Here is a 54,873-nt window from a genome sequence, read left to right as displayed (position 1 = left end):
GGGCCGTCGTGCCGTACGACATCGTCCACCCGGCCGACCGCACCGCGGAGGACGAGGAGATCGAGGGCGCCATCCAGATGACGACCTCCCAGGACGTGGCCAAGGCGGTCGCCCTGGAGGAGCTCGGCCACGAGGTGCCGGCGGCCGTCCAGGTCTCGCACGTGGACGCGGGGAGCCCGGCCGATGGCAAGCTGCTGGTGCGCGACATCTTCCTCGCCGTCGACGGCAAGAAGGTCGAGACCGGTGACGACGTGGTGAAGGCGGTCCGTGCCCACGACGACGGCAGCCCGGTCGTCTTCGACATCAAGCGGGGCAAGCGGGAGCTGGAGGTCCGGGTCAAGCCGGAGATCGACGACGGCACGCCGCGCGTGGGCGTCAACCTGGGGCTCGGCTACCAGTTCCCCTTCGACATCAACCTGCGGGTCGACCCGAGCGTCGGCGGCCCGAGCGCCGGGCTGATGTTCGCGCTCGCCATCTACGACACGCTCACCCCCGGCTCGCTGACGGGCGGCGAGGCGGTGGCCGGCACCGGTGAGCTGCTGCCCGACGGCACGGTCGGTGCCATCGGCGGCATCGAGCAGAAGATCGCGGGCGCCGAGGAGGCGGGCGCGGAGCTGTTCTTCGTGCCGGAGGACAACTGCCCCGACGTCGCCGGGCTCGACACCGACCTGCGCCTGGTGAAGGCGACGACCATGCACGAGGCCCGGGTGGCCCTCGAGAAGTGGGCGGGCGACCACGACGCCAAGCTCCCGACCTGCTGACCCGAGACGAGCGGACGAAGCGAGCCATGGACTACGAGCTGGACGTCGACCCGGCGCTCGCTGCGGCGGTGCTGGAGATCGAGGGACATCACGCGCGCGCCGGGTGGGACCAGCCGGCGCGGCTCTACGCACTGGTGGACACCGCCCAGCTCGTCGAGCAGGAGCCGGCGCTGGCCGCGCAGCTCGGTCTGGACTCCCCGGACGAGCGCGGCTCGCTCACGCCGATCGAGCAGGACCCGCTGCCGGCCGGGCAGGAGCTGGAGCAGGCGTTGCCGGGCATCGTGTGGCCCGACGTGGTCACCGGCTGCGCCGCCGTGGTGGAGCGGCTGGTGCTGCCGCCGTCCGTCGACGGGCTGGTGCCGGAGGACCCTGCGGCCGCCGAGCAGTTCGCGCGCGAGCACCCCGACAAGGAGGACGTGCGTATCGTCGCCGGGGTGACGCGCCACGGCGCGACATACTGTGCGCTGCGGATGCGCAGTCACGACGAGGACAGTGCGGTGATGGGCGGCGTCGACCTGGTGCCGGCCCTGCTGGAGCTGCTGCGCAGCACATTGGAGGACGAACCCATGGGTGGGACCGATGAGTGAGCTGTTCGACGAGGAGCCGGAGCGCCCGGCGCCCGAGCGCTCGGGGCGCCGCGCGCGCGCCTTCGTCATCACCGGCGTGATCCTGGTCGTCGGGTTCTTCCTGCTCACCGCGTTCGCGTCGATCTACACCGACCGGCTCTGGTACAAGGAGGTCGGCTACGGCCAGGTCTTCAGCACCCTGCTGTGGACCCGGGTCGGGCTGTTCCTCGTCTTCGGCGTGCTGATGGGCGCGGCGGTCGCCGTCAACATGCACCTGGCCTACCGCTTCCGGCCGCTCTTCCGGATGGCCGGCGGCGACGGCAGCGTCGACCGCTACCGCGACGCGGTCACGCCGATCCGCAGCTGGCTGCTGGGCGGCGTGGCGCTGGTGGTCGGCATCTTCGCCGGCACCTCGGCCATCGGCCAGTGGCGCAGCTACCTGATGTGGCGCAACGGCGAGGAGTTCGGCGAGGAGGACGCCTACTTCGGCAAGGACATCGGCTTCTTCGTCTTCGACCTGCCGTGGTGGCACTTCCTGGTCGACTTCGTGATGGCGACCGCGATCGTCGCCCTGATCGCCACGGCCGTCGTGCACTACCTGTACGGCGGCATCCGGCTCCAGGTCAGCCACGACCGCCTCTCCGGCGCCGCCCAGGTGCAGCTCTCGGCGCTGCTCGGCATCTTCGTGCTGGCGAAGGCGGTCGACTACTTCCTCGACCGCTACGACCTGGTCACCAACGACCACCGGCTGTTCACCGGCATGAACTACACCGCGGAGAACGCGCTGCTGCCCGCGCGCAACATCCTCGTCGGCGTGGCCCTGATCTGCGCGGTGCTGTTCTTCCTCAACGTGTGGCGCCGCACCTGGCAGCTGCCGTCGGTCGGCCTCGCGCTGCTGGCGCTGTCCGCCGTGCTGCTGGGCATGATCTGGCCGGCGATCGTCCAGAACTTCCAGGTGAAGCCGTCGGAGGCCGACAAGGAGGCCTCTTACATCCAGGCCAACATCGACGCCACCCGGGAGGCCTACGGCCTCAGCGACATCGAGAGCGAGCCCTACAAGGGCATCCCCGAGGGCGACCCGAGCGCCGAGCGCGGTCGCACCGTGCTGGGCCAGCTGACGAAGACACCCGTCGTGGACCCGCAGCAGGTGCGCGAGACGTTCCAGCAGCGCCAGGCCCTGCGCGCCTACTACTCGCTGCCGCCGGTGCTCGACGTCGACCGCTACACGATCGACGGCAAGGAGGTGCCGCTGGTCCTGGGCGTCCGCGAGCTCGACCCCTCCGGCATCCCCGACCCCAACTGGTCCAACCTGCACACCGTCTACACCCACGGCGAGGGCCTGATCGCGGCCTACGGCAACCGGCTGTCCAGCAGCGAGGTCAACGGCCGGATCGTGTGGGCCGAGGGCATCCGCACCGACGAGAACACCGGTGGCGGCGACGACCTGACCAAGGCCGAGGAGTTCGAGACCCGCGTCTACTTCGGCGAGAGCGGGCCGTCGTACAGCATCGTGGGCAAGTCGGGGAGCGGCGCCAACGACGTCGAGCTCGGGCTGGCCGACACCGACAACGACGAGGGCGACCAGCGCACGACGTACGACGGCAAGGGCGGGGTGCCGGTCGGCAGCACCTTCAACCAGCTGATGTACGCCATCAAGTTCGGCGAGCCCAACTTCGTGCTCTCCGGTCGGGTCAACGACAACTCCAAGGTGATCTACAACCGCACGCCGCTGGAGCGGGTGGAGAAGGTGGCGCCGTGGCTCACCGTCGACGGCGACCCCTATCCCGCGGTGGTCAACGGGCGGATCCAGTGGATCCTCGACGGCTACACGACGAGCGACCGCTACCCGAACTCCCAGCGGGAGTCGTTCGACGCGATGATCGACGACTCGTTGCAGGAGGAGACCGGCCTGCAGACGATCCCGACCGACGAGATCAACTACATGCGCTCGGCGGTCAAGGCGACCGTCGACGCCTACGACGGCACCGTCCGGCTCTACCAGTGGGACGAGGACGACGCGATCCTGAAGACCTGGATGAAGGTCTTCCCCGGCTCGGTCCTGCCGAAGTCGGAGATCTCCGAGGAGCTGATGCAGCACCTTCGCTACCCGGAGGACCTGTTCAAGGTGCAGCGCTACCAGCTCGCGAAGTACCACGTCACAGACGCGGGGGAGTTCTACTCCGGCAACGACCGGTGGCAGGTGCCTGCCGACCCCAACGTGACGGGGCGCGCGGTCTTCCAGCCGCCGTACCGGCTGTTCTCGACGGGGGTCGACGGCACCGACGACTGGTCGCTCACCTCGGTGTTCGTCCCGCGGGACAAGGGCACCCTGGCGGCGTACCTGCAGGTCAACTCGGACGCGACGAAGGAGGACTTCGGGCAGCTGCGGATCCTCGAGATCACCGACCCGAACACGCCCGGTCCCGGCCAGGTCGCCAACGAGACGCAGCAGGACGACGTCGTCCTCGACGCGCTGCGCGACCTCAACGTGCAGCGGCAGACCCCGCCGCGCTTCGGCAACCTGCTGACGCTGCCGGTGGAGGGCGGGCTGATCTACATCCAGCCGGTGTACGCCGTACGCACGATCGGTGACTCCAGCTTCCCCATCCTCCAGTTCGTCATCGTGAAGTACGGCGAGGAGGTCGGCATCGCCGAGGACCTGCCGTCGGCGCTGGGCCAGGCCCTGGGCGTCGACCTGGACGAGGGCGAGGAGACGCCAGAGGAGCCTCGGGAGCCCGACGAGGACCCCGAGGAGCCCGAGGCCCCGGAGGAGCCGTCCGGAACGCTCGACGAGCAGATCGCCGAGGCGCTCCGCGAGGCCGGGGACGCGTTCGCCGCTGCCGAGACGAAGCAGGCCGAGGGCGACACGGCCGGCTGGGTGGAGGAGCTCGACCGGGCGCAGGAGGCGGTCGAGCGCGCGGTCCGGCTGGCCAACCGGCGCGACAGCGAGTAGCCCGATGACCGAGATCGAGGTCGTGGAGGCCTTCCTCGCCCGGCTGGAGGAGCTCGACATCGACGGCGCGCTGGAGCTCTGCTCCGACGACGTCTACTACCAGAACGTGTCGCTGCCTGGGACCCGCGGCAAGCGCGCGGTCGGCAACCAGCTCCGCACCCTGGAGCGGTTCGGCACGGGCTTCCGGGTGGAGATGCGCAACATCGCCGCGAACGGCCCGGTCGTGCTGACCGAGCGGATCGACGTCCTGATGCGCGGGCCGTTCGCGATGGAGTTCTGGGTGTGCGGCACCTTCGAGGTGCACGACGGCCGGATCGTGCTGTGGCGCGACTACTTCGACTGGGCCAACTTCCTCGCCTCCGGGGTGCGGGGCGCCGGGCGAGCCGTGGCGGGGGCGGTCGCGCGGCGGCTGGGACGCTGAGCGGCCGCCGTGCTGCTCCTCACCCTCGACCTCCTCGGCATCTTCGTCTTCGCGGTCTCCGGCGCGCTCCTCGCCGTACGGAACCGCCTGGACATCGTCGGCGTGGTGGTCCTCGCGGCCTGCACCGGGCTGGGTGGGGGACTGATCCGCGACGTGCTCATCGGCGATGTACCGCCGCCTGCGGTGGTCGACTGGCGTTACGTCGTCACGCCGGTCGCCGCCGGCCTGGTCACCTTCCTGTGGCACCCGGCGGTCGGGCGGTTCGAGCGGGTGATCAACGTCTTCGACGCCGCGGGGCTGGGCATGTTCGCCGTCGCCGGCGCGCTCAAGGCGCACGAGCACGGCCTCGGCCCGGTGCCGGCCGCGGTGCTCGGGATGGTGACCGCGGTCGGTGGCGGCGTGATCCGGGACGTGCTGGCCGGCCGGGTGCCGGTCATCCTGCGCCACGGCGAGCTCTACGCCATCCCCGCGCTCGCCGGCGCCGGTCTCGCCGTAATCGGGCTCGAGCTCGCCCTGCCTCTACTGCTGGCCACCGTGCCTGCCGCCGTCGTCGCCTTCGGGTGGCGGCTGCTGGCCCTGAGCCGCGGCTGGACCGCGCCCCTACCGCGAGGCGTGCCACCCGGCTGACCCCGATTTTGAAGGCGCACAGCCGATGCCCTAGTGTTGGGATCACCGACGCGGGGTGGAGCAGCTCGGTAGCTCGCTGGGCTCATAACCCAGAGGTCGCAGGTTCAAATCCTGCCCCCGCTACCAAGAAAACCGGCCCTGACCAGCGGAAACGCTGGTCAGGGCCGGTTGCATTTACCCCGAGGATTTGTACCCAGCGGCCAGAAACCGGCCAGAAACCGGGTCGATCACCCCATGACACTCCGCGGTTCTCCGCGTGGTTCCGACCGCGGGCGCGCGGATCTGGGGCGAGTTGATTCGGGTTCAAATCCCTCACTCCAGCTGGTCGGGGACGTGACGGAATCGGCATCTGTGTCGGGTGTCGATGGAAGACTCTGCTGCCGTGACCGACTTGCCAGTCGCTTCGGGTGGCGGCGCCGGGGCCGCGTACGGTCCCTTCGCCTACCTCAGCGCACCCAACGCGCCGATCTACCGGCGCATCATGCGCGCGCTCATGGCAGAGAAGGAGAGGTTCACGGTCCACGTCCGTCCGGAACAGGTGTCTGACGCGCTGCGTGTCGACGGCAGAGAACCGATCGAGGCGCAGGTCGTCGCGGACGCGTTGGAGCGCCTGGCTGACCCCAATTGGGGCAACGTTCTCGCGTTTCCCGACTCGAGTCGGGTGACCGCCCTGGAGGACTTCTACCGCCGCAGGATGCTCTACCAGATGTCGCGTCCGGGCGAGGCTGCCGAGCGGGCGTTGGCCCAGTACGACGCCGCCCTCGGAACGCGTGGCTCCCTGCAGTCGGTGGCTCTTGAGGACATCGTCGTGCTCTTGACCCACCTGAGGGAGACGGTGCCGACCACCAGGCGGGCCGACCGGCCGATGCCGCGCGGACCCACCAAGCGCTGCGTAGCCTTCGCGAGCGGTTCGCGGAGTTGGCCGAGAACGCTGTGGCATTCATGGGGTCGATCCAGCGCACGATCGATCTGCACGACGCCGACGTCGAGGCGTTCCTGGCCTACAAGGAGCAGTTGATCGAGTACCTCGAGCGGTTCATCCACGACCTGCTCACGCGTGGCGCCGCGATCGCGGAGCTGCTGGGCTCGTTCCCTCCTGAGGGAGTGGAATTCCTGGCCACGACCGCCGCCGAGCGCGAGGCTACCGACGCTGCGCCGGGTGAGGCTGAGACGGCCGCGGCCGCGGCCCGTGAAGTCTGGCTGCGGCAGTGGTCGGGGCTGACCGACTGGTTCGTCAGCTCGCAGGGCCGCGACAGTGAGGCCAAGCTGCTGCGCGCCCGCGCGCGGGCAGCGATCCCGTCGCTACTCGCGGTGGTCCGTTCCTTGCATGACAATGCGGGCGGGCGTACGGACCGGACGCACGATTACCTCACCTTGGCCCGCTGGTTCGCCAACCTTGACGATGACGGTGACCGGCACCGGCTGTGGCGCACCGCCTTCGGGCTGACGCCGGTCCGACACCTCAGCGTGACGGGCGAGACCGAGGACGCGTGGGCGGCAGCTGATCTCGGCAACGCCACGCCGTGGGCGGAGGCGCCGGCGGTTCGGATCAGCCCGCAGCTTCGGCGCACGGGCTCCTACGAGCGACGCGGCAAGGCGGTCCGGGTCGCCGACCGCAGCGATGCGAAGGCCCTCCTCGTCGCTCGGGCTCGCGAGGAGGCAGAGCAGACAGCCGCGGCACGTCGCCGGATCCTCACCCACGGGCCACGGCCGCTGTCGGCATTCGGCGAGCTCGACCCAGACGCCTTCCGGCTCTTCCTCGGCTTGCTCGGCGATGCGCTGGCAGCGATGGGCCCGCGCGGCGAGACGGCCCAGGTGCACACCTCCGACGGGGAGCTGACCGTCACTCTGCGGCGGGTGCCAGGTGCCGGCGTCGCGGTGGTCCGCACTACCGAGGGGGAACTGTCCGGTCCCGACCACCTCGTCGACATCGTCTCGGCCGTCGATGAGTCGACCGATGAGGCCGATGAGGCCGATGAGTTCTCGGAGGCGTACGGGTGAGCCGCATGGAGCTCGCGCCCCGGATCTCCGGCGCTCTGGAGGATCGTGAGGCAGAGGGCCTGACCAAGGCGCTGCGAGCGTTGCTGGTGCAGCCGGTGCTCCGCGCGCAGACCGAGCCGGAGCTGTTTCGGCTGGCGCGGCGCCATGCCGACGCGCTGCGGGAGTGGTTCGAGAGGGAGACCGGCTGGCGGCTGGTCGTGGAGTCGCAGACGGTTCGGCTGCTCAGCACGCATGTGCCGCACGGGCCGACGGCGATCGCGATCGCACAACGACACCCGGCCCGCGCCCGCAAGGGCGACCCCGGCTTCACCCGGCGCCGGTACGTGCTGCTGTGCCTCTGCCTTGCCGTGCTTGATCGCTCGGACCCACAGGTCTCGTTGGGTCGGCTGGCCGACGAGATCGTGCTCGCCGCGCGCCAGCCCGGTCTGGAGAGCGTGGAGTTCACCCTTGGGAACCGGGAGGAACGCTCCGACCTGGTGGCCGCGATCCGGCTGCTGCTGGGCTACGGCGTGCTCGTCCGCGTGGCCGGCGACGAGGACGCTTACGTGTCGTCCGGCGGTGACGCGCTCTACGACGTCGACCGCCGGGTGTTGGCCACGATGCTCTCGACTGAGCACGGGCCAGGGCTCGTGGGGACGGCGCTCGGCCCGGGACCCACCATTGAGGACATCGAGGCCGCCCTGCACGAGCCGCCGCCGGCATACACCGAGGACGAGGCCCACCGGAGGCTGCGCCACGCTGTGACACGGCGGCTCCTGTGCGACCCGGTCGTCTACTACGACGAGCTACCGGAGGCCGAGCGCGACTACCTGCTCAGCGGCCAGCGCGTCGCCGTCACCCGACGGATCGCCGAGGCCACTGGCCTCGTGGCGGAGATGCGCGCCGAGGGGATTGCGATGGTCGACCCTGAGGACCAGCTCACCGATGTGCGTATGCCAGAGCAGGGCACCGACGGCCATGCCGCCCTCCTGCTCGCCGAGCACCTGGCCGTCAGCGGGGCGACGGAGGTGACCGCGCTGCGCCGGAGAGTGAAGGCCCTGGCGAAGGAGAACGCCTCCTACTGGAGAAAGACCACCCGCGAGCCAGGAGCGGAGAACGCCATCGTCGCCGAGGCGCTCGATCGGCTGGCGGGCCTCGGCCTCGTCCGGGTCGAGGGCATCGGACCTGAGGCCGTCGTACGTCCGCTGGCCGCGCTGCGTCGCTTCGCCCTGGCAGCGCCGACGATCGCCGAAAGGAACGCACGATGACCAGCCCGAACGGCACGCAGGCACGGCTCCGCCCACAGGACGCCGGCTCGGAAGCGCTGCCTCACCCCTCCACCGAGCGGTGGCAGCCGCTCCGGATCGGGCTGGTCGACCTGTTCTACTACGACGACGAGCAGTTCTGGTTCCACGACGGGCGGCTCCTGCTGCGCGGCAACAACGGCTCCGGCAAGTCGAAGGTGCTGGCGCTGACCCTGCCGTTCCTGCTCGACGGCTCGATCGCGCCGCGGCGTGTCGAGCCCGACGCCGACCCGAAGAAGCGGATGGAGTGGAACCTCCTCCTCGGCGGTGCCCACGCCTCCTCCGAGCGCACGGGGTACTCCTGGATCGAGTTCGGTCGTGTCGACGCCGACGGCATCGAGCACTTCCTGACACTCGGCATCGGTCTCAAGGCGGCCGCCGGTCGAGGCATCGTCAAGCAATGGTGGTTCACCACGTCGCGACGGGTCGGCGACCTGCGGCTGATGGATGAGAACCGCACCGTGCTGACTGACGCGCGATTGCGCGATGCACTGGCCGGGAACGGCCACGTCCACCCCAGCCAACAGGCCTACCGTCGGGCGGTCGACGAGGCGCTGTTCCGCCTCGGCGAGGACCGGTACGCCGCCCTCATCGACCTGCTCATCCAGCTGCGCCAGCCGCAGCTCTCGAAGCGACCCGACGAGCGTGCGCTCTCCGCTGCGCTGACCGAGGCCCTCGCGCCGCTCGACCAAGCGGTGGTCGCCGATGTCGCCGAGTCCTTCCGCTCCCTGGAGGAGGAGCGCGCCGGCATCGCCGATGCCCGAGACACCCTCAAGGCGGCCGCGGACTTCCTCAAGCTCTATCGCGCCTACGCGCAGGTGGCTGCGCGGCGGCACACCACCGGGGTTCGGCTGGCCAACTCCGCCTTCGAGCACGCGGGCCGCCACCTGCGCACCGCCGAGGATGAGCTCGCCTCGGCGTGGGAGGACGAGGCGAGGCTCGACCGCGCCAAGCAGGTCGCGGGGGAGCGACAAGGTGCTCTGCTGGGGCAGGAGAAGGCGCTCCGGGAGAGCCCGGAGATGAAGAACGCCGCCCGACTGGAGCAAGCGGAGAAGGCCGCGACCGACCAGGAGTCGGCCGCCGACAAGGCAGCGCGCGAGGTCGAGCGGGCCAGCGCCCGGGCTGAGCAGGACGCTGCGGCTGCAGCGGAGGCCGCTCGCCGTCACGAGGATGCTCTCGCGGCCGCGAAACGGCACAACCAGGCCGCGGCCCGGCTCGCCGTCGACGCGGGCCTGGCAGCCGACCACCCGTCGATCTCTCGAGACGAGCGGGCGGCCCGGCGTGCCTTGGATGGTCGCCGGGAGCAGATCGGGCAGGTGCGACGCCTGGCCGACCGCCTCCGCGTCGCCGAGGAGGAGGCTACGCGGGCGCGGCGCGCGCTCGACGACGCCGAAGCCGCCGGCGCCCTCCGTGCCGAGCAGGTCCAGTCGGCCTCGGCGGCGCTCGAGGAGGCGATCGTCGGCTACCGCGACCAGGTCCGCAGTTATCTGAGCGGACTCGCCGTCGTGGTTCCTGCCTCGGGAGTGGACGAGCTGACCCAGGTGGCCGCCGACTGGGCGCGCAGCCTGGACGGGGAGTCTCCGGTCCGCGCAGAGATCGAGGCGGCAGCATCGGTCGCGTTGGACGACCTGGGCCGACGGAAGGTCGCCGCAGAACTCGAGATCGACCGTATCGGCGGGCAGCTCGATGAGATCCGGGCCACGATCGCGGACCTGGAGGCCGGCCACGACCCCACGCCGCCCGCGGCACCGGGTCGCACACCGACGGTGCGCGAGGGTGCCGCGGGCGCACCGCTGTGGCGGCTCACCGACTTCGCCGACGGGGTCTCCGCGAGCGACCGGGCGGGGATCGAGGCTGCCCTGCAGTCGGCGGGCCTCCTGGACGCCTGGGTCTTCCCGGACGGCAGGCTCGCCGTCCACGGCGACGTCGTGCTCGGAGCGGGCGGCCCCGAGGTCGCTGCGAGCGCATCGCTGGGAGCACTCCTGACGCCGGCCGTCGGCCCGGACGACGCCGTGCCCGCGCCGATCGTGGCATCGGTGCTCGCACGCGTGGGAGTCGGCGAGGCCTCCGGGGCCGCGCTGTGGATCGATTCGGCCGGACGCTGGGGCGCCGGTCCCGCGCGGGGCGCCTGGGCCAAGGAGCGGGCCGAGTATGTCGGAGCTGGCGCTCGTGAGGTGACCCGACGCGAGGCTCTCGAGCGGCTCCGTGCCGAGGAGGGTGAGCTCGCCGCGGCACAGGGGCGCGCGCGTGCCCTGCTCTCCGAGCTGGAGCAGGCTGCCACGGACGTCGTGGCCGAGCGCGCCGGATACCCCGCGGCGACCGAGCGCGACCTCGCGGCGGCCCATGAGCGGGTGGCTGCCGCCGGCCGCGAGCTGGAGGTCGCCCAAGCTGCTGTGACGCGGACAACGGAGGCGTGGGGAGCGGCGACGACAGCGGCCGAGGAGGCAGCCGTCGGCCTGTTCGAGGCGGCAGCCGATCTCGGCACCGGCACAACGCTGGAGTCACTGGAGGCCGCGTTGGTGGCGGTCGGGACGTACTCGGAGGCACTGGTCGAATGCCGCACCGCGGCACAGCGCGTCGTGGACGCAAAGAGCCGCGTGGGAGGCCGCCGTCGAGCGGGCCGCTGAGTCGAGCACCATACTGACGGAGCGCGACGAGACCGCACGCATGACCAGCGCCGATGCTGTGCGGTTGCGCGCCCAGGCAGACGCTCTCCGCGCCACCGTCGGTGCGTCGGTCGCGGAGTTGGAGCGGCGGCTCGGTGAGACCACCGCCGCGCTCACGGAGGTGGAAGCCGAGCTGGCGCGGATCAGCGGAGAGCAGGTGGACACCGCAGGTCGTCGCGGCAGCCTGGAAGAGAAGGTCCGCGAACTCCGCACCCGTCGCGAGGAGGCGGCCACCGAGCGTGAACGAGTGATCGGTGACCTGCGCGCCTTCGCTGCCACCGGACTGCTGCGCGTCGCGCTGCCCGCTCTCCAGGTCCCCGACCCGGACGCGCCGGACGATTGGAGCGTCACCGCCGCGCTCGCCCTCTCCCGAGGCGCCGAACAGGAACTCGACGATGTCGAGGAGAGTGACGACGCCTGGCGCCGGGCGCAGCAACGGATGTCGACTGCAGCGCAGGAGCTCTCCACCCAGATGAGCCGCCACGGCCACACCTCGTTCCTCGATCCGCGCGGGGAGGTGGTCGTGGCCCGCGTGCGCTACCTGAGCGAGGAGGTCGACATCGACCGGCTCGCCGTACGACTGAGTGACGACGTGGAGCAACGTGAGCGGCTGCTCAGCGCGAAGGAGCGCGAGATCCTGGAGAACCACCTGGTCAACGAGGTTGCCGGGGAGCTCCACGAGTTGCTGCTGGCGGCCGAGGCACAGATCGACCGGATGAACGCGGAGCTCGCCGCCCGCAAGACCTCCACCGGGATGCAGCTGCGCTTCCGATGGCAGGAGCGGAGTGACGGACCGGCCGGGCTCGCTGCTGCGCGTGGCCTGATGGTGCGCTCCGACGCGACCTGGACGGCTGCAGACCGTTCCGCAATCGGAGGGTTCCTCCAGGCCCGCATTGCCGAGGTTCGCGAGACCGACCCGACCGGCGGCTGGGCCGAACACCTCGAGCAGGCGCTCGACTACCGGCAGTGGCACTCCTTCGTCATCGAGCGTCGACAGAACGGCCAGTGGCGTCCTGCCACCGGACCGGCCTCGGGTGGGGAGCGCGTCCTGGCGATGTCGGTGCCGCTCTTCGCGGCCGCCTCGTCCCACTACAACTCCGCCAGTCCGCACGCGCCACGACTCATCCTGCTGGATGAGGCTTTCGCCGGTGTGGACGACGACTCCCGCGCGAAGGCGCTGGGGCTGCTTGCCACGTTCGACCTCGACGTCGTGATGACGAGTGAGCGGGAGTGGGGGTGCTACCCGCAGGTGCCGGGGCTCGCCATCGCCCAGCTCTCCCGGGTCGAAGGAGTCGATGCAGTCGGCGTCACCCGCTGGCAGTGGAACGGCACCCGCCGCACCAGACTCGCCGAGGTCGAAGGGGCTGCTCAGGCCGGCGATGCGCACGATTCGACTGCGCCGGACGACGCGTTGTTCGGATGACGATGGATTCGAAGATTGCGAGCGGCGACCGCGCTGCGCTGGAGCGGCTCCTCGGCGTTCCGGAGATGGCCTGGTTGCTGGCCCGGGTGCGCTCCCGGATCGCTGCATCTCGCGGATCGAGCCTGACCGGCGTCGTACAGCTCGACGAGCCGACCGACGCGCAGCGGTCTGCGGCGGTGCGGCTGGTCGGGCGGCCACGACGCCCGGCCGCCACCCTGCGGGTTGACCTTGCCGACGTCGAGGCGATCCTGCGCAGGGGACCGTGGCCAGCGGGGCTCGCCGACGCCGTCGAGACGCTGACCGGACCCGTCGTCGACCCGGCAGTGGAACGCCAGCGCACCGCCACCGACTGGGCCCGCGCTGCGGATGGCCTTCGCGAAGCTGTTGCCGACCACCCGGGGCTCGGGGACTGGTGGGAGGGATTCTGCTCGACGGGTGGGCTCAAGCGAGCAGCGCGGGCGGAGGCTGCGCGGACCGGGGTTGCCCACGGGCCCGACGTCGGTGCTCGTCTCGTCGAACTCGTGGCATCGGTCGTGGCGGCTCTGCCATCGGCAGGGGAGCCGTTGTCTGTGTTCGCGCGACGGCTTACTGGCGACGCGCATGCTCTCGACATGTCGCGTCCACTCGGGCGCTTGGCTGCCGCTGCTGTCGCGGCTGCGTTCGCGCCGGACGCTCATTCGAGCCGCGATGCTTGGGCAGCGGTTGGCGTCGTACTGTCCAACGTCGCGTCGACGGTGCTGTGCCTGGGGGTTCCGGGTGCGGCTGACCCGGCTGGGGCGTCGGCGCAGGCGAGCGCGGCGGCGCTGGAGGCCATGCGAACCGCCCGGATGCCTCTGGTTCTGACCCTCGACCAGGTCCGCTCCGGCGGTGTCGAGGTGCTGCCAACCGACCGGATCGTCCACGTCTGCGAGAACCCGACGATCGTCGAGGTTGCCGCCACGGCTTGGGGGTGCTCGGATGCGGGCGCGTCTGCGCCGGTGCTGATCTGCACGTGGGGCCAGCCCAGCACCGCGGTGGTGGAACTCATTGCCATCCTGACCGGACGCGGAGCCGGGTGTCGCTACCACGGTGACTTCGACTGGCCAGGCCTGCAGATAGCGCAGGCCCTCCGCCGGCGGGTTCACTGGACGCCGTGGAGATACACCTCCACGGACTACCTGGCCGTTGTCGAGGGCGACCTGCCATCGCTTGCCCTCGAGGGACGCCCGGTCCCCTCGCCATGGGACCCGAGGCTTGCCGAGGTGATGGCCGCGCACGGACTTGCGATCGAGGAGGAGGCGATGGCGGAGACACTCGCCAACGATCTGATCGCCGCATCCCGGGCGACGGGCTCGGCAGGGTGAGTGACGAATCCCGGCACTCCTGCAGGGTATCGCCGGTACGCTTGAAGCGGAGGTGCATCGAGATGACCGCAGCGGCGATCGAGCCAGAGCCGGTTCCGCTGACCAGGGACGCCGCTGGTCGGCTCATCGTGATCGGCACCCGAGTTCCGCTGGACACACTCGTCGCTGCCTTCGAACGCGGGGACTCGCCCGAAGCAATCCACGAGTCGTATCCGACCGTCTCGCTCGGCGACATCTATGCCATCTTCACCTACTGCGTGCGTCATCGTGACGACGTCAATGACTACCTGGCAGGGCGAGCCGACGAGCGCACCGCGCAGCGCTCTGCGATCGAGACGAGGTTCCCGCCCGAGGGCCTCCGCGCAAAGATCCTCGCCCGGCCGGACGCATGACGGTCAAGTTCCTGGCTGACGAGAACTTCGATCACAAGACACTGGCAGGGCTGAAGCGACGCGAGCCCGATCTCGACATCGTGCCCGTGCAAGAGGTTGGCCTACGCGAGGTCGATGACCCGCAGGTGCTGGAGTGGGCCGCCCGCGAGGAGCGCATCGTGGTGACTCACGATGTCTCGACCTTCGCCGACTTCGCCTACGAGCGCGTTGCCGCCGGACTGCCCATGCCGGGGGTCATCGAGATCCCGGAGTCCGTTCCTCGATCTGTGCTCATCGACGAGCTCATCCTGATCGCTGGCGCGAGCGAGCCGAACGACTGGGAGAACCGGGTCGTCTACCTCCCACTCCACTGACACGCCGACTGGACCCGCGAGCAGGATTCGATCGCAGCCACAAACCGGCCACTTACGGCTCCGGTCTGGCCCTGGCGGCTCCGTTGCACTCCGGATTGACGCACTCGGCTGCCGCTGTCCTCGCGATACTCGGTCGACCTTTGGAGAGAACGAGTCTGTAGCCTCGCGGTCTCGCCTCACCCCTGGGGCGAACGGGCTACGGCAGGCACTGACCCTGCGTGGCGACCGTGATCCGTAAACAGTGGTACGACCACATCGGCAGGGGTTTGCCCGGGGGACCCGGTCGACGTCCGACTGGGTCCCCCGGAGTCCTGAGGTCGGGTCGGCAAGCTCGACGGAGCCGGTCTGTCTTCCGTCCGTCGGCGTCCACTCGCACGGTGGCCTCGAGCTTGCGCCCAGCTCGGGTGCTGCCTCACGCCCCGGAGGGCCGCCGGGTCTCGGGGCCAGCGCGAGCCGCCGGTCAGTCCAGCTGGTTGATGCGGAGCAGGTTGCCGGAGGGGTCGCGGAAGGCGCAGTCCCGAACGCCGTAGTCCTGGTCCATCGGCTCCTGGACGACGTCGGCACCGTCGGCCTCGAGGCGGGCGAAGAGGCCGTCCAGGTCGTCGGTGGCCAGGGTGACGGCGCCGTACGCGCCCTTGGCCATCAGGTCCAGGACGGTACGACGCTCCTCGTCGCTGATGCCGGGGTCGGCGGCGGGCGGGTGCAGCACGATCGAGGTCTCGGGCTGTCCGGGAGGGCCGACGGTGATCCAGCGCATTCCCTCGTAGCCGACGTCCTTGCGCACCTCGAAGCCGAGCGTGTCGCGGTAGAACCGCAGGCTGGCGTCGGGGTCGGTGTGGGGGAGGAAGGTGTAGTGGATGAGGATCTTCATGGCCCCGAACCTAGGGGGAGCCGGGCGCGGTCGCTTCTCGATTCCTGACCGGTCGGGTGACCTGCCGGGCCAAGCACGCCGGGATGCCCTCCGCGGCCCGCGACTGCTCCCGGCGGTAGACCGTCGGCGGCATCCCCACGATCTCGGCGAACCGGCTGCTGAACGTGCCCATCGAGGAGAAGCCCACCTCGAAGCAGATGTCGGTCACGCTGAGGTCACCGCGGCGCAGCAGGGTCATGGCGCGCTCGATGCGCCGGGTCATCAGGTAGGAGTAGGGGGACTCGCCGAACACGCGGCGGAACTCGCGGCTGAGGTGGCCCGAGGACATCGCGACGCCGCTCGCGAGGTCGTCGAGGTTGAGCGGTCGCGCGTAGTCGCGGTCGATCCGGTCGCGCACCCGGCGCATGACGACGATGCTGTGCCGTCGCCGCTCGTCGGCATCGGTGCTCGCCATGCGCCCATCGTGGCAGAGACGCCGGGCAGTGCGGCACCCCTCGGCGTCAGCCCTCTCGCACGCTCGATGCGATGTGCTCGAAGGTCTGCTCCATCTCCGCGCCGTCGAACTCCTCGCCCTGCGCGGTCAGCCACACCTGGACTCCGTCGGCCTCGGCGCGGAAGTTCCACTCCGGGATGCCTTCGTACTCGCTGGTCCAGGTGAGGCGGTTGCCCACCGTCTCCCCGAGGGCCACCACGTCCTGCTCCCAGTCGACGTTCGCGACGGCCTCCTCGCCGTACAGCTCGTCGAAGCCCGCCTCCATGTCCGCGAGGCTGGCGATGTCGACGTCGTCGTTGGCCTGGTCGTCGCCGTGCAGCAGGACCACCCGGATCTCCGGCACGCCGTCGGACTGCGGGTAGTAGGCGCAGCTGTGGCTGGGGCCGGTGCCCTCGACGTCGGGCGGCTCGGTCCCGACCGGTACGTCGAGCACCACGGTGACCGAGCGGTCAGCAGTCTCCACCTCGCAGGTGACCCGCTCGTAGCCGGCGGGCGTCGCCGGTCCGTCGTCCGGCTGGAGCGTCGTGGGGCCGTCGACCGCCCTCGGCGTGGGGCCGGGCTCGTCGCCGCAGGCGGCCAGCGAGGCGGCGAGGGACGTGGCGAGGGCCGCGACGAGGGCGGAGCGGAGCAGGGGCGGGGAGCTCATGGTGCTCGGACGCTAGTCGACACCGCGCGGTTCCACAGGCGATTCCGACCGCCGCCGGTGCTCAGGCGGCGTCGCGCATCTCGTCCCGGCAGGCGGCGCCCACCATCTGGCCCCACCGCTCGGCGCGCGCGAGCTCGCCGGCCACGAGCGGCCCGCGGGTGTCCTCGACGAGGAAGGCGACGGGCTTGCGCAGGAGACGGAACCCGCGGCGGCGCAGGAGCCGGCCGGCCGTTGCGCCGGCCGCCAGCGGCAGCCGGCGGACCTTGGCGACCCGGGTGTCGAACACGGCGACCCGGTCGGTGCCGAAGCTCTCCGGACGTACGGCGGCGATCCACTCCCGGGCTCCGATCCGCGCCCGGTCGGGTGCCGCGCCCTGGCGCACCGCGTCCGCGCGGGTCTGGGGGCGGCTGAGCGAGAAGGCGTGGGTCGGTGCACCGAGGACGATCAGGTCCACGTCGACCGGGCCGGTCGCCGCCAGCGAGGAGACCGGCAGGCAGTGCACGGCGTAGCCGGCGCGGCCGAGACCCCGGGCGACGGCGTCGGCGACGAATGCGGTGTTGTCGAACATCGACTCGTACAGGACGAGTGCGGTCGAGCTGCGCTCGCTCATGCCCAGTCCCTCCCCGCCGCCTCGGGTACGACGGCCACGGTGGTCCGCGCGCGCTCGACGACCGCGGTGGCGATGGACCCGGTGACCACGCGTCCGAGGGAGTCGATCGGATGCCGACCGACCACGACCAGGTCCCAGGCCGAGGCACCGGCCGCCAGGACCTCGTCGACCAGGCCGTGGGCGACGCGCCGGGACACCTCGACCTCCGGGTACTTCTCGGTGAACCCGGCGACGGACTCGGCCAGCAGCAGGTGGATGTCCTCGACCGCGGCGGGGTCGAGCTCCTCGACGGCGATGTTGCGCATGCCGGCGACCGCCGCCAGGGCGTCCCAGACGCAGTGGACGACGGTGAGGGGGAGTCCGCGCATCGAGGCCTGCCGGAAGGCGAACTCGATGACGGGGAGCGACTCGGGGGAGCCGTCGGCTCCCACGAGCACCCCGTCGCCGGCGTCCGTGCGGTCGACCGGGCGGCAGACGACCAGGGGGCAGTACGCGTACTTGCTGACGGCGGCGCTCACCGAGCCGAGCAGGATGCTCCGCACGGCCCCTCGCCCGCGGGAGCCCAGGACGAGGAGGTGGGCGTCCCGCGACATGTCGACGAGGACGCCGCGGGGGTCGCCGGTGGCCGCGACCGTGTGCACGGCGACGCCGGGAGCGAGCCGCTCGATCGTCTCCGTGGCCTCGCGAAGGGCCGGCCGGCCCTCCTCGCCGACGCTGACGACGGTCACCGGGCGGTGCTCCAGAGCTGCCTCCTCGGCCGCCCAGGCCACGGCGCGCGCGGCGTGGTCGGAGCCGTCGACGGCGACGAGGACGGAACCGGACGGGATCGGGTTCGTGTTCATGTCTCGAGCCTCGTCGGTCGCGGCGGCCGCCGGCACGGTCCTGGTTCCCACAGCGGGAGGACCTTCGGCCCCCTCGAAATGAGCCTCGCCCCCCGGACCGCGGTCCGGGGGCGAGGCTCGCTCGGCGGGAGCCGACGCGGTCAGCGCAGGAAGGGGAACCTGCGCACGATCGACGTCCGTGCCCACACCCGGCCGAGGCCCCAGGTGTCGCCCGCCAGGGTGAGGGCGAGGACCACGACGGTCACCGCTCCGAGCAGGTGGTCGTCGATGACGGGGTTGTTCTCCAGGGGCATCGCGGCGACCCACATCATCAGGTAGAGCGCCGCACCGGTGACGGCGGCGAGCCGGATGCCCACGCCGAACGTGAGCGCCAGCCCGATGCCGAGCAGGCCGGCCATGAAGAGCCAGTCGGCCCAGGCGTCACCCGCGATGCCGTTGAAGAACTCGCGGAAGGGGTTGTCCTGCGGGACCCCGAAGGTCAGGAACCCGTAGGTGGGGCTGCCCTCGTTGATCCAGGCGTCCGGTCCGAAGCGGTCGACCGCGCCGGTCTCCGCGTTCTTGCCGGTGGCGTAGCCCAGGGCGAGGAGCTTGTCGAAGAACGCCCACAGGAAGGTCAGGCCGAAGCCGATCCGGAGGGCGGCGAGCGCACGCCGGGTGGCGCCGTGCGTGACGATGTCCTGCTCGACGAGGACGTCGGGGTGGTGCACCACGGGGTGCTGGGTTGAGGTGGTCATCGGATTCTCCGATCTCTGGTGGGTGGTCAGGACTGGGGCGCCGGCTCGGCCTGCGGCACGACGGCGACGGCGGTGTGGGCGTGCTCGACGACCGCGGTCGCGACCGCGCCGGTGACCAGCCGGAGGACGGTGTCCACCGGGTGGCGCCCGACGACGATCAGGTCCCAGCGAGCGCTGTCGGCGGTGAGGCAGTCCTCCGGCATGCCGCGGGCGGGGAGCAGCTCGACCCGGACCTCGGGGAACTTGGCGGCGAAGCCCGCGACGCTCTCCGCCAGGAGCAGGCGCTGCTCGTCGTCCTCGGTGGCCGGGGCCGCGACAAGGCCGTGCAGCGCGGCGAGCTGGTCCCAGACCGAGTGCATCAGCGTCAGCGGCAGCCCGCGCATGGACGCCTGCTGGAAGGCGAACTCGATGACGGGCAGCGACTCGGGAGTGCCGTCGGCACCCACGAGCACCCCGGTGTCGATGTCCTGGGCCGAGCGTCGCCGGGGCGGCCGGCAGACGACGACCGGGCAGGCGGCGTCCCGGCTGACCGCGGCGCTGACCGAGCCCAGCAGCTTGCTGCGAAGCGGTCCGTGGCCGCGGGACCCCACCACCACCAGGTGCGCGTCGGCCGAGAGGTCCACCAGGACCTGCCGGGCGTCACCCACCACCGCGGTCGCGGAGGCCTGCACGCCGGGCCGCATCCGGCGGACGACGGCCAGGGCCTCGTCGGCGACGGCCTGCGCGGCCTCGACGAGGTCCTGGGTGTGAGCGGTGTACGCCGCGGCGCGCGCGTCCCAAGGGGCAGAGGGCACCGACGGGGCGCCGGTGGCCGTGACCACGGTGAGGAGGCGGCGCTCGTACCACGCCTGCTCCGCGGCCCAGTGGATCGCACGGTCGGCGTCGTCGGAGCCGTCGGTCGCGACGACGATCGTGCCGGGTTGGATGTTGTTCGTCATGGCTTCAGACTCCGCTTCCCGACGCCCGACCGACACGGCCGGACGCCCCTCGGGTCGGGGGACCTTCGGCCCCCCACGCGGGGGTCTCCAGCCCGACCACGGTCGGCCGAGCCGGCGACCGGTCAGGCCCGCAGCACCTCGCCGACGGGCCGGCGCGGGGTCCGCGGCAGCTCGCTGCGTCCGATGGCCTGCCACCCCACGCGAAGCAGGATGTGGGGGCGGAAGCCGCCGTCGAGCACCGCGTCCTCCAGCTCCTGGCGGGTCGTCTCGACCTCGATCGGCTGGCTCAGCGGCACGATCGACAGGCCCTGGCGGGTCGCCTCGAGCCAGAGGGCGCTGAGCGCCTCGCCGGTGCGGAGCCAGCTCCCGACGTCGTCGGAGTCCCCGCCGAGCGCAACCACGGCGTCGCCGCCGCCCAGCGCCATCCGGGCGTCCTCCAGGACGCCGGCGCGGAACCGGGAACGGGCACGGAGCGGCTCCGGACTGTCCGGCAGGACCGCCACCGGGATGCCGTCGTCGCCCGCCCGGCCGACCCAGCGGGCCTGCTCACGGAGGCGACGCCCGTCCAGCTCGACGTAGCTGACCGCGCGGTTGGCCAGGACCTCGAGACGGAAGCGCGCCGACATCGAGGTGATCGGTTGCGCACGGACCCCCCAGGGCTCGGCGAGGTCGCACAACGCCTGCAGCCGGTCGTCGGGGACCGGCCACGCGGTGAACCGGCGGCGGTCGGTGCACCGCCGCCGCAGCAGGTCGAGGTCCTCGCTGGACACCTCCGGGCGGTCGCTCCGCCCGACGGCGACGTGGGCCAGGACGGTGAGGTCGGCGACGTCGGGCAGCCGCCACACCGCGGTCGCCCAGCCGAGGGTGCGCGCAGCGAACTGGAGGTGGTGCAGCGCCGCGCCACAGCTGATCGTCAGGTTGCGCCCGTCGGGGTCCTCGGCCGGGAGGTGGCGCGCCATGTCGGCGCGCAGGGCCAGCCGGCTGCCGTCGTACTCCCACAGCCACGGCTGGGTGTTGTGCACGCTCGGTGCGTGGCACGCGAGCTTGACCAGCCGCGTGACGACGTCGGTCGATGCGTTCCGGTCGCTGGTTGCCAGCCCCTTGGCCATGAGGTCCCCCACTCGTCCATCTGGAAGGCCCACTCTTCGTCACCACCGCCACCGTCCCAAGGGCCGAAAGTCCCTGCTTGCACGTCGATGGGTCCCCTGCGTCGGGCTCGGCCACTACCGTGAGGGGATGAGCGACTCACCGGTGCCGGCTCACGAGGGGCCGATCCGCATCTACCTGCTGGACGACCACGAGATGATCCGGCGCGGCATCCGCGACCTGCTCGAGAGCGAGCCGGACCTCGAGGTGGTCGGCGAGTCCGACTCCGCGCTGGAGGCGACGCGGCGGATCCCGGCGCTGCGACCCGACGTCGCGATCCTCGACGGGCGCCTGCCGGACGGGTCCGGGATCGACGTGTGCCGCGACGTGCGCTCGCAGGACCCGTCGATCAAGGCGCTGATCCTCACGTCGTACGACGACGACGACGCCCTCTTCTCCGCGATCATGGCCGGCGCTGCCGGCTACGTGCTCAAGCAGGTCCGCGGCAACGACCTGGTCGACATGGTCCGTCGCGTCGCGGCCGGCCAGTCGACGCTCGACCCGTCGGTCACCGCGCAGGTGCTCGAGCGGATCCGCAGCGGCCCCCCGGTCGACAAGAGCCTCGAGGCGCTCACCGAGCAGGAGCTGCGGATCCTCGACCTCATCGGGCAGGGCCTCACCAACCGCCAGATCGCGCGGGAGACGCACCTGGCCGAGAAGACGGTGAAGAACTACGTCTCCTCGCTGCTGGCGAAGCTCGGCATGTCGAGCCGCACCCAGGCCGCGATCTACGCGGTCAAGCACGGCGGCACGACGCCGCGACCGACCGAGTGAGGATCACCCGGCCAGGCGGCGGCCGCTGATGCTGCGCACCGCGATCCGCAGGCCCAGCACCCGCGGCCCGGTCACCCACGGGGTCGGCTCCGCGCCCGGCCGCTGCTCCCGGCGGCAGACACCGTGCATGAGTACGCTCCATCCCGTGTGCTGCTCGGCATCCACGTCGTCCACCTGGAAGGCGACCTCGCCGTCCATGCCGTCGCGCGCGAGCAGCGAGTACGGCGTGGTGCGCAACAGGACGTCGGTGCCCTCCACCGCGAAGTTGAGGGGCAGCACCGTGATGCCCTGGCCGCCCTGCCAGGCGACCCGGCCGACGGCGCGGGTGCGCACCAGGGCCCAGCACTCCTCCTCGCCGAGCTCCACCAGCCGCCTGCGCTGTGCCTGTTCCTGGGCCTGTTCCTGTGCCTGGGCCTGCGACGTGTCCATCACGCACCTCCTCGGGTTCGTCTCGACCGTGCCACCGCGCGTCGGGTCGGCGCGAGCCGCGGAGGTCCCGGCGGTCCGGGACCTTCGACCTTCCGGGGCGTCGACCGCTCCTCGGCTCAGTGGCGGGCCCGGGTCGCTCGCGGTCGGTGCGCGATGACCGGCCGTCCGGAGGAGCAGCCGGCGCCGACGCACCTCGACGAGGTCGACTTCGAGGACCTCGTGCGGGCGGTGCTCGACCGGATGCATGGCGCGCTCGACCACCAGGCCCGGCTCCAGCTGCTGCTGGACGCGGTCGTCACCATCTCCGCCGACCTCAGCCTCGACGGCGTGCTGGCTCGGATCGTGTCGATCGCGAGCCGCCTGGCAGGTGCGCAGTACGCCGCGCTCGGGGTGCTGAGCGCGGGCCGCCAGCGCCGGCTGCGGACCTTCGTCCACCACGGCGTCGACGACGAGCTGGCCGCCGAGATCGGCGACCTGCCGACCGGCCACGGGCTGCTGGGGCTGATCATCGACCGGCCCGAGCCGCTGCGGCTCCACGACATCGCCGAGCACCCGGCGTCGTACGGCTTCCCGGCCAACCACCCGCCGATGCGGTCCTTCCTCGGCGTCCCCGTCCGGATCCGCGACCGGGTCTTCGGCAACCTCTACCTCACCGAGAAGGTCGGCGGCGGTGACTTCACCGCCGAGGACGAGGAGATCGTCGTCGCGCTGGCCGCGGCGGCCGGCGTGGCGATCGAGAACGCCCGGCTCTACGAGGAGGCGACCACGCGCGAGGGGTGGGTGAAGGCCACCGCAGAGATCGCGGCGATGCTGATCGGGCCCAGCGCCCCCGAGGACCCCTACGACGCGGTCGCCCGGCTCGCCCTGGAGGCCGGCGGAGCCGACGTGGCCTGGATCGTCACCGGCCCCGACCGTGAGCGGCTCGAGGTCGCGGCGGTCGCCGGCGCCCGGCTGACCGGCGGGGAGCTGGGCGAGCTGGCGGCGAGCGACCCCGTCGCCGGGCTCGCGATCGAGAAGGAGGAGGCCGCGTCGGTGGAGGACGTCGCTGAGGCCGAGGGCGCACCGACCCCTGAACTGCCCGGTCTCGCAGGGCTGGGCCCCGCCATCGCCGTACCCCTGCACCCGTCGGCGCGCACTCGGGGTGCGCTGACGCTCGGCTGGATGCGTGACCACGAGGACCGCTACTACGGGGTCGATCCGCAGCTGGTGCTGTCGTACGCCGAGCAGGCGGCCCTCGCGCTCCAGCTCGTCGAGGCGCGCGAGGACCAGCGCCGGCTGGCGGTCTTCGAGGACCGCGACCGCATCGGCCGGGACCTCCACGACCTGGTCATCCAGCGCCTGTTCGCGATCGGCCTCGGGCTGCAGGGGGCCGCCCGGATGGTGGAGCGGCCCGACGTGGCCGAGCGGCTGGAGCAGGCGGTCGACGACGTCGACGCCACCATCAAGGACATCCGCCGCGCCATCTTCGGCCTCGGCTCGCTCGACACCGCCGGCGACATCCAGGCCGAGGCGACGCGGCTGGTGGAGCGCGCCGCCGCCACGCTGAAGTTCCGGCCGACGCTGCGGTTCGAGGGCCCGGTGCGCACTCTGGTGTCCGCCGACCTGGCTCCCGACCTGCTGGCGGTGCTCGCCGAGGGGCTCTCCAACGCGAGCCGGCACGCGGAGGCGACGGCGATCGAGGTGACGCTGGCCGCCGGGGACTCCATCGACCTCACCGTGCGCGACGACGGGCGCGGCATGGACCCCGGCCGCATCGAGAGCGGCCTGGCGAACATCCGGGTACGGGCCGAGCGGCGTGGCGGCGAGCTGCAGATCCGGTCGGCGCCGGGGGAGGGCACGACGCTGGTCTGGTCGGTCCCGCGGTGAGGCGCGTCGAGCCCGGCGTGTGCTTACGCCGACAGGTCTTCCCGGCGGCGGACGCCTAGGCTGATCGGGTGATCGAGGGGGAGCGCTCGCGGCTGGTCTACGGCTGCATGGGGCTGGGCGGCTCCTGGCAGGACGGCGCGTACGGCGCCCGCGAGATCGAGGTCGCCGAGGCGGCCGTGGCCGCGGCGCTCGACGCCGGGATCGACCGCTTCGACCACGCCGACATCTACCGGCGCGGCAGTGCGGAGTCGGTGTTCGGGGAGGTGCTGCGCCGGGCGCCGGGGCTGCGCGAGCGGATCGTGGTGCAGGGCAAGGTCGGCATCCGGCTCGAGGAGCCCGGGGTCGTGGGTCACTACGACCTGAGCGGCGGCGCGATCCGGGAGCGGGTGGCCGGCAGCCTCGAGCGGCTCGGCGTCGACCGGCTCGACGTGCTGCTGCTCCACCGGCCGGACCCGCTCGCCGAGCCCGAGGAGGTCGCGGGAGCGGTGGCGGAGCTTCAGCGGGAGGGCCTCGTCGGCGACGTCGGCGCCTCCAACATGTCCGCGGCCCAGCTCGCCGCGCTGCAGGACGCGCTGGCGACCCCGGTCGTGGCCGACCAGCTGGAGATGAGCCTGGCGCGGCCGGGGTTCGTGGACGCGGCCGTGCTGGTCAACCACCCGGAGGCGGCCGAGACCGACTTTCCGCACGGCACGCTCGAGCACTGCCGGCGCCACGGCATCGAGCTGCAGGCGTGGGGGTCGCTCGCCGGCGGCCGCTACAGCGGTGGCGCGCTGCCCGAGGACGACCCGGCGGCCGCGGGGACGGCCGGGCTCGTGGCGCGGATGGCGGAGGAGCGCGAGGTCAGCCGCGAGGCCGTCGTACTCGGGTGGCTGATGCGGCATCCCGCCCGGATCTCACCGGTGATCGGCACCACCAGCCCGGACCGGATCCGCGCGTGCGCGGAGGCGGCGTCGGTGGCCGCCACGATGACCCGCCCGGAGTGGTACGCCCTCTACGTCTCCGCCCGGGGCCGCCCCCTTCCCTGACCGACCCCTGATCCCGCCGAGTCCCGGGGCTCCGGTCCGCCGGGTCAGGGGCGGGCGGTGCGGAGCATCTCCTCGCGGTCGGCGAGCTTGACGCGGAGACGGCCCTGGGCCTGGCCGAGGGCGATCTCGTGCTGGTCGATGCGGTCCCAGGAGGCGGCGGTGACGACCTCGACGTCGCGCTCGGCGAAGTAGGCGTCCACGTCCTCAGGGGTGCGCGAAGGTGCGGTGGGCGTGGTCTCGGCCAGGAGGTGACCGACCGTCTCGGCGGCGTCGCTCTTGGTGTGCCCGATCAGGCCCACCGGGCCGCGCTTGATCCACCCGGTGACGTAGGTGCCGGGGATCCGCTCCCCGTCGAGGCCGAGCACGCGGCCGCCGTCGTTGGGCACCACGGCGGCGCGCTCGTCGAACGGCAGCCCGGGAAGGGCGGCGCTGCGATAGCCGACCGCCCGGTAGACCGCCTGCACCGGCCACTCGGTGACCTCGCCGGTGCCCTCGACCGAGCCGTCGCCGACCGCGCGGGTCCGCTCGGTGCGTAGCCCGGCGACCGCGCCGTCGCCGGCCACGATCTCCACCGGCTGCTCGAGGAAGTGCAGGTGGATGCGGTGCGGCTTCCCCGTCGGCTCGCGACCGACCCAGTTGGCCAGCGTGTCGAGGACCATCTTGGCCTGCCGGTTCCTCGCGATGTGCGCCATGGCGGCGTCGTCGACCTCGAACCCCTCCGGGTGGACGACGACGTCGACGTTGGGGGAGTGGGCCAGCTCGCGCAGCTCCAGCGGCGAGAACTTCACGTACGCCGGCCCGCGGCGCGCGAAGACGTGGACGTCGGTCGCCCGCTTCTCCCGCAGCCCCTGGTAGACGTGCTCCGGGATGTCGGTGCTGAGCATCTCCTCGCCGGTCTTCGCGAGCACCCGCGCGACGTCGAGCGCGACGTTGCCGGCCCCGACGACGGCGACCTCCCGGGCGTCCAGGGGCCAGGACCGCGGCACGTCGGGGTGGGCGTCGTACCAGGACACGAAGTCGGCGGCGCCGAAGGAGCCGGGCAGGTCCTCGCCGGGGATGCCGAGGTCGCGGTCGGCCATGGCGCCGGTGGCGACCACCACGGCGTCGTAGAGCTCGCGCAGGTCCTCGAGCTTCACGTCGACGCCGAACTCGACGTTGCCGAGGAAGCGGACGTCGGGGTGGCCGAGCACCCGCTGCAGCGCCTTGACGATCTCCTTGATCCGGGGGTGGTCCGGCGCGACGCCGTAGCGGACGAGCCCGAAGGGCGCGGGGAGACGCTCGAGGATGTCGACCGACACGGCGGTGTCGGACTTGGTGAGCAGGTCGGCGGCGTAGATGCCGGCCGGGCCACCGCCCACGATCGCAACGCGAAGAGTCATGCCGCTGAGTCTTGCCAGCACGTCGGGCGGGCGGAACGAGGTCGTGCTTGGGTGGTCACAAGGTAGGGTTGTGACATGCTCGGTTCCCACGTGCCGGACCTCCGCGCCCTGGAGCTGCTGGTGACGGTCGCGCGCAGCGGCAGCCTCGGGGCGGCCGCCAGCGAGCTGGGGATCACGCAGCAGGCGGCCTCGTCGCGGGTCCGCACCATGGAGTCGCTGGTCGGTGAGCCGCTCGTCGCCCGCAGCCGACGCGGCTCGGAGCTGACCGCCACCGGCGAGCTCCTGGTGCAGTGGGCGAGCCGGGTGCTCGACGCGGCGCACGAGCTGGACGCCGGGATCACCGCCCTCCGCGCGGACCGGCGCGGCCACCTCGCCATCGCGGCGAGCCTGACCATCGCCGAGCACCTGCTGCCCGGCTGGCTGGTCGGCCTCCGGGCCCAGCAGACCCAGCGCGGGGTGCGGCCGACCGAGATCACCATGACCGCCACCAACAGCGCCCGTGTCGGCGAGCTGGTGACGGCCGGTGAGGTCGACCTGGGGTTCGTAGAGGGGCCGGACGCGCCGCGGGGGCTGCGCTCCCGGCTCGTCGGCACCGACGAGCTGCTCGTGGTGGTCGGCCCGGCGCACCCCTGGGCGCAGCGAGCGCGCCGCCGCGTGTCCGTGCAGACGCTCGCGGCGACACCGCTGGTCGTGCGGGAGCCCGGGTCGGGGACCCGCATGGTGCTGGAGCGGGCGCTCGCCGGTCAGGTCCAGGCGCCGCCCGTCCTCGAGCTCTCCAGCACCGCCTCGGTGCGGGCGGCGGTCGCCGCCGGCGCCGGTCCCGCCGCCGTCGGGGCGCACGCGGTGCGCGACGACCTCGCCACCGGTCGGCTGGTGCAGGTCACCGTCACGGGCCTGGACCTCACCCGCCAGCTGCACGCCGTCTGGAAGGGCGGTGCGCACCCGCCCGAGGGGCCCGCTCGCGACCTGGTCGCCTGGGCGGTGCAGGGCGCCCGCTCGACCGGCCGGACTGCTCGCTGATCAGCCGCGCGGAGCGGCGCCGACCCGCCGGGCCCCTGCCGACGGCCGTGCCGTGAAGGCGTACGGCGCCCGGTGGCCCGCCGACGCGAGCGCTCGCTCGACGGCGGCCGTGGCGGCCGATGCGCGCTCCACCGGAACGAGCGCGATGACCGAGCCGCCGAACCCACCGCCGGTCATCCGCGCGCCGAGGGCACCGGCCTGCTCGAGCGTCGCGACCGCGAGGTCGGTCGCGGGCACGGTGACCTGGAAGTCGTCGCGCAGCGAGGCGTGTGACGCGGACAGCAGCGGACCGATGCCGGCCACGTCGCCGCCCCGCAGCGCCTCGACCACCCGGCGGACCCGGTCGTTCTCGGTGACGACGTGGCGGGTGCGGCGCCGCAGCGTCTCGTCGTCGAGTGCCCGGAGCGCGGCGGCCAGGTCGGTGACCTCGCGCAGGCCGGCCACGCCCAGGCGGCGGGCGGCCTCCTCGCAGGAGCGCCGGCGAGCGGCGTACTCGCCCCCGGCGTGGGCGTGCTCCACCCGGGTGTCCACCACCAGCACGCGCAGCCCGTGTGCCTCCGGGTCGAACGGCACCTGCTGCGTCGAGTGGTCGGCGAAGTCGCACAGCAGCACGTGCCCGGCTCGGCAGCGCAGCGCGGCCAGCTGGTCGAGGCCGCCGGTGGGAGCGCCGACCACGTCGTTCTCGGCCGCGCGGCTGACGGCGAGCAGCTCGTCGGCGCCGAGCTCGAGCCCGAGGAGGTCGTCCAGCGCGGCGGTCACCGAGCACACGAGCGCGGCGGACGAGGAGAGACCTGCCCCCACGGGGACGTCGCTGTCGACGGTCACCGCCACGGGCGGCACGTCGTGGCCGCGGTCGCGGAGCACGCGCGCGGGCCCGAGCACGTAGCGGACCCAGCCGCCGGGCAGCGCCCGGAGATCGTCGACCACGACCCGCTCACCGGTCTGCGCCGACGACGCACAGAGCTCGTCCGCCAGTGAGACCGTGGCCACGCAACCACGCTCGAGCGCGAACGGCAGCGCCAACCCGGCGTTGTAGTCGGTGTGCTCGCCGACCAGGTTGACCCGCCCCGGGGCGTGCCAGCGGACCGTCATGGCGAGACCGTAGGCCATCGCCCGGCTGCCGGTCCGCCGCCCCCGACTAGCATCGGGAGGCGCCGCTCGGTGGCAGCCAGGAGCACGACACGGATCCGGACGGGTGAGGTAGCGCAGCACATGGGCGGACAGCACGGCCGGCACGCGGCGCCGGAGACCGGCCGCATGCGCCGCATCGCGCTGGTCGTGATCGCGCCCCTCGCGGTGCTCACCGTCGCGGCGATGGTGTGGCTCTGGCCCGCGGAGGACATCTCACGGCCGGCGGAGGCGACGGCGGCGGCGGAGTCGCAGGGCGAGATCGTCGCGATCGAGCGCGAGGAGTGCGCCGAGGAGCTCACCGACGACGTCAACGGGTGTGGGACCGCGCAGGTGCGGATCGACGAGGGGGCCGAGGAGGGCACGACCGTCGAGACCATCCTCCCCAACGGCCCGGGCGCGCCCCGGGTGTCCGAGGGGGACCACGTCGTCCTGATCGAGACCAGCAGTCCGGACGGCGAGTCGTTCTCGATCGTCGACCACCAGCGCGCCAGCGCGCTGTGGGTGGTGGCCGGCGCGTTCGTGCTGGCGCTCCTGGCCTTCGGCCGGTGGCGGGGACTGACCGCGCTGGCGGGCCTGGGCGTCACCTTCGCCCTGCTGCTGCTGTTCGTGGTCCCGGCGATCCTCGCCGGTGAGTCGCCGCTCCTCGTCGCGATCGTGGGCTCGTCCGCCGTCGTGCTGACCGTGCTCTACCTCACCCACGGGTTCGCGCTGGCGACCACCGTGGCGGTGCTCGGCACGCTGGCGAGCCTGGTGCTCACCGGCCTCCTCTCCGCCGCCGCGGTGGCCGCGCTGCACCTGACCGGCGTCACCGACGACATCTCCACCTCCGTCGGCGTGGTGCACAGCGTGAACACCGAGGGCCTGCTGCTCGCCGGCATCGTGATCGGCTCGCTGGGCGTGCTGGACGACGTCACCGTCACCCAGGCGGCCACGGTCACCGAGGTCGCCCGGGCGAACCCGGCGTACGGGTTCGGCCAGCTCTACCGGGCCGGCAGCCGGGTCGGCCGCGCCCACATCGCGTCGGTGGTCAACACCATCATCCTCGCGTACGCCGGCTCGGCGCTGCCGCTGCTGATCCTCATCGTCGCCAGCGACGAGTCGCTCGGCTCGGTCGTCACCGACCAGATCATCGCCCAGGAGATCGTCCGCAGCGTGGTGGCCACGATCGGCCTGGTGGCTGCGGTGCCCGTGACCACCGCGCTCGCGGCGTTCAGTGCCCGCCGATCGGCCTGACGGTCCGCCTGACTGACCCCGGCGCGGCCCGGGTACCGCACCTCTGAGCATGCCGACCAGGGGAGGGGGCCACCATGCAGCAGCGCACTGTGCACGACCGGGCCTACGACGAGGCCCATGACGAGAGCGGCCGGGCCCGCGCGCCGTACGCGGAGCTGCTCGAGCGGCTGGAGGGGACCGACCTCGACGGGCTCACCCGCCGGGTCAACGACCGGCTGGCGGCCGAGGGCGCGGTGTTCGGGGGCGTGGACGGTCACCCGTTCCGCGTGGACCCGGTGCCGCGGCTGCTGACCGAGACCGAGTGGGCGACCATCGCCCGCGGGCTGGAGCAGCGCACGGAGGCCCTCAACGCCTTCGTCGCCGACGCGTACGGCGCCCGGCGGGCCGTGGCGGAGGGCGTGGTCCCGGAGCGGGTGCTCGCCGACACGCCGTACTTCGAGCGCGACCTGATCGGCGCCCGCGCGCCGGCCGACGGCTGGCTGACCGTGGCCGGCTTCGACCTGGTCCGCGGTGCGGACGGACGCTTCCGGGTGCTCGAGGACAACCTCCGGACGCCGTCCGGCCTGGCCTACGCGCAGGCGGCCGACGACGCCGTCGCCGCCGAGGCGGGGCTCGGCGAGACGGTGTCGGGGCAGGGCGGCGACTACCTCCGCGCCGGCGCGGCGGCGCTGCGACGGGCGCTCGAGTCGGCTGCGCCCGACGTCGAGGGCGAGCTGGTGCTCCTGTCCGACGGCGAGCAGAACTCGGCGTGGTTCGAGCACCGCCGGCTGGCTGAGGTCGCCGGCCTCCGCCTCGCCGACTGCACGGAGCTTCGCGCGGTGGGCGACCGGGTCGAGCTCGCCGACGGCACGCCGGTGCGCTCGTTCTACCGCCGCACCGACGGCGACCAGGTGCGCGACGACGACGGCGAGCTGACGCCGCTGGCGGCGGTGGTGCTGGACGCCGTCCTGGACGGGCGCGTCGGGATGGTGAACCGGTTCGGCACCGGCGTGGCCGACGACAAGCTGCTCTACGCCTACGTCGACGACCTGGTCCGCTTCCACCTCCACCAGGAGCCGGCGCTGCCGTCGGTCACCACCTACGACCTGCTCGACCCCGATCGCCGGGCGGCGGCGCTGGACCGGCTCGACGAGCTGGTTGCCAAGCCGCGCGACGGCCAGGGCGGACAGGGCGTCGTGGTGGGCCCGGCGGCGACGTCGGCGGAGGTGGACGCAGCCCGGGCGGCGATCGTCGCGGACCCGGAGACCTGGATCGTGCAGGACGTGGTCGAGCTCTCCACCGCACCGGTGGTCGTGGACGGCCGGCTCGAGCCGCGGCACGTCGACCTCCGGGTCTTCGCCGTCCGCGACGCCACCGGCGTGACCGTCCTGCGCGGCGGGCTGACCCGGGTCGCGCTCGAGGCCGGCTCGATGGTGGTCAACTCCTCCCGGGAGGGCGGTGCGAAGCCGACCTGGGTCGTGCCGGGGTGAGGGGCGGAGCGAGGGTCAGACAGTCGCGTGCGCCAGAGCCGCGATCGAGTCGTCGGTGCACTCCGCCCAGAACGTCCCGACGACGTCCTCGAACTGGGTGAACGACTCGGCGGCGTACAGCAGCGGCTGGTAGGCGGTGATGTCGTAGTCGGTGGTCCCCATCGCGACGAGGTCGAGCGGCCGGATCGTCATCGCGCGGAACTCCTCGATCTCGCCGGGGGAGGAGAGGATGCCGGCGCCGTACGCGCGCAGCTCGCCCTGCTCCCAGAGCACGCCGAACTCGAGGGTGAACCAGAAGACCTTGCTCACGAACTCCAGCGCCTCCTGGGTCTCCACGCGGCGGGACGCCTGGCCGGCGAGCTCGTACATCGCGGTGAACCGCGGGTGGGCCAGGGTGTTGCCGTGGCCGATCACCTCGTGGATGACGTCGGGCTCCGGGGTGTAGAGCGGCACCGAGTGGTGGCGGACGTACTGCGTCGCCCAGAAGGTGTGGTCCGCGAGCGACCCGTAGAAGTCGCGCAGCGGCACCAGCCCGGCTGCGGGCAGGTAGCGCCAGCCGGTGAGCGGCGCGAGCGCGGCGCTGACCTCCTCCAGCTGCGGCACCCGGTCGGTCGGCAGCCCCAGCGCATCCTTGCCCTCGAGGAACTCACGGCAGGCATAGGCGCGGTGCCGGGGGGCGAGCGCCTCGCTCACGGCGCGCCACACCTCGTGCTCCGTCGCGGTGTAGTCGGCGGTGGGGCACGGCTCGCCGGGTCGCCAGCCGGCCGCGAGGGTGGCCAGGGCGTCCCGGCGCCGGCGGTACTCCGGGTCGGCGAAGCCGGGGTGGTCCTGGCCGAGCTGCACCTGCAGGCTGCCGTCGTCGTGCTCGACGATCGGGGCGAAGTACTGCGCTTCCTCGAACATGGCTGCAGTCTGCGACTGTGTCCGCCGCGACACCAGGTCGGCGAGACGATCGGCTTCATCTGATCCCGATCCGTGGCAGGATGTCCAGCCATGGACGCCGTCGACCACGCGATGCTGGACGTTCTGCGCGCCGACGCCCGGACCTCGGTGCGCGACCTGGCCGCCCGGGTCGGGATCAGCCGCGCCAGCGCCTACGCCCGGCTCAACCGGCTGGTGGAGACGAAGGTGATCCGCGGCTTCACCGTCGACGTCGACCACGCCGCCCTCGGCCTCGGCGTCTCCGCCTACGTGCACGTCCGGATCAAGCAGAACTCCTGGAAGTCGTTCCGCAAGAAGGCGTGGGCGCTCGAGGAGGCGGCCCACGTCGCTCTCGTCGCCGGCGACTTCGACTGCGTGATGCTGGTCCGCGCCGGCGACACCGAGCACCTGCGCGACCTGGTGCTGGAGCGGATCCAGTCCCTGCCCGAGGTGCTCGCCACGCAGACGGTGCTGGTGTTCGAGGAGCACCACGGCCTGATGTAGACGGCGGCGCCCGCGGCGGGGGGCAGCCACCTGCCGCCGCGGGCTAACGTGCTGGCATGCGCGCCCCCGAGTTCAGCGACGAGCAGCTCCTGCGCCACCTGCGGTCGGCCGCCGCGGAGCTCGGCGAGCCCCTGCCCGCCAGTGCGTACGACGCCTGGCAGCGCGGTCGTGACGCCGCCTCCCCGGCGCTGCTGATCCGCCGCTTCGGCTCCTGGAACGAAGCCTGCGCGAAGGCCGGGGTGGGCACCAACAAGACCCGCTCGACGAGCCGCCGCTGGTCCGACGACGACGTGATCGCGGTCGTGGCGTCGTACCTCAGCCGCCCGGGCAGCACGGGCACGTTCGCCGACTACTCGGCATGGGCCCGGGAGCAGGCCGGTGCGCCGAGCGGGGCGACGCTGCGCCAGCGCTACCCGAGCTGGACCGAGGTGAAGCAGCTCGCGCAGGCGCGGCGCGAGCGGGGTCCTGCCGCCGGCTGAAGGAGGGCGCAGCGGCATCATGGGGCCAACGCTCCCGCCTGGAAGGACCCCGCGCATGAACGCCACCGACCGACTCTCCGCCCTCGAGCCGGCCTGCGACCTGACCGAGGCGCTCGCGCTCTACGACAGCCTCGACGCGGTGCGCGCGGAGGAGATCACCGGCCGCTGGCGCGGACGCGAGCTCGGCACCGGCCACCCGATGGACGGCCGGCTGGAGGCGTCGGGGTGGTACGGCAAGCAGTTCGACGGCGTCGACGGCGTGCACCCGCTGCTGTTCACGACGCCCGCGGGCGAGATCTTCCCGGTCGACCCGCGGCGGGTGCCGCTCGGCATCGTGGACAAGGTGTCGCCGTCCCTGGTGGAGAAGGGGCGCGGCGCGCTCGGCGTGCTGAAGCCCGGCCTGCGCACCACCCGGCCCCGCGCCCGGCTGCGCAACATCGAGCACCGGGGCGTGGTCTCGGCCGCGATGGTCTACGACCACCTGCCGATCATCGACCACTTCCGTCGGGTCGACGACGGCACCCTGCTCGGGTGCATGGACATGCGGCCCCTGCCCCGGCCCTACTTCTTCATCCTGCAGCGCGACTGAGGCCGGCGGCGTCCGCCACCGGTCACGGCGGCGGGGCGGCCGCGGTGATCCCGCGGACCGCCTGCTCGAGGGCGTGCCGGGCCAGCGGGTCGGTCGGCCGGGCCGTCGCGAGCAGCAGCCGGCCCGGAAGGTCGACCAGGCAGTAGGTCACCAGCGTGGTCGCGGACCTGTCCGAGCGGCCCCACAGCCGCTCGGCCAGGTCGCGGATCAGCCGACCCAGCCGCCGGCGCTGGTCCTGCACCTGCGCGCCCACCTCGGGAGCCAGGTCGGCGTTGACCACCTCGCCGACCGGCACCGCCAGCAGCAGGCGCGCGGCCTCCTCCTCACGCTCGGCGTACGACGCCGGGGCCAGCGCGGCGGCGGCGACGGCGTCGTGCGGCGTGCCGTGCGCAGCGGCACGGTCCGCCTCGGCGGCCTGGAAGTCGAGGAAGGCGTCCGCCTCGCGCACCCACACCCGCGCCAGGAGGTTGTCGCGACTGCCGAACGCGTTGTAGATCGCGCCGTTGGAGACGCCCGAGCGGGTGCTGAGGGCGCGGATCGTCAGGCCGCTCGTGCCGCCCTCGACCCAGAGCGCGCGGGCGTGGTCGAGCAGGTCGTCGAGGTCGTGCGAGCGCGGGCGGGCCACGGGGTCAGTCCAGCGGGCCGAGCAGGGCGTCGACCTCGCGGGCGAACATGGTCGACTTGATCTGGCCGAGGGTCCCGCGGTCCTTGCCGGCGAGGCCGGCGACCAGGTCGCGCGCGAGAGCCGGGAGCTGGGGGAGCGGCCCGGAGGCGTCGACCAGTCCGGCCGCGACAGCCTCGGCGCCGCCGTACCTCCGGCCGGTGGTCATCGAGTCGACGGCCGTGCGCGGCGACAGCTTGGCCTGGATGAGCGCGGCCATGCCGGGCGTGAAGGGGATCCGGATGTCCACCTCCGGGAAGCAGAAGTAGCCCCTGTCCTCGCGCATCACGCGGTAGTCGTGCGCCATCGCGAGCATCGCGCCGCCGCCGAAGGCGTGCCCGTTGACGGCGGCCACCGTGGGCACAGGGAGGGTGAGCACCTTCGCCAGGAGCGCCTGGACCCGGCCGGCGTAGGAGCCCAGGTCCTCGGGATGAGCGCCGAGCCAGTCGAGGTCGAGGCCGTTGGAGTAGAACCTGCCGCTGCCGGTCGTCACCAGCACGGCCGCCTCCGGCGAACCGGTGACGGCGTCGAGTGCGGCCTCGACCGCGTCCATCCAGTCGGGCGAGAAGCGGTTCTCGTCGTCGCCGAGGTCGAGCGTCCAGACCGGACCGTCGTGGCTGAGCTGGGGCATCGGGCGCCTCCGAAGGTTGTAGAGCAAGTGCTCCGGAATATAACAGAGCATCCGCTCTGGAACCAAGCCCGGAGAATTCACTTCGGTCGCCGGCCGCGGGGTCGAAGGGAACGGCACCATGAAGAACCGCCTCCGCGTCCTCGTGCCCGTCGCCGTCACGCTGCTGCTCGCGCTCAGCCTGGTCGGACCGTCCGACGCCGCCCGCTCACCGCACCCGAGCAACCCGCGCAACCCGCTCGCGAAGGCGGGCCCGTGGAAGTACTCGACGATCACGACGCGGGCGAACCCGGAGATGATCAACTACCGCGGCGAGCGCAACGCCACCCGGAGGGCGGCGCTGGCGAAGATCGCCAAGACGCCGAAGGCGCGCTGGTTCGCCAACTGCGGCTCCTGCAACGTGGCGAACGTCCGGAACTCGGTGGCGTCCTACGTCAAGGACGCGCGGCGCAGCGACCCGGACGCCCTGGTGCAGCTGGCGATCTTCGGCCTGTGGCCCGACGGCGAGGTCCGCAACGGCAAGCGCCCGCGGATGTCCTGGTCGATGGAGCGCTACCAGCGCTGGATCAAGCAGATCGCCGCCGGCATCGGCAACGCGCGCGTGGCGATCATCCTCGAGCCGGACCTGGCGATCTCCGCCAACCACGGCAACGACGGACGGGAGATGCCGGACCCGACGCCCGGCATCCGCAAGCGGATGACCGCGTGGTCGGCGAAGTACCTCTCGGCCAAGCTGCGCGGCGAGGCGATCTACATCGACGCCGGCTCCGCGGACTGGCTCTACGTCGACGAGGCGGTACGGCTGCTGCGGGCCAGCGGCATCCAGCACGTCCGCGGCTTCGCCCTGGGCGCGACCCACTACGACTCCGTGGCCGACAACGTGGCGTTCGCCAAGAGGCTCAGCTCCGCGCTGGCCAGGCACGGCATCCGCGGCAAGAAGGCCGTCATCGACACCGCCGACAACGGCACCCCGTTCACCTGGAAGCAGTGGGACGCGCGCTGGGGGCGCAAGTTCCGCTCGACCGGCAACCTGTACTACCAGTTCGACAACACCCCGACGTGCCGGTCGCGCACGGAGCGGGTCTGCCAGACCCTGGGCCACCGACCCACCTGGAACCCGGTCGGTCGTGAGGCGGGCAAGGTCGGCCTGACCCGCAACCGCCCGGAGCTCCGCCGGGACGCGCTGCGGCTCGTCGACGGCTACCTGTGGTTCGGCCGAGGGTGGCGGTGGATGCAGCAGGGCGGCAACGACGCGCAGACCAAGGGCCGCTCGATCCGGATGGCGACGTACACGAAGTTCCGGCAGGCCGGCTGAGGCCGAACGCCCCGGCTCAGGAGGCGCGCGACAGGTCGGGAAGGACCTTCTCGCCGAACGTGTCGAGGAACCGCTCCTGGGACTGCCCGACGTGGTGGAGGTAGACCTCGTCGAAGCCCAGCTCGGCATAGCGGGCGAGCCGGTCCCGGTGCCAGCCGAGGTCGGCGGAGACGTCCACCACGGTGCGTACGGCGGCGGGCCCCACGTGTGCCGACACCTCGTCGAACCCCTCGACCGTCTCGGTGTCCCAGGCGACGGGCTCGGCGAACACGTTGCTCCGCCACTGGTCGTGGGCGATCGCCTCGGCCTCGTCCTCGGTCGGCGCCCAGGAGAGATGCACCTGCAGGGCCAGCGGGCCTCGCCCGCCGGCGTCGCGGTAGGCCGCGACGACCTCGCGCAGCCGCTCCGGCGGCCGGTTGACGGTGACCAGGCCCTCGCCCCACGCGGCCACCCGGGCGGCGCTCGCCACCGAGACGGCGGGAGCCACGAGCCGAGGACGCGGGTCCGGCACCTCCCACAGCCGCGCCCGGTCGACCGCGACGAGGCCCTCGTGGCTGACCTCCTGTCCCTCGAGCAGCCGCCGGATCACGTCGACGCACTCCTCCAGGCGTCGGACCCGAGTCTCCTTGCGCGGCCAGCCGGTGCCGGTGATGTGCTCGTTGACCGCCTCGCCGCTGCCCAGCGCGACCCAGAGCCGTGCGGGGAACATCGACCCGAGCGTGGCGACGGCCTGCGCCAGGACGGCCGGGTGGTAGCGCTGCCCCGGCGCGCTGACGACGCCGAAGGTGAGCCCGGTCGTCGCCAGCGCGGCACCGAGCCACGACCAGGCGTAGCCGGAGTGTCCCTGCCGGCTGCTCCACGGCGCGAAGTGGTCGGAGCACATCGCCATCTCGAAGCCGGCCTGCTCGGCATGCTGCACGTCGGCGAGGAGCCGGGCCGGATCGATCTGCTCGTGGCTGGCATGGAAGCCGAAGCGGGTCATGGCCTTGCGTTAACCGGTTCCGACCCGGCTCAGACCTCGCCGGGACCCGATCGGGACCGGCCGACCACTCAGGCCCGACGGGGCGGGGCCGATCGACGGACGTGACCACCTCACGCCGCTCGCTCGTCGCCGCATCGGCGGTCGTGCCCGCAGCCGGTGCCGCGACCGTCCTCGCGGCCTCGCCCGCGGAGGCGGCCTACCGGCCGCGCGCCTACGCGCGGACCCGGGTCCCGTGGCCGGCCACGCTGCACGCCCTGCAGCGGTTCACCGCGGGCTACACGCCGTACCTCTACCGGCAGGTGGCCTCGGCCGGCGGGTTCACGCGGTGGTTCGACAAGCAGCTCCGCTACAAGTACGACGACAGCTGGTACCACGCCACGTCGGACTGGTGGGTGTCGATCAACGCCTCCGAGGACGTCATCTGGCAGCGCCAGAAGGACAACGTCGAGGAGTTCTGGCGCGCCGACGCCAACTACCAGTGCTGGGCGATGGTGCGCCGCTACGGCTCCAAGCGCCAGGTGCAGGAGGTGATGGCGGAGTTCTGGGAGCACCACCTGCACGTGCCCGCCAACGGCGAGGTCGGCCCGTTCCGCACGTCGTACGGCAAGACGGTGCGGAGCCTGGCGCTGACCAGCTACGCCCAGCTGCTGGAGGCCGCGATCACCCATCCGGCGATGGCGGTCTACCTCAACAACGCGAACTCCTCGAAGAGCGCGCCCAACGAGAACCTCGGCCGCGAGCTCCTGGAGCTGCACACCGTCGGCGTCGGCAACTACACCGAGGACGACGTGAAGGCCTCGGCACGGATCCTGACCGGCTACCGGATGGGCATCTGGTCGGACTGGCGGTACTGGTACGACCCGGCCCGGCACTGGACCGGACCGGTCAAGGTGATGGGCTTCGAGCACGCCAACAGCGAGCCGGACGGGCGGCCGGTGCTCAGCGCCTACCTGCGCTACCTGGCCCACCACCCGGCGACGGCGCGGCGGATCGCCCGCAAGCTCGCCCAGCGGTTCGTGTCCGACACCCCGTCCGACGCGCTGGTCGCCCACCTCGCGAAGGTGTACCTCGACAACGGCACGGCCATCCGGCCGGTGCTCAAGGCGCTCGTGGCGACCACCTCCTTCAAGCGCTCGGCCGGGCAGAAGGTGCGCACGCCGTCGGAGGACGTCGTCGCCACCTACCGGGCGCTCGGTGCCCGGTTCACCGCGCGGCCCGCCAGCAGCACCGACAGCTCGGCCGCCAACGCCATCCTGTGGCAGTGCAGCTCGCTGGGGATGAAGCCGTTCGCCTGGCAGCGTCCCGACGGCCGTCCCGACACGGCGGCGGCGTGGTCGTCGACCTCGCGCTTCCTGGCGTCGCTCGACATCCACTACACCCTCTCCGGCGGGTGGTACCCGACGGTCGGGGTGGCCTACCGCAAGCCGGTCAGCTGGCTGCCGCGGTCGCGCGTGCGGTTCGACCACCTGGTCGACCACCTCTCGCGCACGATCCTCGGGCGCTCCTCGACGTCGCTGCTGCTGCGCGTCGCCTGCGAGGCGACCGGCTGCCGGCCCGCCGAGGTGATCACCTCCCAGCACCGCATCGTCCAGTGGGAGATGGCGCGGCTGCTGACCGTCTTCCTCGACTCCCCAGCCCACATGACCAGGTGACGTGATGACGACCGAGAGCTGTGCCTGCCCCGAGTACGCGAGCCTGGAGCGGGGGATCTCCCGCCGTGGCCTGTTCCGGGGTGCCCTGGCCGCCGGCGCGGGGCTCACCACCACCGCGGCCTTCGGGTCGGCGTTCGTGCAGACGTCGTACGCCGCGACCCGCTCGGCGCCGGCCGTGCTGGTGGTGCTGTCGATGCGGGGCGCGGTCGACGGCATGAGCCTGGTGGTGCCGCACGGCGACCCCGTCTACTACGAGGCCCGTCCCCGGCTCGCCGTCCCGTCGGCCCGGCTGCTCGCCAAGGACGGCTTCTTCGGCCTGCACCCGTTCCTCGAGCCGCTGATGCCGCTGTGGAGCGCCGGGTCGATGGCCGCGGTCCACGCCACCGGCCTGCCGGTGCCCAACCGCTCGCACTTCGCCGCCATCGAGCAGGTCGAGGACGCCGACCCCGGATCCGACGCGCGGGTGGGCTGGCTCAACCGCCTGATCGGGCGGGACGGCTACGACAACCCGCTCCAGGCCATCCAGCTGGGCGAGTCGGTCACCCCGATGTCGCTCGCCGGACCGCAGCCCAGCGTCGCGGTGAGCAACGTCCGGGACATGCGGCTCGCCGGCGCCGACAAGTGGGACACCGCCGGCCGCCGGCCGCGCTCGATGCGCACCATGTGGGCGGGTGCGCCCGGGCCGCTCGGTGCGGGCGCGCGGGCGGCGATGCAGGCCATCGACGACTTCGAGCCGGTCCGGGCGACGGCCACGGCCCCGGCCAACGGCGCGGTCTACCCGCGCGGCGGCTTCGGCGAGGCCCTCGCCTCCGCGGCCCGCACGGTCCGGGGCGACGTGGGCGCCGAGGTGATCGCGATCGACTACGGCTCCTGGGACCACCACGTCGACCTCGGCACCCTGGAGTGGGGCCACATGCAGCGGATGACCAAGCAGCTCGCGGCCGGGATCGCAGCGTTCTTCACCGACCTCGGCCCGCTCGCCTCGAAGGTGACGCTGGTGACGCTCTCGGAGTTCGGGCGTCGTACGAAGGAGAACGCCAACAACGGGCTCGACCACGGTCACGGCAACGTGATGATGCTCTTCGGAGCAGGAGTGAAGGGCGGCTACTACGGCCGCTGGCCCGGCCTCACCAACACGGTGAACGGCGACCTCTCCGTGACCACCGACTACCGCAGCGTGCTGGCCGAGGTGGCCGTCAGGCGGATGGGCGCCTCGTCGGCCCAGGTCTTCCCGGGCTTCCAGCCCGAGACGGTCGGCGTCGTCGCCTGACCGGCCCCTCGCCGAGGTCCGGCGAGGACGGGGTCCTCACCCCGCGGCGGGCCGCAGGGCCGCGACGGAGTGGCGGCCGCGGCCCGCTCGCTTCGCCTCGTAGAGCGCCTCGTCGGCACGGATGAGCACTCCACGCCGCGTCCGCTCCGTGGCCGCCAGGTCGTCGAAGCAGGCGGCGCCGACCGAGGCGCCGACCGGGTCCACGACCGCATCCAGCGGCGGCACGCCGGCGCACGCGCGCACCGCGCCCACGACCTGCCGGGCGATGCGGTCGACCTCCAGCCGGTCGCTGCGAGGAAGGAGGACCGCGAACTCGTCACCGCCGATCCGACTGACCGACCCGTGCGGGCCGGCGCACTCGGTCAGGCGGCGGGCGACCGCCTTCAGCAGCTCGTCGCCGGCATGGTGACCCAGCGTGTCGTTGACGGCCTTGAAGTGGTCGATGTCGATGATCAGCAGCGCTCCGCTGCCGAGGGAGGACTCGACCGCGGTGGCCAGCTCGCGCTCGAACCGCCGCCGGTTCCACAACCCGGTGAGCGGGTCGTGGTCGGCGAGGAACCGCGCGCGCTGCTCGGCGTCGCGCAGCGCGCGCTCGGCGTCACGTCGCTCGGTCACGTCGCGGATCGCGGCCGCCACCCACCGACCCTGCGACGTCTTCACGGGACCGAGGGTGACCTCCACGGCGATGGTCCGGCCGTCGCGATGCTGCACCGCGAGGTCCACGCCGGACCGCGACCGGCCGTGGGTGCCGCGCTCGGTGAACGAGGTCCGCAACCGCGCGTGCTCGCGCTGCGACTCGGCCGTCAGCACGTCGTCGAGCGGGCGTCCGACCACCTCCTCGGGCCGGTAGCCGACGAGGTCGAGCACCTGGGGGTTGGCGTACCGGATCACACCCAGCCGGTCCACCATCACCATCGCGTCGGGTGCAGCGTCGAGGTAGGACTGCAGCTGCGCGGTGGCGGCGTCCACCTCGGCCTCGGCGGCCTGCACCGAACGGGCGGTGACGGTGACGACGACGGCCAGCGCCACCATCATCGACGCGGTGAACACGGCGACGCCGAAGTGCAGGCCGTACCAGCCGCGCTCCTCACCGGCGATCTGGACCATGCCGAGGGCGGGCGGCACGAGGATGACGGCGGGCAGCACGCTGCGCGTCAGAGTCCCGGTCAGGCCCCGGTGCCAGAGGTAGGTGAGCGGCCGGCGGTGGGCGTTGAGGGCGAGGAGCCCGACGAGGAGCACCAGCGCGGCGGCCGCGGACGGAAGCGTCATCGTGGCTCCGCTGCTCGCGGACGTGACCTCCGGCGCCCCGTAGAGGTAGCCGGTCTCCAGGCCGACCACGGCGATCGCGAAGAGCGCGGTCACGGCGCCTCCGAACCGGCCGACCCGCTCCCGGTGCGAGGCCGAGGCGAGCCTGGCCACGGCGAAGATCACCACGGCCGCGGCCAGCTGCGGGGACGGCCGGCCCGGGGCCGTCGCCTGCCGGGGGTCGTCCATGACCAGCTCGTCGATGCCGAGCGAGACATCGCCGAGCCACTCGACCAGGGTGAGACCTCCGAGGACGAGCGGCACCAGGGCCGCCAGCGCGAGGCCCCGCCGGCTGGAACGGTTGGCCAGGAGGGAGAGCCCGGCGCCGAGGACGCAGAGCGCCGAGTTGACCTTCATCGCGGTCAGCGACGGCACCCAGTCGTGGGCCGGCTCCGGCCCGCGCGCCCACGCGACGAGCACGACTCCGGCGATCAGTACGGCGGTGCCGCCGGCGACGGGCGCCACCCGAGGCACCCAGCGCGGCGGTTGCTCAGGGGGCCGATCGCCGGGCACCGGCGCGCACCTGGGCCTTGGTCAGCAGGTCGGCCGCCGGCACGCCGGGGCTGTAGAGGTAGCCCTGGACCTCGTCGCACCCGCGGGCGGCGAGGTACTGCTCCTGGACCCGGTTCTCCACGCCCTCCGCCACGACGGTCATGCCGAGGGCGTGCGCCATCACGATGATGGCGTCGACGATCGCGGAGCCCGGCTCGTCGCCCGAGATGCCGTGGACGAACGACCGGTCGATCTTGATCTTGTCGATCGGGAACGTGTTGAGGTAGGCGAGGCTGGAGTAGCCGGTGCCGAAGTCGTCGACGGCCACCTTGACGCCCAGCTCGCGCACGGCGGTGAGCTTCTCGACCGCATCCCCGCGGTCCTCGACGAGCAGGCCCTCGGTGACCTCGATCTCGAGCTGGTCGGGCGCCAGTCCCGCGTCGGCCACCGCCTTCTCCACCTCGTCGACCCAGCCCCTCTTGAGGAGCTGTCGGGGCGAGACGTTCACGGCCAGCCGCAGCGGCTGGTCGAGCTGGTCCTGGAGCAGCGCCACGTCGGTGCACGCCTGTCGCAGCACCCAGGTGCCGAGGTCGTGGATCATGCCGCTGTCCTCGGCGACAGGGATGAAGCGGTCCGGCGCCACCGAGCCGAGCTCAGGGCTCCACCAGCGGGCGAGGGCCTCGACGCCGACGACGAGACCGGACGAGAGGTCGAGCTGCGGCTGGTAGACGATCGAGAGCTCGCCGTGGCCCAGGGCCTGGCGCAGCGCGGCGGACAGCGCCAGCTTGTCCTGGGTCTCCTCGATCATCGTCGGGTGGAACCACTGGAGACCGTCGCGGCCGGACGCCTTCGCCCGGTACATCGCGGTGTCGGCGTGGCGCAGCAGCGTCGCCGGGTCCGAGCCGTTGCACGGGAAGACGGCCGCGCCGATGCTCGCGGTGACGATGAGCTCGTAGCCCATCACCTCCACCGGCGCGAGCAGCGCCTGGAGCAGCTCCTCGATCCGCGGAGTGAGGTCGACGACGGGATGGACGTCGCGGAACACGACCGCGAACTCGTCGCCGCCGAGCCGGGCGACGAGATCGCCGTCGCGCACCCAGGCGCGGAGGCGCTCGGCGACCTGCCGCAGCAGCGCGTCGCCGACGTCGTGGCCGAGCGAGTCGTTGATCCGCTTGAAGTGGTCGAGGTCGAGCAGCAGCAGGGCGACCTCGCTCCCGGCGCGGGCGGCGGCGGCGCACGACGCGGCGAGGTGGTCCATCAGCCGCACCCGGTTCGGCAGGTCGGTGAGCGCGTCGTGGGTGAGCATCTGCTCGATCCGCTCCCGCGCCTCGACCCGCTTGGCGATGTCGTAGGCGACCGCGAGGTGACCGGTCGTCCGGCCCGCCTCGTCCTGGAGCGCGACGACGGCCTCGCTGACCACGACCGTCGTACCGTCCTTGCGGCGGTAGCGCCACTCGACGTCGTGGTCGTCGCGCTCCAGCGCCACGGTCCCGTCGAGCCGCGCCTCGCGCGGCTCGGCGTCGATCTCGGTGAGCCAGGCGCCGATCAGCTACTCGCGCAGGAAGCCCCGCAGCGCCTCGGCCGCGGGGTTGGCGGTGACGATCCGGCCGGCGGGATCGGTGGCGAGGATGCTGAACGGGATGGTGTCGAGGATCGAGCGCCGCAGCACGTCGTCCCGGGCCGACGCCTCGGCGCGCTGGCCGTCCAGCCGCTCGGTGATGTCGATGATGGAGGCGAGCACGAAGTGCTCGTCGTCGATGTCGATCGGGTTCAGGCCGATCTCGATCGGCAGCTCGGTCCCGTCCTTGCGCAGCCCGAAGAGCTCGCGGCCCACGCCCATGCCGCGGCGGTCGGGGTCGGCGAAGTAGGCGTCGCGGAAGCTGCGGTGGGCCTTGCGGGCCCGCTCGGGGACCAGCTCGTCGATGCCCATCCGCAGCAGCTCGTCACGGGTGTAGCCGAACGACCGCTCGGCCTCGGAGTTGACCAGGACGATCCGCCCACGCTCGTCGACCATGATCATGGCGTTGGGCGCCGCCTCGATGATCAGCCGGAGCCGCTTCCCGTCGCCCGACGCGTGGTCGTCCGAGTGCGACCCCATGGCGTTCTCCCTCTGCTGGCCCGACGCGGGTGCGTCAGGTGCTGGAAGTGTAGGAACGCCACCGGCGCGGGACCGTCCCAACGCCGAAGGTCGGGACCTTGGTCCCGGCGGGTCCGTCCGATCGGTCAGGGCTGCGGGGAAGCCGTCCGGGGCGGTCGGAGGTCGCCTTAGCGTGACCCCATGAGACTGCAACGCTACGTCGGTCTGCTCATCATCTGCGCGGCCCTCGGCGGGGCGGTCCTGGTGGGCTGGTCGGTGTCCGGCTCGGCCGCCGGCTACGCCGACGACCCTGCGCAGGGAGTGATCCTCGGGACGTGGCAGTTCTTCTACGACACCGAGGTGCCCACCCTCGGCGTGCTCGCCGCGGCCGTCGGGCTGGCCCTGCTCCTCGCCGCCGGGGTGGCGGCCCTCGAGCGCCGCGTCACCGACTCGGCACGACGCAGCGAGGACCGGGCGCACCAGCCGCTCGCGCCGAAGGTCGTCATGGCCGAGACGCGCGGCCGGTTCGCGGGGCCGGTCACGATCACCGTGCTGATCCCGGCGCACAACGAGGAGTCCCGCCTCGAGGCGACGCTCACCTCGCTGCTCCGGCAGTCCAGCCCGCCCGACCGGGTGGTGGTCGTCGCCGACAACTGCACCGACCGGACCACCGAGATCGCCCGCTCCATGGGCGTGGAGGTCTTCGAGACCGTCGGCAACACGCGCAAGAAGGCCGGAGCACTCAACCAGGCGCTCGCCGGCCTGCTGCCCCAGCAGGGCGAGAACGACCTGGTCATGGTGATGGACGCCGACACCGAGCTCGACGACGGCTTCCTCGCCGGAGTCGTCCGCCGGATGACCGAGGACCGTGCCCTGATGGCGATCGGCGGGCTGTTCTACGGCGAGGACGGCCACGGCGTGCTCGGCCAGTTCCAGCGCAACGAGTTCACCCGCTACGCCCGCGAGATCCGGCGACGGCGCGGCCGGGTCTACGTGCTCACCGGGACCGCGACGGTGTTCCGGCCGCGGGCCCTGCGCGCCGTGGCGGCCGAGCGGGGCCGGTCGATCCCCGGCGTGAACGGCGATGTCTACGACACCCTGGTGCTGACCGAGGACAACGAGATCACTCTCGCGCTCAAGACGCTGGGGGCGTTGATGATGTCGCCCGCCGAGTGCCGCGTCGTCACCGAGGTGATGGCGACCTGGCGCGCGCTGTGGGTGCAGCGGCTGCGCTGGCAGCGGGGCGCGCTGGAGAACCTGGGCGCCTACGGCGTCCGCCCCCAGACCTTCCGCTACTGGGCCCAGCAGCTCGGCATCGGCTACGGGGCCCTGGCCCTGATGGGCTACGTCGGGATGATGCTCGTGCTCACCGTCTCCTTCGACGCCTGGATCTGGTTCCCGTTCTGGCTCGGGATGGGTCTGGTGTTCTCCGTCGAACGGGTGGTCACCGTCTGGCAGGGCGGCTGGGGCGCGCGCGTCGTCGCGGCGCTCGTGCTGCCCGAGCTGCTCTACGCCCTCTACCTCAACGCCGTCTTCCTCAAGGGCATCGTCGACATCTCCAGCGGCCGGCGTGCCGCCTGGGGCAACGGCGTCGAGACCGACGCGACGCTGGTGGCCGGCTGATGGCGCCGCTGCTCGCCCCGCTCGGGATCCTGCTTCCCGAGGACGTGCTGCGCACCGAGTGGTTCGCGGTGCTCGCCGCCTTCGTCGCGCTCAACACCGTCATGTTCGTCGCACTCGCCGTGGCCAAGGCGCTGCCCAAGGTCTACGTCCGCGACTGGCTGCCGCGCAAGTACGCGCGCGCCGAGACCCGGAGCATCCACCCCGACGGTCCCCGCTAGGTCCAGCGGCGGGCCGCCGCCGAGCCCGGCGTATGGCTCGGTGGCCGCCGGGCACCGCACACGCATGGGCGACCTGGCGACGTACCGGCGGAAGCGCGACTTCCGGAGGACGCCGGAGCCCGCCGGCGGCGGTGGCCCGACGGGCGGTGCCGAGCGTCGCTTCGTGGTGCAGCGGCACCGCGCCAGCCGGCTGCACTACGACCTGCGGTTCGAGATCGATGGCGTGCTGGTGAGCTGGGCGGTGCCCAAGGGGCCCACGCTCGACCCGTCGGTGCGGCGGATGGCCGTGCACGTCGAGGACCATCCGATCGACTACATCGACTTCGAGGGCGTGATCCCCAGGGGCGAGTACGGCGGCGGGGACGTCATCGTGTGGGACACCGGCACCTGGTCGCCGGCCGGTGACGAGGACCCCGCCGAGCAGCTGCGGCGGGGCGAGCTCCACGCCGAGGTGCACGGTGCGAAGCTCCGGGGCCGGCTGGTCCTGGTGCGCCGCGGGAAGGGCGACGGCGAGCGCGAGCAGTGGCTGCTGCTGCACAAGAAGGACGCGCACGCGGTGCCGGGGTGGGACCCCGAGGAGCACCCGCGATCGGTCGTCAGCGGTCGCACCAACGAGGAGGTCGAGGCGGACCCGGCGCGGCTGTGGCGCTCGGGCGTGCCGGCGGCGGAGGCGGAGGTGTCGCTGCTGCCGGAGTCCGTGCCGGACGAGGCGATCGCCGCGCTGGAGGAGCTCGGCCACGAGGGCACCTGGGAGGTCTTCGGTCGCCGGCTCAAGGTCACCAACCTGGACAAGGTGCTCTTTCCGGGGGATCCGCCGGTGACCAAGCGCGAGTTCCTGGCGTACGTCGCCCGGGTGGCGCCGCTCTCGCTGCCCTACCTCGAGGGCCGGGCGGTCAACCTGCACCGCTATCCCGACGGCGCGGACAGCAAGGGGTTCTGGCACAAGGAGGTGCCGTCCCACGCGCCGGAGTGGCTGCCGCGCTGGGACAACCCCGAGGCCGATCCCGGCGAGACGCGGACCTACCTGGTCGTCGACGAGGCCGCCGCTCTCGTCTGGGCCGCCAACTTCGGCGCGCTGGAGTGGCATCCGTGGACCTCCCGGACCACGGCGATGCACGAGCCGACCTACGCGCTGATCGACCTGGACCCGGGGGAGTCGACCACGTGGGACGAGCTGCTCCAGCTGGCTCGGCTGCACCGGACGGCGCTGGAGCACCTCGGCGTGACCGGTCGCGCCAAGGTGACCGGCAAGCGCGGGATCCAGATCTGGGTTCCGATCCGGGCCGGCTACAGCTTCGCCGAGACCCGCGCGTGGACCGAGCGGCTCTCGCGCACGGTCGGCAAGGTGCTGCCCGACCTGGTCAGCTGGAAGTGGGAGAAGAGGGCGCGGGGCGGTCTGGCGCGGCTGGACTACACCCAGAACGCGGTGAACAAGACCCTGGTGGCGCCGTACGCGACCCGGCCGGCCCGCGAGGCGCCGGTCTCGGTCCCGATCGGCTGGGACGAGCTCGACGACCCCGGCCTCCGGCCCGACCGGTGGACGATCCGCACGGTCCTCGACCGGCTGGAGCGGTGCGGCGACCCGTTCCGCGCGCTGCTCGGGGTGGAGCAAAACCTGCCCGAGATCACCTGAGGCGGGTCACCGGTCCTGCTCGGCGAGCAACTGGCGGAGGGTCAGCGGGTCGCGTCCGGTCAGGGTGCGGACGTGGTCGCTGACCTGCTCAAGCTCGCCGGCGGCGATCGCGGTGTAGGTGGAGACCCACGCGTCGTACTGCCACGCGGGCGCCGGCCAGCGGCGCCGCGAGGCGTAGGCCTCCGCCACCGTCTCGTCGTGGAAGGTGACCCGGCGGCCGGTGTGGGCCGACAGCGCCTGCGCGACCTCGTCGAGGGTGAGAGCCTCCGGTCCGGTGAGGTCGTAGGTGGCGCCGGCGTGCGCCTCCGGCGCCAGCAGTACGGCGGTCGCGCACCGTGCGACGTCGCTGCGCGCCACGGCGGCGACCCGGCCCTGCCCGGCGGGTCCGCGGATCACCCCGTCGTCGCCGGGCAGGTCGGCCAGGAAGTCGAGGTAGAGGCTGTCGCGGAGGAAGGTGAACCCCATGCCGCTGTCGCGGATCCGCTGCTCGGTGGCCCAGTGGTCGCGCCCCAGCGTGAACACCGAGTCGGCCGAGGCGCCGAGGAACGAGGTGTAGACGACGTGCCGCACGCCGGCCTCGGCGGCCGCGTCGACGAAGGTGAGGTGCTGCGCGACGCGGTCGGGCGCCTCGGAGGCCGACACCATCAGCAGGGTCGTGACGTCCTCGAGGGCCTGGAGGGCCAGCGCACGGTCGCCGTAGTCGACGGGGACCGGGACCGCGCCGGGGAGCACCGGCGCGCGACCGGGGCAGCGGGCCAGCAGGCGCTGCGCCACGCCCGCCTCCGCGAGCGCCCGGGCGACCTGCTGCCCGAGCGCGCCGGTCGAGCCGGTGACGGCGAGCGCCGGGAGGCCCTCGCCGTCGCCCGTCGCCCCGGTCACAGCAGGCCTTCCTCCTCCAGCCAGTCCTTCGCGATGGTCTCGGCGGGGAGCTTCTCGTCCACGCTGCGCGCGTTGAGGTCGACCAGGTCCTCGGGGCTCATCGCCGCGCTGACCTCGTTGATCACCTCCGCGGCCTCCTCGCTGACGTCGTCGCTCGCGAGCGGCACGACGTGCGACGCCAGGAACAGGCCCTTGGTGTCCTCGAGCGTGACCAGGTCGTTGCTCTTGATGCGCGGGTCGGCGGTGTAGATGATCGCGAGCTGGATGTCGCCGTTCTCCAACGCCTTGACCGTGAGCGGGCCGCCGCCGTCCTCGATCGGGGTGAACGCGACGTCCACGCCGTAGGCCTCCTTCAGGCCCTTGGGGCCGTTGGGGCGGTCCTCGGCCTCGGAGTTGGCGCCGAAGGTCAGCGGCTCGTCCACGTCGGCGAGGTCCTCGATCGTCTCCAGGTCCCACTTCTCGGCGAACTCGCGCGTCACCACGTAGGAGTCCTGGTCGGTGGCGGGCGACTGCTCGAGGACGCGGAGGTCCTCCGGGGTGGCGTCCTCGAGCTCGGCGTACACGTCGTCGGCGAGCCGGGCCTCGGTGTCCGCGACCCAGTACTGCAGCAGCGGCCCGGTGTACTCCGGGAACAGGTCGACCGAGCCGGACTCGATCTCGGGGAGGTAGACCTCGCGCTGGCCGATCTTGAACTGGCGGTCGACCTCGAAGCCCTCGGCCTCGAGCGCCTGGGCGTAGGCCTCGGCGATGATCTCGTTGGAGTAGTAGTCCTGCGATCCGATCACGATCGTCTCGGAGTCGTTGTCGCCGGAGCTCAGCGGGTCGGAGTCGCCGCAGGCGGACAGCGTGAGCGCGGAGACGGCGGCCAGGGCCAGCCCGATCCGGGTGCGGGTCATGGTGTTCCTTCCAGTTGTCCGGCCCCGGTGGGCCGGCGGGAGCGGGGGGCACGGCTGTGGGCGCGGGTGCTGCGCTGCAGGGCGTCCAGTGCGATGTCGAGGACGAGTGCCAGCGCCGCGACGAGCAGGGCGCCGGCCAGCATCTGGGGGTAGTCGCGGGCCTTCAGCCCGGCGAAGAGGTAGCGGCCGAGGCCGGTGTCGGAGATGTACGCCGCCAGGGTGGCCGTGGCGACGACCTGCAGGGTGGCCGCCCGGAGTCCGCCGAGCATGACGTCGGCCCCGAGCGGGACCTCGACGCGGGTCACCAGCTGCAGCTCGCTCATGCCGATCGCCCGGGCGGCGTCGACGGCGCCCCGGTCGGCGGACTCGACGCCGGCGTAGGCACCGGCGAGCAGCGACGGGAACGCGAGGGCGACGAGCGCGATCAGGGGGGCGTCGACGCCGATCCCGAGAGCCAGGCCGAGCAGGGTGAGCAGGCCGAGGGTGGGCACGGCCCGGACGGCGCCGGCGAGGGCCACGACCACCAGCCGTCCGCGGCCGGTGTGGCCGATCAGGATGCCGAGCGGAACCGCAAGGGCCGCCGCGACGCCGACGGCGGCGAAGGACACCCAGAGGTGCTGGAGCAGGCGGGTGTCGATGCCGCCGGGCCCGCCCCAGTGGGCCGGGTCGCCGATCCAGGCCAGCGCGTCGCCGAAGAGGCTCATCCCGCTGCCACCTCCGCGCCGCCGAGCGACCTCAGCGGTCGGGACGACCTGCGCCGGTCGGCCCACGGGGTGAGCAGCCGGCCGGCGAGGACAAGCAAGCCGTCGAGGGCGATCGCGAGGGCCATCGTGAGCACCACGCCGGTGACGATCTCCTCCTGGATGCCGCGCTGGAACCCGTCGGTCAGCAGGTTCCCGAGGCTCTGGATGCCGACGAGCGCCCCGATCGTGACGAGGCTGACGGTGCTGACCATCACGACCCGGATGCCGGACAGCAGCACCGGCACGGCGAGCGGCAGGTCGATCCGCCACAGCAGCCCGGCCCGGGAGTAGCCCATCGCCTGGGCCGCCTCGCGGACGCCCTGGTCGATCGAGCGGAACGCGTCGGCGGCGGTGCCGGCGAGGAGCGCGGTGCCGTAGATGCTCAGCGCGATGACCAGGTTGAGCCCGGACCGCAGCGGGATGCCGAGCACGACGGGCACCACGATGAGCAACGGCAGGGCCGGCACGGAGTAGAGCAGGCTCGCGGCGCCGAGCACCGCACCGCCGACCCGCGGCCAGCGCCAGGCCACGCGCCCGAGGACGAGCGCGACCACCACGCTGACCAGCACCGCGGGGAGCGCGAGCAGCAGGTGCTGGAGCAGCAGCCCCAGCACGTGGTCGCGGTTCGCGGAGAGCCAGGTCAACCGAGGACCCCCACGGGGCGCCCGTCACCGTCGACGACGACCGAGCGACCGTCGACGACGACCGTCCCCAGGCTGCGCTCGGCGCGGTCGGCGCCGATGAAATCGCGGACGAAGTCGTCGGCCGGCGAGGCCATGATTTGCTGGGGAGTGCCGGCCTGTGCGACGACGCCCCCGGTCTTCAGGATGACCACCTCGTCGCCGAGCCGGAACGCCTCGTCGACGTCGTGGGTGACCAGCACGATCGTCTTGCCCAGCCGCCGTTGGAGCTCGAGCAGCTGGTCCTGGAGGTCGCGGCGCACGATCGGGTCCACCGCTCCGAAGGGCTCGTCCATCAGCAGGATGTTGGGCTGGGCGGCGAGCGCCCGGGCGACCGCGACCCGCTGCTGCTGGCCGCCGGAGAGCTGGCCCGGGTAGCGCCTGCCCAGGGCCGGGTCGAGACCGACCAGCTCGAGCAGGCCGTTGGCCTCCTCGCGGGCCCTGCGCTTCGGGGTGCCGGTCAGCACGGGGACCGTCGCGACGTTGTCGACGACCCGGCGGTGGGGGAGCAGGCCGCCGGCCTGCGGCACGTAGCCGATGGAGCGGCGCAGGGCGACGCGATCGAGCCCGCGGACGTCCTGGTCGTCGATCAGGACGGTGCCGGTGGTGGGCTCCACCATCCGGTTGACCATCCGCATCAACGTCGTCTTGCCCGACCCGGACGAGCCGACGAGGGCGAGCGTGCGGTGGGAGGGGACCGTGCAGGAGAAGTCGGCGACCGCGACCGTGCCGTCGGCGTACGTCTTGCCCACGCCGCTGAACTCGATCCCCACGTCGCCTCCGGTGTCTGTCCGGCGGACCCCTCGGCCCCGCGCGGCGGCCAGCCTATTGGCTGGCGCCGACATCGTGGAGACTGTTCGACCCATGGCCAGGCGCCCGGCCGGGCGGCCGAGGCCGCGGGCGAGGAGGAACGCGATGAAGGTCCACGGCAAGGTCTGGGTCGTCACCGGCGCGGGCAGCGGCATGGGGCGCGAGCTCGTGCTGGCGCTGCTGGACCGCGGCGCGCGGGTGGCCGCGGTCGACCGCAACGGCGACGGTCTCGCCGCCGTCGCCGAGGCGGCGGGCGCCGGTGACCGGCTCTCGACGCACGTCGCCGACATCACCGACCGCGATGCCGTGACAGCGCTGCCCGCCGCGGTGGAGGCCGCGCACGGAGCCGTGGACGGCCTGGTCAACAACGCCGGCATCATCCAGCCGTTCGTGCCCGTCGTCGACCTCGACGACGCCGCGATCGAGCGGGTGATGGCGGTGAACTACTTCGGCACCCTGGCGATGACCAGGGCGTTCCTGCCCGTGCTCCTGCGCCGTCCCGAGGCCCACATCGCCAACGTGGCGAGCATGGGCGGCTTCTTCCCCTTCCCGGGGCAGACCGTCTACGGCGCCAGCAAGGCGGCGGTCAAGCTGCTGACCGAGGGCCTGTACGCCGAGCTGCTGGACACCGACGTGAGGGTCACCGTGATCTTCCCCGGTGCCGTCGACACGTCCATCACCGAGAACTCCGGGCTCGACCGGCCGGAGGAGTCCGAGGTCGAGGGAGCAGCGGCGCGGATGACCTCGGCGCCCGACGCGGCCCGGGCCATGCTGGCCGGCATCGAGCGCGACCGGCTGCACGTCTACGTGGGCACGGACGCCAAGCTGATGAGCCTGGCGATCAAGCTGGCGCCACGCCCGGCGATCCGGTTCGTCAAGAAGCAGATGAGCCGCCACGTCGAGGCGCTGGCTCCCGCCGGCGACACCGCAGCGCGACGGCCGGCGTCCTCCTAGCGCGCGGCCTCCAGGAGCAGCCGCAGCTCCTGGCTCACGTCCTCCAGCGGAGCCACGGAGCGCTCCGCGCGGCAGAGCGCGACGGCGCCCTCGACCGCTGCGACGACGGTGCGCGCGAGCCGCGGCGCCCGCGCGGGGTCCGTCCCGGCCGCGACGAGCACCGCGACGAGGTGCTCCTGCCACATGGCGAACACGTCGGTGGCCGTCTGGCGCAGCTCCGGGTCGTCCTCGGTGGCCACGGCCAGCACGGCGCAGCCGGTGCGGAAGCCGCTGTCCTCGAGCACCCGCCGCCACTGGGCGACGAGGGCGTCCAGGGCCGCCTCCACCCCTCCTTCCCTGGAGGAGTCGATGATGCGGGCGACGTGGTCGCCCAGGAACCGCACCGACTCGTCCACGAGCTGCCGCTTGCCGCCGGGGAAGTGGTGGTACGTCGAGCCGAGGGGGACCCCGGCCTCCTTCGCCAGCTCGCGGAGGCTGGTGCCGCCGGGGCCCCGGGTGCCGACCATGCGGGCAGCGCCGATGACCATCCGGGACCGTGTGTCGCGCGCCATGCCGCCCATCCTATTGCCTCGTCTATGACGACCGTCATATCCTCCCGGCATGGGATATAACACTCGTCATAACGACCTGGCGCCGGCGCTGGCACCGGTCGTCGCCGACGACGGGCGCGAGCTGTCGGTGCACGTCTTCGAGCCTGAGGGTCCGGCGCGCGGGGCGGTGTTCCTCGCCCCCGCCATGGCGACGCCCGCGGCGTACTACGCGGCCTTCTGCCGCTGGCTGGCCGCGCAGGGGTTCCGCGTGGCCACGCTCGACTACCGCGGCATGGGCGGCCCGGCGCAGATGCGCGCCGAGACCGCCGACGTCGACCGGTGGATCGCCGACGCCGCGCACGCCCTCGCGTGGTTCGCCGACGGGACCGACGACGACCTGCCGCTGACCTGGGTCGGTCACAGCCTCGGCGGCCAGATGGTGCCCTTCGTCGACCACGGCCGGCTCGCGCAGGTGATCACCGTGGCGGCCGGCGACGGCTACTGGCGGCGCAACGTCCCGCGGATCCGGTGGGCCGCGCCGCTGCTGTGGGCGGTCGTGGTGCCGCTGGCCACCCGGGTCGCCGGCTACTACCCGGGCTCGCGCCTGCGCCTGCTCGACGACGTGCCGACCGGCGTGATGCGGCAGTGGGGTCGCTGGTGCCGCCACCCCGAGTACCTCCAGGCCGACCACCCCGACGCACCGGACCTCTTCGCGGCGGTCAAGGCGCCGCTGATGTCGCTGTCGTTCGAGGACGACGAGCTGCTCAGCGGGCAGAGCATCGGCCACCTGCACGACTGGTACGTGAACGCCGACCAGGTCCGCCAGCGCTACTCGCCGCGCCAGCTCGACGGGCGACGGATCGGCCACCACGGGTTCTTCCGACGGGCCAACGCCGACCTCTGGGACGAGCTGCTGCTGCCGTGGGTCGCCACCGCGAGGTGATGTAGCGATATCGGTCTAGAACGCTAGACCGATATCTCCGCCGTCGTTCGAGCCCGCCGGGCTTTATGACGGGAATACGGAAAAGAAATCCGGTCATCGGTATAGACAAACGGGCGTCATGGTTAAGAAATCGGCTGTTCTCTCGGAATTCCCGAAAGCCGGTCGAGGGCCGGTGCTCTCATCGAGTCAGCGCTCGGGGCTGCTCCCTTTCTCCCGATTTCCGAAGGATCCGCCATGCTCCACAACGCCCTCTCCCGCGCCCGCCGCCTCCGCCGTGACGAGTCCGGCTTCACGCTCATCGAGCTGCTCATCGTGATCATCATCCTCGGCGTGCTCGCCGCGATCGTGGTCTTCTCCGTCCGCGGCATCTCGGACAACGGAGAGGAGGCCGCATGCCGGACCGAGATCCGCACGGTCGAGACCGCGGTCGAGGCCTACTACGCCGAGAACGACGCGTACCCGGCGACGGTCGGTGGCCTGACGACCGGCGGCTTCCTCCGTGAGGACCCCGACGGCCCGTCGACCATCACCGCCGCCAGCACCATCGACGGCACCACGGGTGCCATCGCGCCTGCGCCCGCCTGCGACTGACCGCTCACTTCCTGTGGAGGGGCGCCCCCTCCGCGGCCCTCCCCCCGGGCTATACGAGGGCTGGCCCTAATGCTGCGCACTTGGACCACCTCCGTGACCGCGT

54 protein-coding genes, 1 tRNA gene and 1 pseudogene (1 of these 56 only partly in view) are annotated in these 54,873 nt (G+C 72.7%); 32 read left to right on the top strand and 24 right to left on the bottom strand.

Translation table 11 applies throughout. The features are described 5' to 3' along the window. From ACPOLA_RS13040 to ACPOLA_RS12975, 14 genes and pseudogenes are all read left to right on the top strand, one after another. Positions 1-761, top strand: partial view of a YlbL family protein gene (locus tag ACPOLA_RS13040; RefSeq protein WP_435770872.1) — the 3' portion only. 277 nt of this gene lie to the left of the window's left edge; 761 of the gene's 1,038 nt are visible here — the last part of the coding sequence; its start codon lies beyond the left edge, outside the window; it ends in the stop codon at positions 759-761. A 26-nt stretch (positions 762-787) separates the two neighbouring features. Next, the gene (locus tag ACPOLA_RS13035) at positions 788-1,348 is read left to right on the top strand and encodes a PPA1309 family protein (protein WP_435770871.1); all 561 of its coding nucleotides are present in this window, start codon (positions 788-790) and stop codon (positions 1,346-1,348) included. After that, on the top strand, positions 1,341-4,280 hold the full coding sequence (locus ACPOLA_RS13030; RefSeq protein ID WP_435770870.1) for a UPF0182 family membrane protein: 2,940 nt from the start codon (positions 1,341-1,343) through the stop codon (positions 4,278-4,280). Before ACPOLA_RS13035 ends, ACPOLA_RS13030 begins: the two co-directional genes overlap by 8 nt. 4 nt (positions 4,281-4,284) lie before the next feature. Then, entirely contained in the window at positions 4,285-4,701 is a 417-nt protein-coding gene (locus tag ACPOLA_RS13025; RefSeq protein WP_435770869.1) for a limonene-1,2-epoxide hydrolase family protein, read from the top strand. A gap of 9 nt (positions 4,702-4,710) precedes the next feature. Then, entirely contained in the window at positions 4,711-5,328 is a 618-nt protein-coding gene (locus ACPOLA_RS13020) for a trimeric intracellular cation channel family protein (RefSeq protein WP_435770868.1), read from the top strand. A 49-nt stretch (positions 5,329-5,377) separates the two neighbouring features. After that, positions 5,378-5,454 (top strand) — tRNA-Met (locus ACPOLA_RS13015). A 238-nt stretch (positions 5,455-5,692) separates the two neighbouring features. Continuing rightward, positions 5,693-6,169 (top strand): annotated as a pseudogene (locus ACPOLA_RS13010) (DUF2397 family protein); the annotation flags it as partial. A gap of 47 nt (positions 6,170-6,216) precedes the next feature. Next, positions 6,217-7,329: a TIGR02677 family protein gene (locus tag ACPOLA_RS13005; RefSeq protein WP_435770903.1), complete on the top strand. Its 1,113-nt coding sequence runs from the start codon at positions 6,217-6,219 to the stop codon at positions 7,327-7,329. A 5-nt stretch (positions 7,330-7,334) separates the two neighbouring features. Next, positions 7,335-8,576 (top strand): TIGR02678 family protein, encoded by a 1,242-nt coding sequence (locus tag ACPOLA_RS13000; RefSeq protein ID WP_435770902.1) that lies wholly within the window; start codon positions 7,335-7,337, stop codon positions 8,574-8,576. Next, positions 8,573-11,239 (top strand): TIGR02680 family protein, encoded by a 2,667-nt coding sequence (locus tag ACPOLA_RS12995; protein ID WP_435770867.1) that lies wholly within the window; start codon positions 8,573-8,575, stop codon positions 11,237-11,239. Before ACPOLA_RS13000 ends, ACPOLA_RS12995 begins: the two co-directional genes overlap by 4 nt. A 40-nt stretch (positions 11,240-11,279) precedes the next feature. Further along, positions 11,280-12,701 (top strand): TIGR02680 family protein, encoded by a 1,422-nt coding sequence (locus ACPOLA_RS12990; RefSeq protein ID WP_435770866.1) that lies wholly within the window; start codon positions 11,280-11,282, stop codon positions 12,699-12,701. Between the two features lie 2 nt (positions 12,702-12,703). Then, a complete protein-coding gene (locus ACPOLA_RS12985) occupies positions 12,704-14,044 on the top strand; it encodes a TIGR02679 family protein (protein ID WP_435770865.1) in 1,341 nt (446 codons plus the stop codon). Positions 14,045-14,106: 62 nt separating this feature from the next. After that, complete coding sequence (locus ACPOLA_RS12980; protein WP_435770864.1) at positions 14,107-14,436, top strand: DUF433 domain-containing protein; 330 nt, start codon at positions 14,107-14,109, stop codon at positions 14,434-14,436. Then, entirely contained in the window at positions 14,433-14,789 is a 357-nt protein-coding gene (locus ACPOLA_RS12975) for a DUF5615 family PIN-like protein (protein WP_435770863.1), read from the top strand. Before ACPOLA_RS12980 ends, ACPOLA_RS12975 begins: the two co-directional genes overlap by 4 nt. Before the next feature lie 460 nt (positions 14,790-15,249). Here ACPOLA_RS12975 and ACPOLA_RS12970 read toward each other — a convergent pair whose 3' ends face one another. The 8 genes from ACPOLA_RS12970 to ACPOLA_RS12935 all read right to left on the bottom strand — a co-directional run bounded on the left by ACPOLA_RS12970 (position 15,250) and on the right by ACPOLA_RS12935 (position 21,032). Next, the gene (locus ACPOLA_RS12970) at positions 15,250-15,660 is read right to left on the bottom strand and encodes a VOC family protein (protein ID WP_435770862.1); all 411 of its coding nucleotides are present in this window, start codon (positions 15,658-15,660) and stop codon (positions 15,250-15,252) included. Between the two features lie 10 nt (positions 15,661-15,670). After that, on the bottom strand, positions 15,671-16,114 hold the full coding sequence (locus ACPOLA_RS12965; protein WP_435770861.1) for a helix-turn-helix transcriptional regulator: 444 nt from the start codon (positions 16,112-16,114) through the stop codon (positions 15,671-15,673). A gap of 46 nt (positions 16,115-16,160) precedes the next feature. Further along, a complete protein-coding gene (locus tag ACPOLA_RS12960; RefSeq protein WP_435770860.1) occupies positions 16,161-16,799 on the bottom strand; it encodes a hypothetical protein in 639 nt (212 codons plus the stop codon). A gap of 61 nt (positions 16,800-16,860) precedes the next feature. Further along, complete coding sequence (locus tag ACPOLA_RS12955) at positions 16,861-17,409, bottom strand: flavodoxin family protein (RefSeq protein ID WP_435770859.1); 549 nt, start codon at positions 17,407-17,409, stop codon at positions 16,861-16,863. Next, the gene (locus ACPOLA_RS12950; protein WP_435770858.1) at positions 17,406-18,251 is read right to left on the bottom strand and encodes a universal stress protein; all 846 of its coding nucleotides are present in this window, start codon (positions 18,249-18,251) and stop codon (positions 17,406-17,408) included. Before ACPOLA_RS12950 ends, ACPOLA_RS12955 begins: the two co-directional genes overlap by 4 nt. A 140-nt stretch (positions 18,252-18,391) precedes the next feature. After that, entirely contained in the window at positions 18,392-18,985 is a 594-nt protein-coding gene (locus ACPOLA_RS12945) for a hypothetical protein (protein ID WP_435770857.1), read from the bottom strand. 26 nt (positions 18,986-19,011) lie between these two features. After that, the gene (locus ACPOLA_RS12940; RefSeq protein ID WP_435770856.1) at positions 19,012-19,923 is read right to left on the bottom strand and encodes a universal stress protein; all 912 of its coding nucleotides are present in this window, start codon (positions 19,921-19,923) and stop codon (positions 19,012-19,014) included. A gap of 122 nt (positions 19,924-20,045) precedes the next feature. After that, entirely contained in the window at positions 20,046-21,032 is a 987-nt protein-coding gene (locus ACPOLA_RS12935; protein WP_435770855.1) for an Acg family FMN-binding oxidoreductase, read from the bottom strand. Between the two features lie 127 nt (positions 21,033-21,159). Here ACPOLA_RS12935 and ACPOLA_RS12930 point away from each other — a divergent pair, with 127 nt between their 5' ends. Next, positions 21,160-21,843 carry a response regulator gene (locus tag ACPOLA_RS12930; protein WP_435770854.1) on the top strand — a complete coding sequence of 228 codons (684 nt, stop codon included), beginning with the start codon at positions 21,160-21,162 and terminating at the stop codon, positions 21,841-21,843. A 3-nt stretch (positions 21,844-21,846) separates the two neighbouring features. On the opposite strand, the gene ACPOLA_RS12925 is transcribed toward ACPOLA_RS12930, so the two are convergent. Next, entirely contained in the window at positions 21,847-22,272 is a 426-nt protein-coding gene (locus tag ACPOLA_RS12925; protein WP_435770853.1) for a pyridoxamine 5'-phosphate oxidase family protein, read from the bottom strand. A 153-nt stretch (positions 22,273-22,425) separates the two neighbouring features. Between ACPOLA_RS12925 and ACPOLA_RS12920 the strand changes: the two genes are divergently transcribed. Together ACPOLA_RS12920 and ACPOLA_RS12915 are read left to right on the top strand one after the other, a co-directional pair. Then, positions 22,426-24,138 (top strand): sensor histidine kinase, encoded by a 1,713-nt coding sequence (locus ACPOLA_RS12920; RefSeq protein WP_435770852.1) that lies wholly within the window; start codon positions 22,426-22,428, stop codon positions 24,136-24,138. Between the two features lie 68 nt (positions 24,139-24,206). Next, positions 24,207-25,163 (top strand): aldo/keto reductase, encoded by a 957-nt coding sequence (locus tag ACPOLA_RS12915; RefSeq protein WP_435770851.1) that lies wholly within the window; start codon positions 24,207-24,209, stop codon positions 25,161-25,163. Positions 25,164-25,207: 44 nt separating this feature from the next. Here ACPOLA_RS12915 and ACPOLA_RS12910 read toward each other — a convergent pair whose 3' ends face one another. Beyond that, on the bottom strand, positions 25,208-26,542 hold the full coding sequence (locus tag ACPOLA_RS12910; protein WP_435770850.1) for an FAD-dependent oxidoreductase: 1,335 nt from the start codon (positions 26,540-26,542) through the stop codon (positions 25,208-25,210). A gap of 75 nt (positions 26,543-26,617) precedes the next feature. Between ACPOLA_RS12910 and ACPOLA_RS12905 the strand changes: the two genes are divergently transcribed. Beyond that, a complete protein-coding gene (locus tag ACPOLA_RS12905) occupies positions 26,618-27,562 on the top strand; it encodes a LysR family transcriptional regulator (protein ID WP_435770849.1) in 945 nt (314 codons plus the stop codon). Here ACPOLA_RS12905 and galK read toward each other — a convergent pair whose 3' ends face one another. Beyond that, positions 27,563-28,672, bottom strand: coding sequence for a galactokinase (gene galK, locus ACPOLA_RS12900; RefSeq protein ID WP_435770848.1), 1,110 nt, complete (start codon positions 28,670-28,672; stop codon positions 27,563-27,565). Between the two features lie 102 nt (positions 28,673-28,774). Between galK and ACPOLA_RS12895 the strand changes: the two genes are divergently transcribed. After that, positions 28,775-29,926: a YibE/F family protein gene (locus tag ACPOLA_RS12895; RefSeq protein WP_435770847.1), complete on the top strand. Its 1,152-nt coding sequence runs from the start codon at positions 28,775-28,777 to the stop codon at positions 29,924-29,926. 74 nt (positions 29,927-30,000) lie between these two features. Continuing rightward, complete coding sequence (locus tag ACPOLA_RS12890; protein WP_435770846.1) at positions 30,001-31,395, top strand: circularly permuted type 2 ATP-grasp protein; 1,395 nt, start codon at positions 30,001-30,003, stop codon at positions 31,393-31,395. 15 nt (positions 31,396-31,410) lie between these two features. On the opposite strand, the gene ACPOLA_RS12885 is transcribed toward ACPOLA_RS12890, so the two are convergent. Then, positions 31,411-32,298, bottom strand: coding sequence for a phenylalanine 4-monooxygenase (locus ACPOLA_RS12885; protein ID WP_435770845.1), 888 nt, complete (start codon positions 32,296-32,298; stop codon positions 31,411-31,413). 90 nt (positions 32,299-32,388) lie between these two features. Between ACPOLA_RS12885 and ACPOLA_RS12880 the strand changes: the two genes are divergently transcribed. The 3 genes from ACPOLA_RS12880 to ACPOLA_RS12870 are packed head-to-tail and all read left to right on the top strand — an operon-like array spanning position 32,389 to position 33,888. Next, positions 32,389-32,820: an Lrp/AsnC family transcriptional regulator gene (locus tag ACPOLA_RS12880; RefSeq protein ID WP_435770844.1), complete on the top strand. Its 432-nt coding sequence runs from the start codon at positions 32,389-32,391 to the stop codon at positions 32,818-32,820. 56 nt (positions 32,821-32,876) lie between these two features. After that, positions 32,877-33,299 (top strand): homing endonuclease associated repeat-containing protein, encoded by a 423-nt coding sequence (locus ACPOLA_RS12875; protein WP_435770843.1) that lies wholly within the window; start codon positions 32,877-32,879, stop codon positions 33,297-33,299. A gap of 55 nt (positions 33,300-33,354) precedes the next feature. Further along, positions 33,355-33,888 carry a DUF4334 domain-containing protein gene (locus ACPOLA_RS12870; RefSeq protein ID WP_435770842.1) on the top strand — a complete coding sequence of 178 codons (534 nt, stop codon included), beginning with the start codon at positions 33,355-33,357 and terminating at the stop codon, positions 33,886-33,888. 22 nt (positions 33,889-33,910) lie between these two features. Here ACPOLA_RS12870 and ACPOLA_RS12865 read toward each other — a convergent pair whose 3' ends face one another. Further along, entirely contained in the window at positions 33,911-34,513 is a 603-nt protein-coding gene (locus ACPOLA_RS12865; RefSeq protein ID WP_435770841.1) for a TetR/AcrR family transcriptional regulator, read from the bottom strand. A 4-nt stretch (positions 34,514-34,517) separates the two neighbouring features. Beyond that, the gene (locus tag ACPOLA_RS12860) at positions 34,518-35,180 is read right to left on the bottom strand and encodes an enoyl-CoA hydratase/isomerase family protein (protein WP_435770840.1); all 663 of its coding nucleotides are present in this window, start codon (positions 35,178-35,180) and stop codon (positions 34,518-34,520) included. Between the two features lie 118 nt (positions 35,181-35,298). On the opposite strand from ACPOLA_RS12860, the gene ACPOLA_RS12855 reads away from it, so the two are divergent. Beyond that, positions 35,299-36,492, top strand: coding sequence for a glycoside hydrolase family 6 protein (locus ACPOLA_RS12855; protein ID WP_435770839.1), 1,194 nt, complete (start codon positions 35,299-35,301; stop codon positions 36,490-36,492). A 16-nt stretch (positions 36,493-36,508) separates the two neighbouring features. On the opposite strand, the gene ACPOLA_RS12850 is transcribed toward ACPOLA_RS12855, so the two are convergent. After that, entirely contained in the window at positions 36,509-37,474 is a 966-nt protein-coding gene (locus tag ACPOLA_RS12850; protein WP_435770838.1) for a TIGR03885 family FMN-dependent LLM class oxidoreductase, read from the bottom strand. 101 nt (positions 37,475-37,575) lie between these two features. On the opposite strand from ACPOLA_RS12850, the gene ACPOLA_RS12845 reads away from it, so the two are divergent. Then, the gene (locus ACPOLA_RS12845; RefSeq protein ID WP_435770837.1) at positions 37,576-39,126 is read left to right on the top strand and encodes a DUF1800 domain-containing protein; all 1,551 of its coding nucleotides are present in this window, start codon (positions 37,576-37,578) and stop codon (positions 39,124-39,126) included. Between the two features lie 4 nt (positions 39,127-39,130). Next, positions 39,131-40,396: a DUF1501 domain-containing protein gene (locus ACPOLA_RS12840; protein ID WP_435770836.1), complete on the top strand. Its 1,266-nt coding sequence runs from the start codon at positions 39,131-39,133 to the stop codon at positions 40,394-40,396. A gap of 36 nt (positions 40,397-40,432) precedes the next feature. Here ACPOLA_RS12840 and ACPOLA_RS12835 read toward each other — a convergent pair whose 3' ends face one another. The 3 genes from ACPOLA_RS12835 to ACPOLA_RS12825 all read right to left on the bottom strand — a co-directional run bounded on the left by ACPOLA_RS12835 (position 40,433) and on the right by ACPOLA_RS12825 (position 44,291). Beyond that, a complete protein-coding gene (locus tag ACPOLA_RS12835; protein WP_435770835.1) occupies positions 40,433-42,166 on the bottom strand; it encodes a diguanylate cyclase domain-containing protein in 1,734 nt (577 codons plus the stop codon). 25 nt (positions 42,167-42,191) lie between these two features. After that, complete coding sequence (locus ACPOLA_RS12830) at positions 42,192-43,679, bottom strand: putative bifunctional diguanylate cyclase/phosphodiesterase (protein ID WP_435770834.1); 1,488 nt, start codon at positions 43,677-43,679, stop codon at positions 42,192-42,194. A gap of 63 nt (positions 43,680-43,742) precedes the next feature. Continuing rightward, on the bottom strand, positions 43,743-44,291 hold the full coding sequence (locus ACPOLA_RS12825) for a PAS domain S-box protein (RefSeq protein ID WP_435770833.1): 549 nt from the start codon (positions 44,289-44,291) through the stop codon (positions 43,743-43,745). Between the two features lie 180 nt (positions 44,292-44,471). Here ACPOLA_RS12825 and ACPOLA_RS12820 point away from each other — a divergent pair, with 180 nt between their 5' ends. From ACPOLA_RS12820 to ACPOLA_RS12810, 3 genes are all read left to right on the top strand, one after another. After that, positions 44,472-45,893, top strand: coding sequence for a glycosyltransferase family 2 protein (locus tag ACPOLA_RS12820; RefSeq protein WP_435770832.1), 1,422 nt, complete (start codon positions 44,472-44,474; stop codon positions 45,891-45,893). Continuing rightward, positions 45,893-46,111 carry a hypothetical protein gene (locus ACPOLA_RS12815; protein WP_435770831.1) on the top strand — a complete coding sequence of 73 codons (219 nt, stop codon included), beginning with the start codon at positions 45,893-45,895 and terminating at the stop codon, positions 46,109-46,111. The genes ACPOLA_RS12820 and ACPOLA_RS12815 overlap by 1 nt, the downstream gene beginning before the upstream one ends. A 64-nt stretch (positions 46,112-46,175) precedes the next feature. Further along, the gene (locus tag ACPOLA_RS12810) at positions 46,176-47,744 is read left to right on the top strand and encodes a DNA polymerase domain-containing protein (RefSeq protein ID WP_435770830.1); all 1,569 of its coding nucleotides are present in this window, start codon (positions 46,176-46,178) and stop codon (positions 47,742-47,744) included. A gap of 6 nt (positions 47,745-47,750) precedes the next feature. On the opposite strand, the gene ACPOLA_RS12805 is transcribed toward ACPOLA_RS12810, so the two are convergent. From ACPOLA_RS12805 to ACPOLA_RS12785, 5 genes are read right to left on the bottom strand one after another with little or no spacing between them, the layout of a single operon-like run. Next, a complete protein-coding gene (locus ACPOLA_RS12805; RefSeq protein ID WP_435770829.1) occupies positions 47,751-48,623 on the bottom strand; it encodes an SDR family oxidoreductase in 873 nt (290 codons plus the stop codon). Next, positions 48,620-49,519 (bottom strand): ABC transporter substrate-binding protein, encoded by a 900-nt coding sequence (locus ACPOLA_RS12800; RefSeq protein ID WP_435770828.1) that lies wholly within the window; start codon positions 49,517-49,519, stop codon positions 48,620-48,622. The genes ACPOLA_RS12805 and ACPOLA_RS12800 overlap by 4 nt, the downstream gene beginning before the upstream one ends. Further along, positions 49,516-50,223, bottom strand: a complete 708-nt coding sequence (locus tag ACPOLA_RS12795; protein ID WP_435770827.1) for an ABC transporter permease — start codon at positions 50,221-50,223, stop codon at positions 49,516-49,518. The genes ACPOLA_RS12800 and ACPOLA_RS12795 overlap by 4 nt, the downstream gene beginning before the upstream one ends. After that, positions 50,220-50,906: an ABC transporter permease gene (locus tag ACPOLA_RS12790; protein WP_435770826.1), complete on the bottom strand. Its 687-nt coding sequence runs from the start codon at positions 50,904-50,906 to the stop codon at positions 50,220-50,222. Before ACPOLA_RS12790 ends, ACPOLA_RS12795 begins: the two co-directional genes overlap by 4 nt. Next, the gene (locus ACPOLA_RS12785) at positions 50,903-51,715 is read right to left on the bottom strand and encodes an ABC transporter ATP-binding protein (protein WP_435770825.1); all 813 of its coding nucleotides are present in this window, start codon (positions 51,713-51,715) and stop codon (positions 50,903-50,905) included. The genes ACPOLA_RS12790 and ACPOLA_RS12785 overlap by 4 nt, the downstream gene beginning before the upstream one ends. A gap of 142 nt (positions 51,716-51,857) precedes the next feature. On the opposite strand from ACPOLA_RS12785, the gene ACPOLA_RS12780 reads away from it, so the two are divergent. Further along, positions 51,858-52,706, top strand: a complete 849-nt coding sequence (locus tag ACPOLA_RS12780) for an SDR family NAD(P)-dependent oxidoreductase (RefSeq protein WP_435770824.1) — start codon at positions 51,858-51,860, stop codon at positions 52,704-52,706. On the opposite strand, the gene ACPOLA_RS12775 is transcribed toward ACPOLA_RS12780, so the two are convergent. After that, positions 52,703-53,257: a TetR/AcrR family transcriptional regulator gene (locus ACPOLA_RS12775; RefSeq protein WP_435770823.1), complete on the bottom strand. Its 555-nt coding sequence runs from the start codon at positions 53,255-53,257 to the stop codon at positions 52,703-52,705. The two genes, ACPOLA_RS12780 and ACPOLA_RS12775, sit on opposite strands and share 4 nt — an antisense overlap. 49 nt (positions 53,258-53,306) lie before the next feature. Between ACPOLA_RS12775 and ACPOLA_RS12770 the strand changes: the two genes are divergently transcribed. Then, complete coding sequence (locus tag ACPOLA_RS12770; protein WP_435770822.1) at positions 53,307-54,179, top strand: alpha/beta hydrolase family protein; 873 nt, start codon at positions 53,307-53,309, stop codon at positions 54,177-54,179. 234 nt (positions 54,180-54,413) lie between these two features. Beyond that, entirely contained in the window at positions 54,414-54,770 is a 357-nt protein-coding gene (locus ACPOLA_RS12765) for a prepilin-type N-terminal cleavage/methylation domain-containing protein (RefSeq protein ID WP_435770821.1), read from the top strand. Positions 54,771-54,873: the final 103 nt, after the last annotated feature.

The sequence above is a fragment of the Nocardioides proteolyticus genome (genome assembly GCF_051280635.3).
Lineage (GTDB): Bacteria > Actinomycetota > Actinomycetes > Propionibacteriales > Nocardioidaceae > Nocardioides.
Note: the sequence above shows the minus strand (reverse complement) of the source record. Positions and strands in the feature narration are given on the sequence as shown.

Excerpts from the sequence above, each read along its gene's own strand:
- ACPOLA_RS13035 (WP_435770871.1), top strand. The coding sequence starts at position 788 with ATGGACTACGAGCTGGACGTCGACCCGGCGCTCGCTGCGGCGGTGCTG.
- ACPOLA_RS13030 (WP_435770870.1), top strand. The coding sequence starts at position 1,341 with ATGAGTGAGCTGTTCGACGAGGAGCCGGAGCGCCCGGCGCCCGAGCGC.
- ACPOLA_RS13025 (WP_435770869.1), top strand. The coding sequence starts at position 4,285 with ATGACCGAGATCGAGGTCGTGGAGGCCTTCCTCGCCCGGCTGGAGGAG.
- ACPOLA_RS13000 (WP_435770902.1), top strand. The coding sequence starts at position 7,335 with ATGGAGCTCGCGCCCCGGATCTCCGGCGCTCTGGAGGATCGTGAGGCA.
- ACPOLA_RS12995 (WP_435770867.1), top strand. The coding sequence starts at position 8,573 with ATGACCAGCCCGAACGGCACGCAGGCACGGCTCCGCCCACAGGACGCC.
- ACPOLA_RS12990 (WP_435770866.1), top strand. The coding sequence starts at position 11,280 with ATGACCAGCGCCGATGCTGTGCGGTTGCGCGCCCAGGCAGACGCTCTC.
- ACPOLA_RS12985 (WP_435770865.1), top strand. The coding sequence starts at position 12,704 with ATGGATTCGAAGATTGCGAGCGGCGACCGCGCTGCGCTGGAGCGGCTC.
- ACPOLA_RS12980 (WP_435770864.1), top strand. The coding sequence starts at position 14,107 with ATGACCGCAGCGGCGATCGAGCCAGAGCCGGTTCCGCTGACCAGGGAC.
- ACPOLA_RS12975 (WP_435770863.1), top strand. The coding sequence starts at position 14,433 with ATGACGGTCAAGTTCCTGGCTGACGAGAACTTCGATCACAAGACACTG.
- ACPOLA_RS12970 (WP_435770862.1), bottom strand. The coding sequence starts at position 15,660 with ATGAAGATCCTCATCCACTACACCTTCCTCCCCCACACCGACCCCGAC.
- ACPOLA_RS12965 (WP_435770861.1), bottom strand. The coding sequence starts at position 16,114 with ATGGCGAGCACCGATGCCGACGAGCGGCGACGGCACAGCATCGTCGTC.
- ACPOLA_RS12960 (WP_435770860.1), bottom strand. The coding sequence starts at position 16,799 with ATGAGCTCCCCGCCCCTGCTCCGCTCCGCCCTCGTCGCGGCCCTCGCC.
- ACPOLA_RS12955 (WP_435770859.1), bottom strand. The coding sequence starts at position 17,409 with ATGAGCGAGCGCAGCTCGACCGCACTCGTCCTGTACGAGTCGATGTTC.
- ACPOLA_RS12950 (WP_435770858.1), bottom strand. The coding sequence starts at position 18,251 with ATGAACACGAACCCGATCCCGTCCGGTTCCGTCCTCGTCGCCGTCGAC.
- ACPOLA_RS12945 (WP_435770857.1), bottom strand. The coding sequence starts at position 18,985 with ATGACCACCTCAACCCAGCACCCCGTGGTGCACCACCCCGACGTCCTC.
- ACPOLA_RS12940 (WP_435770856.1), bottom strand. The coding sequence starts at position 19,923 with ATGACGAACAACATCCAACCCGGCACGATCGTCGTCGCGACCGACGGC.
- ACPOLA_RS12935 (WP_435770855.1), bottom strand. The coding sequence starts at position 21,032 with ATGGCCAAGGGGCTGGCAACCAGCGACCGGAACGCATCGACCGACGTC.
- ACPOLA_RS12930 (WP_435770854.1), top strand. The coding sequence starts at position 21,160 with ATGAGCGACTCACCGGTGCCGGCTCACGAGGGGCCGATCCGCATCTAC.
- ACPOLA_RS12925 (WP_435770853.1), bottom strand. The coding sequence starts at position 22,272 with ATGGACACGTCGCAGGCCCAGGCACAGGAACAGGCCCAGGAACAGGCA.
- ACPOLA_RS12920 (WP_435770852.1), top strand. The coding sequence starts at position 22,426 with ATGACCGGCCGTCCGGAGGAGCAGCCGGCGCCGACGCACCTCGACGAG.
- ACPOLA_RS12910 (WP_435770850.1), bottom strand. The coding sequence starts at position 26,542 with ATGACTCTTCGCGTTGCGATCGTGGGCGGTGGCCCGGCCGGCATCTAC.
- ACPOLA_RS12905 (WP_435770849.1), top strand. The coding sequence starts at position 26,618 with ATGCTCGGTTCCCACGTGCCGGACCTCCGCGCCCTGGAGCTGCTGGTG.
- galK (WP_435770848.1), bottom strand. The coding sequence starts at position 28,672 with ATGGCCTACGGTCTCGCCATGACGGTCCGCTGGCACGCCCCGGGGCGG.
- ACPOLA_RS12895 (WP_435770847.1), top strand. The coding sequence starts at position 28,775 with ATGGGCGGACAGCACGGCCGGCACGCGGCGCCGGAGACCGGCCGCATG.
- ACPOLA_RS12890 (WP_435770846.1), top strand. The coding sequence starts at position 30,001 with ATGCAGCAGCGCACTGTGCACGACCGGGCCTACGACGAGGCCCATGAC.
- ACPOLA_RS12885 (WP_435770845.1), bottom strand. The coding sequence starts at position 32,298 with ATGTTCGAGGAAGCGCAGTACTTCGCCCCGATCGTCGAGCACGACGAC.
- ACPOLA_RS12880 (WP_435770844.1), top strand. The coding sequence starts at position 32,389 with ATGGACGCCGTCGACCACGCGATGCTGGACGTTCTGCGCGCCGACGCC.
- ACPOLA_RS12875 (WP_435770843.1), top strand. The coding sequence starts at position 32,877 with ATGCGCGCCCCCGAGTTCAGCGACGAGCAGCTCCTGCGCCACCTGCGG.
- ACPOLA_RS12870 (WP_435770842.1), top strand. The coding sequence starts at position 33,355 with ATGAACGCCACCGACCGACTCTCCGCCCTCGAGCCGGCCTGCGACCTG.
- ACPOLA_RS12860 (WP_435770840.1), bottom strand. The coding sequence starts at position 35,180 with ATGCCCCAGCTCAGCCACGACGGTCCGGTCTGGACGCTCGACCTCGGC.
- ACPOLA_RS12855 (WP_435770839.1), top strand. The coding sequence starts at position 35,299 with ATGAAGAACCGCCTCCGCGTCCTCGTGCCCGTCGCCGTCACGCTGCTG.
- ACPOLA_RS12850 (WP_435770838.1), bottom strand. The coding sequence starts at position 37,474 with ATGACCCGCTTCGGCTTCCATGCCAGCCACGAGCAGATCGATCCGGCC.
- ACPOLA_RS12840 (WP_435770836.1), top strand. The coding sequence starts at position 39,131 with ATGACGACCGAGAGCTGTGCCTGCCCCGAGTACGCGAGCCTGGAGCGG.
- ACPOLA_RS12825 (WP_435770833.1), bottom strand. The coding sequence starts at position 44,291 with ATGGGGTCGCACTCGGACGACCACGCGTCGGGCGACGGGAAGCGGCTC.
- ACPOLA_RS12820 (WP_435770832.1), top strand. The coding sequence starts at position 44,472 with ATGAGACTGCAACGCTACGTCGGTCTGCTCATCATCTGCGCGGCCCTC.
- ACPOLA_RS12815 (WP_435770831.1), top strand. The coding sequence starts at position 45,893 with ATGGCGCCGCTGCTCGCCCCGCTCGGGATCCTGCTTCCCGAGGACGTG.
- ACPOLA_RS12810 (WP_435770830.1), top strand. The coding sequence starts at position 46,176 with ATGGGCGACCTGGCGACGTACCGGCGGAAGCGCGACTTCCGGAGGACG.
- ACPOLA_RS12800 (WP_435770828.1), bottom strand. The coding sequence starts at position 49,519 with ATGACCCGCACCCGGATCGGGCTGGCCCTGGCCGCCGTCTCCGCGCTC.
- ACPOLA_RS12795 (WP_435770827.1), bottom strand. The coding sequence starts at position 50,223 with ATGAGCCTCTTCGGCGACGCGCTGGCCTGGATCGGCGACCCGGCCCAC.
- ACPOLA_RS12780 (WP_435770824.1), top strand. The coding sequence starts at position 51,858 with ATGAAGGTCCACGGCAAGGTCTGGGTCGTCACCGGCGCGGGCAGCGGC.
- ACPOLA_RS12775 (WP_435770823.1), bottom strand. The coding sequence starts at position 53,257 with ATGGCGCGCGACACACGGTCCCGGATGGTCATCGGCGCTGCCCGCATG.
- ACPOLA_RS12770 (WP_435770822.1), top strand. The coding sequence starts at position 53,307 with ATGGGATATAACACTCGTCATAACGACCTGGCGCCGGCGCTGGCACCG.
- ACPOLA_RS12765 (WP_435770821.1), top strand. The coding sequence starts at position 54,414 with ATGCTCCACAACGCCCTCTCCCGCGCCCGCCGCCTCCGCCGTGACGAG.